The 57,671-nt window shown below is 62.0% G+C and carries 46 protein-coding genes (1 of these 46 running past the window's edge); 19 read left to right on the top strand and 27 right to left on the bottom strand.

Features of this window, described 5'->3' with window-relative positions; translation table 11 throughout:
- Positions 1–394, top strand: partial view of a LysR family transcriptional regulator gene (locus A7D21_RS06345; protein ID WP_069551281.1) — the 3' end only. It extends 479 nt beyond the left edge of the window; 394 of the gene's 873 nt are visible here — the last part of the coding sequence; its start codon lies off the left edge, out of view; its stop codon occupies positions 392–394.
- Between the two features lie 38 nt (positions 395–432).
- On the opposite strand, the gene A7D21_RS06340 is transcribed toward A7D21_RS06345, so the two are convergent.
- Both A7D21_RS06340 and A7D21_RS06335 read right to left on the bottom strand, forming a co-directional pair.
- The gene (locus tag A7D21_RS06340; RefSeq protein ID WP_069551315.1) at positions 433–1,902 is read right to left on the bottom strand and encodes an efflux transporter outer membrane subunit; all 1,470 of its coding nucleotides are present in this window, start codon (positions 1,900–1,902) and stop codon (positions 433–435) included.
- Positions 1,902–2,696: a helix-turn-helix transcriptional regulator gene (locus tag A7D21_RS06335; protein WP_053257019.1), complete on the bottom strand. Its 795-nt coding sequence runs from the start codon at positions 2,694–2,696 to the stop codon at positions 1,902–1,904. The genes A7D21_RS06340 and A7D21_RS06335 overlap by 1 nt, the downstream gene beginning before the upstream one ends.
- A gap of 486 nt (positions 2,697–3,182) precedes the next feature.
- Between A7D21_RS06335 and A7D21_RS06330 the strand changes: the two genes are divergently transcribed.
- Positions 3,183–9,452, top strand: coding sequence for a non-ribosomal peptide synthetase (locus A7D21_RS06330; protein WP_069551280.1), 6,270 nt, complete (start codon positions 3,183–3,185; stop codon positions 9,450–9,452).
- Between the two features lie 55 nt (positions 9,453–9,507).
- Here A7D21_RS06330 and A7D21_RS06325 read toward each other — a convergent pair whose 3' ends face one another.
- The 3 genes from A7D21_RS06325 to A7D21_RS06315 form a co-directional block, all read right to left on the bottom strand.
- Positions 9,508–11,025, bottom strand: a complete 1,518-nt coding sequence (locus tag A7D21_RS06325) for a glycosyltransferase family 39 protein (RefSeq protein WP_053257017.1) — start codon at positions 11,023–11,025, stop codon at positions 9,508–9,510.
- A 26-nt stretch (positions 11,026–11,051) separates the two neighbouring features.
- Positions 11,052–12,707: a lipid IV(A) 4-amino-4-deoxy-L-arabinosyltransferase gene (arnT, locus tag A7D21_RS06320; protein WP_053257016.1), complete on the bottom strand. Its 1,656-nt coding sequence runs from the start codon at positions 12,705–12,707 to the stop codon at positions 11,052–11,054.
- Positions 12,708–12,896: 189 nt separating this feature from the next.
- Positions 12,897–13,571, bottom strand: a complete 675-nt coding sequence (locus A7D21_RS06315; RefSeq protein WP_069551279.1) for a histidine phosphatase family protein — start codon at positions 13,569–13,571, stop codon at positions 12,897–12,899.
- Positions 13,572–13,845: 274 nt separating this feature from the next.
- Here A7D21_RS06315 and A7D21_RS06310 point away from each other — a divergent pair, with 274 nt between their 5' ends.
- The 4 genes from A7D21_RS06310 (at position 13,846) to A7D21_RS06295 (ending at position 19,624) form a co-directional block, all read left to right on the top strand.
- Positions 13,846–14,514, top strand: coding sequence for an ABC transporter ATP-binding protein (locus A7D21_RS06310; protein WP_069551278.1), 669 nt, complete (start codon positions 13,846–13,848; stop codon positions 14,512–14,514).
- A gap of 1 nt (position 14,515) precedes the next feature.
- Positions 14,516–16,978 (top strand): FtsX-like permease family protein, encoded by a 2,463-nt coding sequence (locus A7D21_RS06305; RefSeq protein WP_069551277.1) that lies wholly within the window; start codon positions 14,516–14,518, stop codon positions 16,976–16,978.
- Positions 16,968–18,032: a lipocalin-like domain-containing protein gene (locus A7D21_RS06300; RefSeq protein ID WP_069551276.1), complete on the top strand. Its 1,065-nt coding sequence runs from the start codon at positions 16,968–16,970 to the stop codon at positions 18,030–18,032. Before A7D21_RS06305 ends, A7D21_RS06300 begins: the two co-directional genes overlap by 11 nt.
- 149 nt (positions 18,033–18,181) lie before the next feature.
- Complete coding sequence (locus A7D21_RS06295; RefSeq protein WP_069551275.1) at positions 18,182–19,624, top strand: hypothetical protein; 1,443 nt, start codon at positions 18,182–18,184, stop codon at positions 19,622–19,624.
- Between the two features lie 51 nt (positions 19,625–19,675).
- On the opposite strand, the gene A7D21_RS06290 is transcribed toward A7D21_RS06295, so the two are convergent.
- Both A7D21_RS06290 and A7D21_RS06285 read right to left on the bottom strand, forming a co-directional pair.
- Complete coding sequence (locus A7D21_RS06290) at positions 19,676–20,776, bottom strand: SMP-30/gluconolactonase/LRE family protein (RefSeq protein WP_069551274.1); 1,101 nt, start codon at positions 20,774–20,776, stop codon at positions 19,676–19,678.
- Complete coding sequence (locus A7D21_RS06285; protein ID WP_069551314.1) at positions 20,773–21,450, bottom strand: sterol desaturase family protein; 678 nt, start codon at positions 21,448–21,450, stop codon at positions 20,773–20,775. The genes A7D21_RS06290 and A7D21_RS06285 overlap by 4 nt, the downstream gene beginning before the upstream one ends.
- Positions 21,451–21,767: 317 nt before the next feature.
- Here A7D21_RS06285 and A7D21_RS06280 point away from each other — a divergent pair, with 317 nt between their 5' ends.
- The 6 genes from A7D21_RS06280 to A7D21_RS06255 all read left to right on the top strand — a co-directional run bounded on the left by A7D21_RS06280 (position 21,768) and on the right by A7D21_RS06255 (position 28,725).
- Complete coding sequence (locus tag A7D21_RS06280) at positions 21,768–22,691, top strand: substrate-binding domain-containing protein (protein WP_069551273.1); 924 nt, start codon at positions 21,768–21,770, stop codon at positions 22,689–22,691.
- A 64-nt stretch (positions 22,692–22,755) separates the two neighbouring features.
- On the top strand, positions 22,756–24,264 hold the full coding sequence (locus A7D21_RS06275; protein WP_069551272.1) for a sugar ABC transporter ATP-binding protein: 1,509 nt from the start codon (positions 22,756–22,758) through the stop codon (positions 24,262–24,264).
- Positions 24,230–25,222, top strand: a complete 993-nt coding sequence (locus A7D21_RS06270) for an ABC transporter permease (protein ID WP_053257008.1) — start codon at positions 24,230–24,232, stop codon at positions 25,220–25,222. Before A7D21_RS06275 ends, A7D21_RS06270 begins: the two co-directional genes overlap by 35 nt.
- Positions 25,223–25,249: 27 nt before the next feature.
- On the top strand, positions 25,250–26,329 hold the full coding sequence (locus tag A7D21_RS06265) for an alcohol dehydrogenase catalytic domain-containing protein (protein WP_069551271.1): 1,080 nt from the start codon (positions 25,250–25,252) through the stop codon (positions 26,327–26,329).
- A 1-nt stretch (position 26,330) separates the two neighbouring features.
- Positions 26,331–27,863 (top strand): FGGY-family carbohydrate kinase, encoded by a 1,533-nt coding sequence (locus A7D21_RS06260; protein ID WP_069551270.1) that lies wholly within the window; start codon positions 26,331–26,333, stop codon positions 27,861–27,863.
- Positions 27,864–27,999: 136 nt separating this feature from the next.
- Positions 28,000–28,725: an SDR family oxidoreductase gene (locus A7D21_RS06255; RefSeq protein WP_053257005.1), complete on the top strand. Its 726-nt coding sequence runs from the start codon at positions 28,000–28,002 to the stop codon at positions 28,723–28,725.
- Here A7D21_RS06255 and A7D21_RS06250 read toward each other — a convergent pair.
- The 15 genes from A7D21_RS06250 to A7D21_RS06180 all read right to left on the bottom strand — a co-directional run bounded on the left by A7D21_RS06250 (position 28,722) and on the right by A7D21_RS06180 (position 44,846).
- Positions 28,722–29,726 (bottom strand): LacI family DNA-binding transcriptional regulator, encoded by a 1,005-nt coding sequence (locus A7D21_RS06250; RefSeq protein ID WP_053257004.1) that lies wholly within the window; start codon positions 29,724–29,726, stop codon positions 28,722–28,724. The genes A7D21_RS06255 and A7D21_RS06250 overlap by 4 nt on opposite strands.
- Before the next feature lie 58 nt (positions 29,727–29,784).
- Positions 29,785–30,648 (bottom strand): LysR family transcriptional regulator, encoded by an 864-nt coding sequence (locus tag A7D21_RS06245; protein ID WP_053257003.1) that lies wholly within the window; start codon positions 30,646–30,648, stop codon positions 29,785–29,787.
- A gap of 112 nt (positions 30,649–30,760) precedes the next feature.
- On the bottom strand, positions 30,761–31,036 hold the full coding sequence (locus tag A7D21_RS06240) for a hypothetical protein (protein WP_069551269.1): 276 nt from the start codon (positions 31,034–31,036) through the stop codon (positions 30,761–30,763).
- 91 nt (positions 31,037–31,127) lie between these two features.
- Positions 31,128–32,528: an amidase gene (locus A7D21_RS06235; protein WP_053257002.1), complete on the bottom strand. Its 1,401-nt coding sequence runs from the start codon at positions 32,526–32,528 to the stop codon at positions 31,128–31,130.
- Positions 32,525–33,793 carry a Zn-dependent hydrolase gene (locus A7D21_RS06230; RefSeq protein ID WP_069551268.1) on the bottom strand — a complete coding sequence of 423 codons (1,269 nt, stop codon included), beginning with the start codon at positions 33,791–33,793 and terminating at the stop codon, positions 32,525–32,527. The genes A7D21_RS06235 and A7D21_RS06230 overlap by 4 nt, the downstream gene beginning before the upstream one ends.
- Before the next feature lie 13 nt (positions 33,794–33,806).
- Positions 33,807–34,502 (bottom strand): ABC transporter ATP-binding protein, encoded by a 696-nt coding sequence (locus A7D21_RS06225; RefSeq protein ID WP_069551267.1) that lies wholly within the window; start codon positions 34,500–34,502, stop codon positions 33,807–33,809.
- Positions 34,502–35,251 (bottom strand): ABC transporter ATP-binding protein, encoded by a 750-nt coding sequence (locus A7D21_RS06220; RefSeq protein WP_053256999.1) that lies wholly within the window; start codon positions 35,249–35,251, stop codon positions 34,502–34,504. Before A7D21_RS06220 ends, A7D21_RS06225 begins: the two co-directional genes overlap by 1 nt.
- The gene (locus A7D21_RS06215) at positions 35,248–36,258 is read right to left on the bottom strand and encodes a branched-chain amino acid ABC transporter permease (RefSeq protein WP_053256998.1); all 1,011 of its coding nucleotides are present in this window, start codon (positions 36,256–36,258) and stop codon (positions 35,248–35,250) included. The genes A7D21_RS06220 and A7D21_RS06215 overlap by 4 nt, the downstream gene beginning before the upstream one ends.
- Position 36,259: 1 nt before the next feature.
- Positions 36,260–37,120 (bottom strand): branched-chain amino acid ABC transporter permease, encoded by an 861-nt coding sequence (locus tag A7D21_RS06210; protein WP_078826904.1) that lies wholly within the window; start codon positions 37,118–37,120, stop codon positions 36,260–36,262.
- A gap of 68 nt (positions 37,121–37,188) precedes the next feature.
- Positions 37,189–38,391, bottom strand: a complete 1,203-nt coding sequence (locus A7D21_RS06205) for an ABC transporter substrate-binding protein (RefSeq protein WP_069551266.1) — start codon at positions 38,389–38,391, stop codon at positions 37,189–37,191.
- Positions 38,392–38,551: 160 nt separating this feature from the next.
- On the bottom strand, positions 38,552–39,322 hold the full coding sequence (locus A7D21_RS06200; protein ID WP_053256996.1) for a FadR/GntR family transcriptional regulator: 771 nt from the start codon (positions 39,320–39,322) through the stop codon (positions 38,552–38,554).
- Between the two features lie 109 nt (positions 39,323–39,431).
- Positions 39,432–40,187 carry an alpha/beta fold hydrolase gene (locus A7D21_RS06195; RefSeq protein ID WP_069551265.1) on the bottom strand — a complete coding sequence of 252 codons (756 nt, stop codon included), beginning with the start codon at positions 40,185–40,187 and terminating at the stop codon, positions 39,432–39,434.
- A gap of 103 nt (positions 40,188–40,290) precedes the next feature.
- A complete protein-coding gene (locus A7D21_RS06190; RefSeq protein WP_069551264.1) occupies positions 40,291–41,706 on the bottom strand; it encodes an efflux transporter outer membrane subunit in 1,416 nt (471 codons plus the stop codon).
- Complete coding sequence (locus A7D21_RS06185; RefSeq protein ID WP_069551313.1) at positions 41,699–43,672, bottom strand: MacB family efflux pump subunit; 1,974 nt, start codon at positions 43,670–43,672, stop codon at positions 41,699–41,701. Before A7D21_RS06185 ends, A7D21_RS06190 begins: the two co-directional genes overlap by 8 nt.
- Before the next feature lies 1 nt (position 43,673).
- A complete protein-coding gene (locus A7D21_RS06180) occupies positions 43,674–44,846 on the bottom strand; it encodes an efflux RND transporter periplasmic adaptor subunit (RefSeq protein ID WP_069551263.1) in 1,173 nt (390 codons plus the stop codon).
- Between the two features lie 257 nt (positions 44,847–45,103).
- Between A7D21_RS06180 and A7D21_RS06175 the strand changes: the two genes are divergently transcribed.
- The 5 genes from A7D21_RS06175 (at position 45,104) to A7D21_RS34180 (ending at position 50,096) form a co-directional block, all read left to right on the top strand.
- Complete coding sequence (locus A7D21_RS06175) at positions 45,104–45,586, top strand: sigma-70 family RNA polymerase sigma factor (RefSeq protein WP_053256992.1); 483 nt, start codon at positions 45,104–45,106, stop codon at positions 45,584–45,586.
- A 119-nt stretch (positions 45,587–45,705) separates the two neighbouring features.
- Positions 45,706–47,043, top strand: a complete 1,338-nt coding sequence (locus tag A7D21_RS06170) for a lysine N(6)-hydroxylase/L-ornithine N(5)-oxygenase family protein (RefSeq protein ID WP_053256991.1) — start codon at positions 45,706–45,708, stop codon at positions 47,041–47,043.
- A 66-nt stretch (positions 47,044–47,109) separates the two neighbouring features.
- Positions 47,110–48,330 carry a putative DNA modification/repair radical SAM protein gene (locus A7D21_RS06165; protein ID WP_053256990.1) on the top strand — a complete coding sequence of 407 codons (1,221 nt, stop codon included), beginning with the start codon at positions 47,110–47,112 and terminating at the stop codon, positions 48,328–48,330.
- Entirely contained in the window at positions 48,327–49,160 is an 834-nt protein-coding gene (locus tag A7D21_RS06160; protein WP_069551262.1) for a TIGR03915 family putative DNA repair protein, read from the top strand. Before A7D21_RS06165 ends, A7D21_RS06160 begins: the two co-directional genes overlap by 4 nt.
- 42 nt (positions 49,161–49,202) lie before the next feature.
- Positions 49,203–50,096 carry a GNAT family acetyltransferase gene (locus tag A7D21_RS34180; RefSeq protein WP_083272159.1) on the top strand — a complete coding sequence of 298 codons (894 nt, stop codon included), beginning with the start codon at positions 49,203–49,205 and terminating at the stop codon, positions 50,094–50,096.
- A gap of 127 nt (positions 50,097–50,223) precedes the next feature.
- On the opposite strand, the gene A7D21_RS06150 is transcribed toward A7D21_RS34180, so the two are convergent.
- From A7D21_RS06150 to A7D21_RS06130, 5 genes are all read right to left on the bottom strand, one after another.
- A complete protein-coding gene (locus A7D21_RS06150) occupies positions 50,224–51,243 on the bottom strand; it encodes a branched-chain amino acid aminotransferase (protein WP_069551261.1) in 1,020 nt (339 codons plus the stop codon).
- A 224-nt stretch (positions 51,244–51,467) separates the two neighbouring features.
- Positions 51,468–52,847: a dihydrolipoyl dehydrogenase gene (lpdA, locus tag A7D21_RS06145; RefSeq protein ID WP_053256987.1), complete on the bottom strand. Its 1,380-nt coding sequence runs from the start codon at positions 52,845–52,847 to the stop codon at positions 51,468–51,470.
- A gap of 3 nt (positions 52,848–52,850) precedes the next feature.
- Complete coding sequence (locus A7D21_RS06140) at positions 52,851–54,110, bottom strand: dihydrolipoamide acetyltransferase family protein (protein WP_069551260.1); 1,260 nt, start codon at positions 54,108–54,110, stop codon at positions 52,851–52,853.
- A complete protein-coding gene (locus A7D21_RS06135) occupies positions 54,111–55,169 on the bottom strand; it encodes an alpha-ketoacid dehydrogenase subunit beta (RefSeq protein ID WP_053256985.1) in 1,059 nt (352 codons plus the stop codon).
- 1 nt (position 55,170) lies between these two features.
- Positions 55,171–56,406 carry a 3-methyl-2-oxobutanoate dehydrogenase (2-methylpropanoyl-transferring) subunit alpha gene (locus tag A7D21_RS06130; RefSeq protein WP_053256984.1) on the bottom strand — a complete coding sequence of 412 codons (1,236 nt, stop codon included), beginning with the start codon at positions 56,404–56,406 and terminating at the stop codon, positions 55,171–55,173.
- A 193-nt stretch (positions 56,407–56,599) separates the two neighbouring features.
- On the opposite strand from A7D21_RS06130, the gene A7D21_RS06125 reads away from it, so the two are divergent.
- Together A7D21_RS06125 and A7D21_RS35150 are read left to right on the top strand one after the other, a co-directional pair.
- A complete protein-coding gene (locus tag A7D21_RS06125; protein WP_053256983.1) occupies positions 56,600–57,082 on the top strand; it encodes an Lrp/AsnC family transcriptional regulator in 483 nt (160 codons plus the stop codon).
- Between the two features lie 162 nt (positions 57,083–57,244).
- Positions 57,245–57,472, top strand: coding sequence for a hypothetical protein (locus tag A7D21_RS35150; protein ID WP_084375795.1), 228 nt, complete (start codon positions 57,245–57,247; stop codon positions 57,470–57,472).
- Positions 57,473–57,671 lie beyond the last annotated feature (199 nt).

Genomic DNA, 57,671 nt, shown 5'->3' with positions numbered 1-57,671 from the left:
GCTGCGCGAGCATTTTTGCGTGGCGTTGCCCATCGATCACCCACTGGCGGCCCAGAATTTCATCCGGCCTGGCGACCTGCTCAAACTGCCGGTGTTTATCCTGGCACGGCGTTACGCGCCGGGGTTCTATGACGAGTTTATCCAGGCCCTGGGCATCCCGCTGGCGATCGCCAGCGAACTGGGCGAGTTCACCACCATGCTCGCACTGGTGTCTGCCGGGTTGGGCATCGGGGTGTTGCCGCAGCAGGCGGCGCGGGCGTTGCCTGCCAATTGCGTGTCGCGGCATTTGCAGCTGGGCGGCTTCCAGGCCAGTACCGGGTTGGCCTGGACCGAACTGGACAGTGCGGTGAAGAGCACCGTGTTCAATCTGATCGTGGAATTGTTTGGCGAGTGACATCGGCTACCCACCGGGGTGCTAAGCCGCGGCGGATTTCAACCGGTTTTTCCGTCGTTACCCACAGATGACGCCGGGGGCGTACCGGCTGCGGCAGTCGGGGTTGAGTTGACGTTCCACGCGCCGCCCAGCGCCGTATACAGGTTCACCTCGGCGACCAATTGGGCCAAGCGGTCGACGATCAGTGCCTGCTGTGAACTGAACAGCGAACGCTGCGCATCAAGGAACGTCAGGTTGCTGTCGACGCCGCTGCGGTAGCGGTGTTGGGCCAGGTCGTAATAGGCCTGGTTGGCCGCGACGAAATCCCGTTGCGCCTGCAGTTGGTCATTGAACGTCTGGCGCGCGGCGAGGCCGTCGGCGACTTCCTGGAACGCGGTCTGGATGGATTTTTCGTACTGGGCCACCGTAATGTCTTTCTGCAATTTGGCGTAATCAAGGCTGGCACGCAGGCTGCCGGCGTTGAAGATCGGCAGGTTGATTTGCGGTTGGAAGGTCCAGGTGCCGGTGCCGCCCTTGAACAATCCTGACAGTTCGGTGCTGGTGCTGCCGGCGTTGGCCGTGAGGGTGACCGACGGGAAAAACGCTGCGCGGGCCGCGCCGATATTGGCGTTGGCCGCTTGCAACTGGTACTCGGCCTGGAGGATATCCGGGCGCCGTTGCAACAGGTCGGACGGCAAGCCTGCGGGCACGCGTGCCACCAGGTCATCGGCCAGTGGCCGCGACGGCAGGTGCTCATCCACCGGGCCGCCAACCAGCAACGCAAGGTTGTTGAGGTCCTGGGCGACCTGGCGTTCATAACGGGCCACGCTGGCACGGGTACTTTCGACGGCCGTGCGGGCCTGTACCACGTCCAGCGCCGACGCCTTGCCCGCACTTTTGCTGCGGCTGGTCAGTTGCCAACTGTGATCGTTGGCCGTCAAGGTTTGCTGCGCCAGGGCCAGCAGCTCCTGGTCGGCGCGCCAGGTCAGGTAGGCGTTGGCGACATTGGCGACCAGGCTTAGCTGAGTGCTGCGCCGGGCTTCTTCGCTGCCCAGGTAGGTGAGCATCGCCTGCTCGCTGAGGCTGCGCACGCGGCCAAACAAATCCAGCTCATAGGCGCTGAGCCCTAACGTGGCCGAATAGTTGGAGGTGATCGCCGACTTGCCGGTGCCGGTTACACCGGCCGGCAACTTCTGGCGCTTGCCGGCACCTGTCGCGGACACCGCCGGGAACAGGTCCGCACGCTGGATGCGGTACTGGGCCTGGAACGCTTCCACATTCAGTGCGGCCACCCTGAGGTCACGGTTGTTGACCAGCGCGCTGCCAATCAACTGTTGCAGGGCCGGGTCGTGAAACAGTTGCTGCCAATCCGGCTTTACCGCTACGGCGTTGACCTGCGCCAGGCGGTAGACGCCGCCTTGGGGGTACTGCGCAGGGGTCGGCGCCGCAGGCCGTTGGTACTCGGGGATCAGCGAACAACCGCCGAGCATCCAGGCCATACCGACGCTGGTGAGTGTCCATTTGTTCATCAGGCGCCAACCATCCATTTAGCCAAACCATGCCGCCCACTCACGCCCAACTTGGCGGCGGCGCGCTTGAGGTAGGTTTCGATCGAGCTGTTTTTTACGCTGAGTTTTTCGGCTATCTGCGGCACGGTGCCGCCGGTCAACAGGCCCAGGCAAACTTCCTGCTCGCGCGCCGACAGGGTGATATCGCTGAGGGACAAACGCGTGTAGAACTCGCGCTGCAACTGCGATTGCTCGAGCAGATTCTGGGCCGGCTCGGACTCGGCGTGCGGCACCAGACGCAGCAGGTGTGCATGCCGCTCCATCAAGGGCAGCAAGGTGTCCGACAAGCATTTGAGAAACGACAACTGCGCCAGGGAAAAGGCCGGCTGGGTGGGCGAGCGATAGAACGAAATCACACAGCGCCGGTTGCCCTGACGCGATACCAGATTGCACTGGTGCGAACTGCCACGCGGGTGCGCGCTGTTGGCATTGGCTTTCATCTGGATCAGCAGCGGGTCTTGCATGCGCAGCATTTCCCGCAACAGCGGATGATCATTCAGTGCATGCACGGTCTGCGGCGCAGACACGTCCTTTTGCAGCCCGGCGCTGCCGAGCAGCTTGATATCCAGTACGCTGTCGCGCAGTTCGTCCAGGGTCCATTCACTCAGGTCGACCAAGTGCATCGGTACCCATTTATCCACCAGCTGCAGCATGTTGGCGGCGAAGGTTTCCTGGCCGCTGTTTGAAATCAACTCGCCCATTTCTGCATAGAAATGCGGGCTCTGCGTGTCACCGATACTGCGGGTCAGACTCATAGCCATCTCATCCTTGATGTCGAAAACCGTCAACGGACGCCCTGGGTCTGTGTGGGGCGATCCGTACTTCTTGAACGTAACTCGGCGTTCGAGATTTCATTTAGCCATAGCGATTTATCCTACGTATGTAGCGGAAACGAGGGACACAACCTGCCATAAAATCCACGTCATTAATTCGACGCTTCTGACGGGGGATTCCGCCCACGAAAAGCCATGAACGAATTTTAGGATTGTTTAACTCAGTGATATTTAAAGAGAAATTAATTCAGCTAAATACGCTGGAGAAAACCGCAGCGGTCACATATAGCCAATTTCCTACAAGGCTTTAATCGTTCCAGCAGTGAACCATCAGCCAAGCCCGCTGCTGTCGCCTCGGATGTCCGGGTTTAGGGTGACAGACAGGTCCTGACCCCCATGCTCAAATCCGGCAATTTCGGCGTAATGGGCCCCTGCGCGGCCAGTGCCTGACCCCATGAGAAGGATCTTATGAAGCATTCCACCAGCCTGCCGCCCAGCTTCCCCCTGACTGCCGCCCAACAGGACATCTGGCTCGATCAACTGCGGGTGGGCAACTCGCCGCTGTACAACATTGGTGGGTATGTCGACTTCGCCGGCCCAATCGTGCCGGACCTGATCCAGCGCGCCATCGAGCTGCTGGTGGCCAAGCACGATGCGTTGCGCACTCAACTGCACAGCGACGCGAACGGCTTGCCCCGGCAAACCTTCGCCGCCGCGTTGAAGGTGCAGGTGCCGCAGCATGATTTCTGCGCGTTGCCCGATCCGAAGGCCGCCGCCCAGGCCTTGATGCAAGCGCAAATGGCGCGGCCCTATGCCATGGCCGGTGAACCGCTGTTTCGCTTTTTCCTGGTCAAGCTCGACGACGATCATTACCGCCTTGGCACCCAGGCTCATCACCTGATCCTCGACGGCTGGGGCTTCGGCCAAATGCTGCAATCCCTGGCTCGCCTCTACACCGACCTCAATCAGGGGCGCGCACCGGAGCCGCATGCGCCGTCCTATATCGACTTTATCGACACCGACCAGTGCTACCTCCAATCCGCCCGTTATGCGCGCGACCGGGCTTACTGGCTGGACAAATACCAGGTATTGCCGGAGCCATTGTTGACACCTCGGCACACTGCCCAGGCGCCGAGCAACACCCTGGTAGAACCGTTCCCGGTGGCACTGCTCAACCGCATGGAGCAAGTGGCCAACCGTTACCAGGCCTCGGCATTCCATGTGCTGCTGGCCGCGCTGTACGTGTATTTCACCCGCACCAGCCAGCGCGATGAGTGGGTGGTGGGGTTGCCGATTCTTAACCGTTCCAACGCGCGTTTTCGCTCCACCGTCGGGTTGTTTACCCAAGTCAGCGCGGTGCGGTTTCAGTTTGCTCAGCAACTGCCTTTCAGCGCACTCGTGCGTGGCGTGCGTGATCAGCTCAAGCAGGACTTTCGCCACCAGCGTTTCCCCTTGAGCGAAATGAACCGTGAGCTGGGCCTGCGCAGAGCCGATCGCGGCCAGCTGTTTGACCTGTCGGTGTCCTTCGAACAAGACGACCATGACCTGCGTTACGGCCAGGTCCAGGCCCGTGCGATCAAGGTGTCCAACCACCATGAAGCATTGCCGATTGCCATCCACCTGCGCAGCAACCGTTACCAGGACACCGCGTGCCTGCATTGCGTATACAACGAGGCGTATTTCACGCACGACGAGGTACAGGCGTTGGCGCAGCGCTTCACGAGTCTGCTGGAACAGGGGTTGCAGAACACGGCGTTGACGGTCGCCGAGTTTTGCCTGGTGACGCCCGAAGAACAGGCCCAGTTGCAGCAGTGGAATGCCACTGCGCAGCCCAATGCCACACCGCAAACCCTGCACCGGCGCATTGAAGCGCAGGCCTTGCGCGCACCCGACGCGATCGCGGCGGTGTACCAGGGGCAGCAACTGACCTATGCCCAACTCGATCAGCAGGCCAATGCCCTGGCGCATCAACTGCTGGAACACGGCGTACAGCCGGATGATCGCGTGGTGATTGTGGCCCGACGTGGGCTGGACACCTTGGTCGGGCTGTTGGCTATCCTCAAGTCCGGCGCCTGTTATGTGCCGGTGGATCCGGCCCATCCCGCCGAACGCCTGAACTACCTGCTGCACGACAGCTCACCGGTGGCGGTGCTGACCCAGCATGACCTGCTGCCGCGCTTGCCCATGCTGGACGTGCCAGTGATCCGGCTGGACCAGCAAACCGGCGCCCTCAGTGACAGCCCGCGTGTGGTGGTCACACCGTCAAACCTTGCCTATGTGATCTACACCTCGGGCTCTACGGGGTTGCCCAAAGGTGTGATGGTCGAGCACCACTGCGTATCGAACCTGGTGGACTGGCACTGCCGGGCGTTCAACCTGCACGCGGGCAGCCACACCGCCAGCGTGGCCGGGTTCGGCTTTGATGCGATGGCCTGGGAAGTCTGGCCAGCACTGTGCGTGGGGGCCACGCTGCACCTGCCGCCGGCTCACGACGGCGGCGAAGACATTGACGCGCTGCTCGATTGGTGGCGTGCGCAGCCGCTGGACGTGTGCTTTCTGCCGACACCGGTGGCCGAGTACGCCTTCAGCCAGCGCCTGGAGCATCCGACCCTGCGCACCTTGCTGATCGGCGGCGACCGCTTGCGCACGTTCAGCCGGGCGCAGACCTTTGATGTGATCAATAACTACGGCCCCACCGAAGCCACCGTGGTCGCCACGTCCGGGCGTGTCGAGGTCGGCCGACCGCTGCATATCGGCGCGCCGGTCGCCAATGCCACGGTGTATTTACTGGATGAACAGCAACGGCCGGTGCCCATCGGTGTGGCGGGGGAGTTGTACGTCGGCGGTAAGGGCGTGGCGCGTGGTTATCTGAACCGCTCGGAACTGAGTGCCGAGCGCTTTGTGCACGACCCGTTCAACCCCGGCCGGATGTACCGCACCGGTGACCTGGCGCGCTGGATGCCCGATGGCACTCTCGAATACCTGGGCCGTAATGATGACCAGGTGAAAATTCGCGGCGTGCGTATTGAGTTGGGAGAAATCGAGGCCGCACTGGCCAGCCATCCTGCCGTCAAGGAAGCGGTGGTGCAGTATCGTGAAGGTCAACTGTTGGCCTGGTTCATTGCGCAGTACAGCGTCGACATCGAAGGGCTGCGCGCCCATCTGCAAGCGACGCTACCGGATTACATGCTGCCGGCCGCGTACGTGAAGCTGGAGGTGCTACCCCTGACCACCAACGGCAAACTCGACCGCAAGGCCCTGCCAGCACCCACGCAGGCGGCGTTTGTCACGCGCTTGTTCGAGGCGCCGCGCGAGGGCGTGGAAACCCGACTGGCGCAGATCTGGGCCGAGCTGCTGCAGGTGCAGCCGATCGGGCGGCATGACCATTTCTTCGAGCTGGGCGGGCACTCGCTGTTGGCGGTGCAACTGGTACAGCGCATGCGTCAGGCAGGCTTGCATGCCGACGTGCAGGTGCTGTTCGGCCAGCCGACGCTCGCCGCGCTGGCAGCGGTCACCGGTGGCAGCGATGTGCACGTGCCTGCCAATCGGATTCCGCCGGGTTGTACCCAGATCACGGTCGATATGCTCGCACTCGCCGATCTCGACGCGCCCAGCCTTGAGTGCATCGTCGCCGGCATCCCCGGTGGCGCCGCCAACGTGCAGGAAATCTACCCGTTGGCGCCCTTGCAGGAAGGGTTGCTTTACCACCACATCACTGACGAGCGCGACCCCTACCAGCAACATGCGATGTTCAGCTTTGCGCGCCGCGAGCAATTGGACGCGTTTGCCCAGGCCTTGCAGCAGGTGATCAACCGCCACGATATCCTGCGCACCAGCCTGGTGTGGGACGCCCTTGAACAGCCGATGCAAGTGGTGTGGCGCGACGCCCGATTGCCGATTGGGCCGCTCAGTGAAGAGCATGCGCCGCTGGACTTGCGCCAAGCCCCGCTGATGGCGCTGGATTATGCCGAAGACCCGCACCACCAGCGCTGGCTCGCCAGGTTGCGCTTCCACCACCTGGTCAATGACGCCACGTCGATGACGGTGCTGGCGGACGAAATCCGCGCGCACATGCTGGGTCAACAGGCGCAGCTTGCGGCGTCGGTGCCGTATCGCAACGTGGTGGCGCAGAGCCGCTGCGCGGCGCGACAGGCCGCTCACGAGGCGTTCTTTCGCGAGCAATTGGCGACTGTCGACGAGCCGACCCTGGCCTTCGCTATGCAGGAACACCAGGTTGATCGGGCTGAGATCGAAGCCTTCGAATGCCCGATAAACGACGCCCTCAGCCAACGCTTGCGCGGCCAGGCGCGCGCCCTTGGGGTGAGCGCCGCGAGCCTGTTTCATTTGGCTTGGGCTCAGGTACTCAAACAGGTGTCAGGGCGTGACGACGTGGTGTTCGGTACCGTGCTGCTCGGCCGTTTGCAGGCGGGCGAGGGCGCCGACCGTGCTCTGGGCATGTTCATCAACACCTTACCGTTACGCCTGCGCCTGGCCGGGCAAAGCGTGGTCGACGCGCTGAGCGACACTCACACGCAGCTGAGCGCCTTGCTCGCGCATGAACAGGCGTCCCTGGCGCTTGCCCAGCGTTGCAGCAGCGCGTCACCGCTGTTCAACAGCTTGCTCAACTACCGACACGCCAGCGCCGACAGGGATTTCAAGCTGGTGCCGGGCGTCGCGTTGCTCAGCAGTGAAGCTATCCTCAGTTACCCGCTGATGGTCACGGTGATTGATGGTGCAAGCGGCTTTGACCTCAAGGTCATGGCGCCGCGCAAGGTCGGCGGCGAACGCCTCTGGGGTTATCTCGATACTGTGCTCAACGGGCTCGTGGACGCGCTTGAACACACGCCGAAAGCGCCCTTGCGCGAGGTGCCGGTGATACCTGGCAGTGAGTTACGCAGGCTATTGGTGGACTTCAACGCGACCGAAACCGACTACCTCGACAACCTCACCGTACACGCGTTGTTCGAAGCGCATGCGCGGCAGATTCCACATGCCATCGCTGTGCAGGCCGGCACGCGGCAACTGACTTATCGCGAGCTCAACGAACGCGCCAATCAGTTGGCCTTCCACCTGCGCGAGCGTGGCGTGCAGCCCGATTCGCGGGTAGCGCTGTGTGTCGAGCGCGGCCTGGATCTGGTGGTAGGGTTGCTGGCGATCCTCAAGGCGGGCGGGGCCTATGTGCCACTGGACCCGGGCTACCCCCGCGAGCGCCTGCTTTACATGCTTGAAGACAGTCGCCCCGTGGCATTGCTGGTGCAGGCGGCTACCCGCGATCTGCCAGGCGACGTGTCGATCCCGGTGCTCGACTTCGACCGCTGTGCCTGGAGCCAGGCGCCGACCGGTAACCCATTGGTGCCAGGCTTGACCGTCGCCAACCTCGCCTATGTGATGTACACCTCCGGCTCCACAGGTACACCCAAGGGGGTGATGGTCGAGCATCGCGGCCTGGGCAACCTGATGCAGTGGGCTTCCCGGCTGTGCCCGAACGCCGAGGGCGGCGCGTTGCTGCAAAGGGCGCCGTTCAGCTTCGATGGCTCGGTGTGGGAGCTGTTCTGGCCGTTGACCAACGGCATGCGCCTGGTACTGGCGAGGCCTGATGGTCATCGCGACCCGGCCTACCTGGCACAGGTGATTCGTGAGCAGCACATCAGCGTGATTAAGTTTGTGCCCGCGATGTTGCAGCAGTTCCTCGAACTGGAGCAGTCGGCGCTCTGCACCAGCCTCACTGACGTTTTGTGCGGCGGCGGTGAACTCTCCGAAGCCTTGGCCCGTGGCGTACAGGCGCGCTTGCCCAACGTGCGATTGCACAACGTCTATGGCCCCACCGAAGCAACGGTGGACAGCAGCGCCTGGACCCTGGAGCCCGGTGCGCCGGTGCCCACCCGGCAACTGCCGATCGGGCGGGCGATCAGCAACACCCGTCTGTATGTGCTGGATGACAACGATGCTCCGGTGCCAATGGGCGTCAGCGGCCAATTGCATATTGGCGGGGTCGGCGTGGCTCGCGGCTACCTGGGGTTGGCCCAGATGACTGCCGAGCGTTTTATCGACAGCCCGTTCGTGGTCGGCGACCGTCTGTATCGCACCGGCGACCTGGTGCGTTACTTGCCGGACGGCAACCTGGAATTCCTCGGGCGCAATGACTTTCAAGTGAAGTTGCGCGGCGTGCGCCTGGAACTGGGTGAAATCGAGTCACGCCTTGCGGCGCACCCGGCGTTACGAGAGGTGGCGGTGTTGATTCGCGATGAGCGTTTGGTGGCGTATTTCTCCCTGCGCGGCCAAGCGCCGAGCGTGGAAGCCTTGCGCGCCCATGTGCTGAAGCAATTACCCGAATACATGGTGCCGGCGGCCTTTGTGCAGCTTGACGCATTACCCCTCAACCCCGCCGGCAAACTCGACCGCAAGGCACTGCCGGAGCCAGGCGTGGAGTCGGTGGTGAGTCGTGCGTATGAAGCACCGGTAGGCGAAGTGGAAACGTTGATGGCGGGTATCTGGGCCGACGTCTTGAAGTTGGAGCGGGTAGGGCGCCATGACCACTTCTTCGAACTGGGCGGGCATTCCTTGCTGGCGGTAAACCTGGTGGCGCGCCTGCGCAAGGCTGGGCTGGCGGTGGATGCGCGAACCCTGTTCAGTCAGCCGACACTGGCGCAGTTGGCCGCGTGCACGGTGGCGCAGGTGTCACGCGTAGAGGCGCCTCAAACCGCGATCCCCCAACTGAACCGCCGTCGCCGGATCTGAGGCCTGGACGCGGCTGAGCCGGGCGTGGGGCTTCGCCGCGCTAGCCAGGTGTCAGTCAGCGTGGTGTGGGAATAAACGCCACGCTGCCGCCCGAACGCTTCTGGAACATCCGCTCGCCATTGTCGGGTTGAGTCGTGATCACCGTGTGATCGTTACCCAGGTAGGCCAACGGCGTCGGGTCTTCCTTGGAATACTGCGCGACGATAATCGTGTGCTGCGGGTCGAAGTGCTGGCCGCTGGTGTGTTCCAGCCAGGCCATCAACGCTGCGCTGTCGCCCTGGCGTGGGAAGTCCTGGGTTTCACTGACGTAGTAGAACGGTTTGCCGCCGTTCTGCAGGTACATCGGCAGCTTGTTGTCGACTTCCACCAGCACCATCTGCCATTGGTTCCACGGTGCGTGCTTGACCGCCTCGGCTTGTACATCCTCGGCGAAGCGGGTTACCCCGCCATTGCCGGTGGTCCAGGGGTAGATCACACCCAGCACCAGCATTAAAAAGCCCGCGGTAATCCCAAAGCCTTTTTGCCAGCGTGGCCAACTGGCGGTTTTTTTCTCCAGGCGCTCACTCAACCACCAGGCGGCCAGCAACTGCGCGAAAGGCACCAGTGGCAACACGTAATAGCTGCGGCGGCTGCCACTGGCGGTGAAGAACACAAACAGCAGGCCCAGCCCCCATACCAGCCAGCGTACGTTGGGTGGCGTCTGGCGCCAGTGGCGCACAGCCAGCCACAAGCCGAGCAACCAGCACGGCGCCCATGGCAGGGTGTAGGCAGGCAGGTAGATCAAGTAGGTGTAGATCGGCCCCATGTGGTCAAACGGGTCGAAGAAACGTACGACGTTTTCCTTGAACACCAGTTCGAGGCCGCTTTCGCCGTAGGTCGGTGCGCCATAGAAGTGGGACAGCACAAAAGGAATCGCGTAGAACGCCGCAGCGATCAGCATGGCCAACAACAGCCGCAGGTTGAGGTGACGCTTGTAGCGGTGTTCGCTGAGCAGGTGCGGTAACAGCACCAGGCCCGGCAGCACAAAGCCGATCAAACCTTTGAGCAGTGACGTCGCGGCCAGCAGCAGGAAAAATACCGTGTAGCGCCCCAGCCGGGTGTCATCCGGCCCGCGCCAGTACCACCAGACAGCGGCCAGCACACCACATACGGTGAGCACATCGGCGGTGGCTACCCGTGCCCAGAACAGAAAGTAGAAGGTGGTGGCCAGCATCCAGCCGGCAATCAGCCCGGTGCCTTTGCGAAACAAGCGTTCGCCAATCAGATAGACCAGCCAGATACTCAGCCAGGCCCCGATGACCGATGACAGGCGCAGTGACCACGGACCGAGCCCGCCCATCACGTTGGCAAACGCGGTGATCAGCCAGTAAGAGGGCAGCGGTTTGTCGTAATAGGGCGCGCCCTTGAGGTACGGGTCGAAATAATCACCGCTCTGCAGCATCTGCAAAGCGATGTTGGCCCAGCGGGTTTCCGGCCCCCACAAGTCGCGACTGCCCAGGCCCAGCAGCAGGAGTAACGCCGAGACGCCCAGCAGCAACACCAGGGCGCCGCGTTCGGTTTTCCAGAAGCTCATGGGCTTTTCTCACGGCAGACGTAACGTTAAGGAAGCTTCGGATAGATGATCAGTAACAGGGCGCCCTTGCGATACCGCTTGCCCCCCGCTGGTAACTGGCCTTCTTCACGGTGTTCGCTGGTGCTCTTGACCCGCATCAGCACGCCCACAGAACCTTGCTGGCGCGCCTCGGCAAGCCAGGTCTGGACGCTGTCCAGGTCGACCTTGCGCTGCACCGAATCGGCATACGTCAGGCCATAGCGCAGTTCGCCTTCGGTGTCATAAAACGACACTTGCGGCCGACGCAGACGCCAGGACAATGCCGACGCCGAGCCCAGCTCGTTGCTTAGCAGAGCATGGGTTTGTTGCAGTTCATCCAGATGCTCAAGCACGAACTGATCCGGCATCTCGGTATCGGTGATCATGGCCGGCATGCCTGCCGGCAACAACGCGACCAGCAAACCAATGCCCAGCGCCGGCATCGCCCATAAGGTCAGCGGGCGAACCGCTTGCAGCAGGTTGGCCAGGATCCAGGCCAACAGCACGATGAAGGTCAGGGACAGGCTGAACATCTCGGCGTGACTGTTGCCGTACACCGGGTTGCTCATTTGCAGGTAGATCAACCCCACCATCGCCACCAGGCCGAGCACGGCGTTAGCCAGGCCATTGATCAGGATGGTGCGGGTCTTGCCTTGTTTGATCAGGTCAGTCAGCGCATGGCCCATCAGCAGCGCCAGGGGCAACAGGCACGGCATGATGTAGGTCGGCAGCTTGCCGCGGCTGAGGCTGAAGAAGGCCAGGGGCAGCAGCATCCACAGAGCGATGAAGACGATCGGCGGCTGGGCTTTTTCTTTCCAGGTTTTGCTCAGGGTGGCTGGCAACAGCCCGGCCCATGGCAAGCAGGCCACGACCATGATCGGCAGGAAGAACCACCATGCGCGCGCGTGCTGTGCATTATCGGCTGCGAAGCGGCGGATGTGCTCATGCCAGAAGAAGAAGCGCCAGTAGTCCGGTTCCTGCAAGTGAATGGCCAGGACCCACGGTACGCAGACCAGTGCCGCGACCACGATTGCCAACGGGCCATACCGCAACAACTCGCCCACGCGACGCTGCCAGAGTATGTACGGCACCGCGATCAGCACGGGCAACAGCCAGGCCAGAAAGCCCTTGGTCAGGAAACCCATGCCGCACGCCACGCCCAGCACTGCCCAGGCGCCCAAGCGGCCACGCGAGGTGCGGCTGTCCAGCGCAAACCACAGCGCAACCAGGCTGAGGTTGACCCAGAAAGTGAACTGCGGATCGAGGTTGGAATACCCGGCCTGGCCGGCCACCAGCCCGAAACTCATGTAGAGCAGGGCGCAGGCGAAGCTTTTGCGTGGGTCGTTCCACACGCGGCGGGCGATGAGGTAGGCCAGCACGACGCTCAGCCCGGTGGTCAACGCCGAGGCGATGCGCACGCCGAACAGGTTTTCGCCGAACACCGCCTGGCCCAGGGCGATCAGCCAATAGCCGGCGGCGGGTTTTTCGAAATAGCGCACACCCATGAAATGCGGTGAGATCCAGTTGCCACTCAGGAGCATCTCCTGACTGACCTGGGCGTAGCGGGTTTCATCCGGGATCCACAAGCCGTGCAAGCCCATGGGCAACAGGTAAAACACCGCGAAGGCCAATAGCAAAAGCGGTAGGGGTTTCAATCGGGTCATGAAAACGTCGCTCCCTGACGTTTAATGGCTGAATAGGAGGGCGTGCAAGTATTAACGTAAAGCATCACAAAGTTCACTAAGTGGCTGAAAGTATTCATGACGTCCTGAAGTAACGGGCGCAGCTAAACATGCCAGAAGAGGGCTGTCGCCTTGCTGAACATGAATGTTGCGAAGTGTGTCGAAAAGTGTCTAGAGCTTCTTCAGGGCGTTAGCCCAAGCCACGCTGTTGATTTTTCCCAGTGTTTCGAACTTGCCGTTAGCCAGCACCCGCACAAACAAGGCACTGCCATACTCGGAAAACCGCGCACGGGGGAAACCCAAGGCTGTTTCGAAGTCGGAGATACAGCCACTGTGAGTGACAAACACCAGGTTGCGTCCCGATTGTTTGTGGCTGAGGAGTTCTTCGCCAATGGCTTTGCCGCAAATGGTTTTTTCGTTGGTGGTCAACTCGGCCTTGCCGAACATGAAGTGCGATGTCTGTGCCGTACGCAAGGCCGGGCTGGCAATCACGTCGCTGTTTTCCATGCCTAGGACCTTGAAGGCCTTGCCCACTTCTTCTGCACGCTGGGTGCCCAGAACGGTGAGGCCTTCAGGCGCCGCGAAGCACGGGTTGGCCGAACGGTCGCAGCGCTCTTCATGACGCACCAATACGATCAATTCGCCATTGCGCCATGCAGGTATTACTTGTGAGTTCAGCAGGCGATCGCCAATACCCAGGTCACGTGGCGATGCAGGCCACAGCATAAAACCGGCGAGCAGCAGCATGATGACTGCAAGGCCTGCCCACCACTTTTTGAAGCCTTTGAAATAGCCACGGCGCACGCGCGGTTTGGTCAAGGTAAGGTCAACCACATCATTCACCATGGGCACTGTAGGCAGTGTTTTATTAAGTAGGCGCAACGCATCGACGCAATCCCGTAGGGGAATGAGAGGCTGTCATAGGGCTGCTGTCTTTTCGCTGAACATCTCGCGGTTATAAAAAGTCGCGGCTGGCAACTAACAAGTTGCCGAATTTCGACGCTTGGAGGGCAATTTAGAGGGGCAGGGGTGGGCAAGCAGTGAAATCCATGTGAAAAATTTGCGTAGGGCTGACGGTCAGCCGTTATTCTCGTTCGGAGTCCTTCAAACGAGCGTTCTTATGTTGCAGGTGCAAGGTGTGCTGAAAAGCTACGTCACCCCGCAAGGCCCGTTGCCAGTGCTGGGGGGCGTCGACTTGTACCTGAGTGAGCGTAGCAGCCTGGCGCTGATGGGCGAGTCGGGCAGCGGAAAAAGTACCTTGCTGCACCTGGTGGCCGGGCTTGATCGGGTCGACGGCGGCCGTATTCAGGTGGGCGAGCAACGTCTGGATCAACTGAGCGAGGCGCAACTGGCGCGCTGGCGTCGTACCGAAATCGGCCTGGTATTCCAGCAGTTCAACCTGATCGGCAGTTTGCGCGTCGAGGACAACCTGGCGTTCCAGGCACGCTTGGCAGGGCGCTTTGATCCGCGGTGGCAGGCGCAGTTGGTTGAGCGCCTGGGCCTGGGGGACTTGCTCAAGCGTTATCCCGAACAGCTGTCCGGCGGCCAGCAGCAGCGGGTCGCGGTGGGGCGCGCGTTGGCGTCGCGCCCGGGTTTACTGCTGGCCGATGAACCCACCGGCAATCTCGACGAAGCCACCAGTGATGATGTGCTGCAACTGTTGCTTGACCTGCTGCGCGACAGCCCCACCAGCCTGTTGATGGTCACCCACAGCCCGCGCATCGCTGCGCGCCTGGACCGGCAGGTGGTGTTGCACCGTGGGCGTGTCGTGCCTGCGGACGCGTGTTGAGATGGCGGTGTTTTATTGGGCGTTGCGCGCGCTGCTGAGCCATTGGCGGCGGCACCCGGTGCAGTTTTTCAGCGTGCTGACCGGGCTGTGGCTGGCCACTGCGCTATTGACCGGGGTGCAGGCGCTCAACAGTCAGGCGCGAGACAGCTACGCGCGTGCCAGCCAACTGATTGGCGGTGAGCCCCAGGCCAGTCTGACTGCGCCGGACGGTGCGAGCTTCCCCCAAGCACTGTTTGCCGAGCTGCGCCGCGCCGGGTGGCCGGTGTCGCCGGTGGTGCAGGGGCGTTTGCTGCTCAAGGGGCATGAGGCGCAACGCCTGCAATTGATGGGTATCGACCCGTTGTCGTTGCCTGGCGGTGGGGCGGTGGCGGGACAGCGCTTGAGCCAGGCCCAGAGGGTTGCGTTTTTCACGCCGCCGGGGCGCACGTGGATCGCCCCGCAAACCCTGTTGGCCCTGGGCTTGCGCGAAGGTGAGCAAGCGCTGACCAGCAGCGGGCAAGCCTTGCCGCCGTTTCAGGTGCAGCAGGACATGGCCCCCGGCGTGTTGTTGACCGATATCGGCTATGCCCAGCCCTTGCTGGAGATGCCTGGGCGACTGTCACGCTTGCTGCTGGACAAGGCGTTTGCCGCCCGCCATCCCACACCGCCGGCCGCGCTGCAACTTAAGCAGGCTGAGGAAAATAACCTGGCGCGCCTCACCGAAAGTTTTCACCTGAACCTCGACGCCCTGGGCTTTTTGTCCTTTGTGGTGGGGTTGTTTATCGTCCACGCGGCGATCGGCCTGGCGCTGGAGCAACGCCGTGGGCTGTTGCGCACCTTACGCGCTTGTGGGGTCAGTGCCCGGATACTGATCTTCAGCCTGGGTGTCGAACTCGGCGTATTGTCGCTGCTGGGCGGCGTGCTCGGTGTCGCGAGCGGTTACCTGTTGGCCAGCCTGTTGCTGCCGGATGTGGCCGCCAGCCTGCGCGGTCTGTACGGCGCCGAGGTGCCCGGCCAATTAAGCCTGAGCCCAGGGTGGTGGCTCGCAGGATTGGGTTTGAGCCTGTTCGGCGCGTTGCTCGCGGGCGGCAGTAGCCTGTGGCGCGCGGCGCGTTTGCCGTTGCTGGCGCTGGCCAATGCCCAGGCCTGGCATGAGGCTCATGGGCGCTGGTTGCGGCGTCAGGGGTGGGTGGCGGGGACCGCGCTGGTGATCGCCCTGCTGGCGCTGTGGTTGGGTGACAGCCTGGCCGCCGGGTTCGTGCTGATGGCCACGCTGTTGCTGGGGGCGGCGCTCGGCCTGCCGGTGCTGCTCAATGGGGTGTTGACGGTGGGGCTCGGGCGCAGTCGTGCGGTGCTCGGCCAGTGGTTTCTCGCCGACTGCCGCCAGCAACTGCCTGCCTTGAGCCTGGCACTGATGGCATTGCTGTTGGCGCTGGCGGCGAATATTGGTGCGGGGTCGATGACCTCGGGCTTCCGCCAGACGTTCAACCATTGGCTGGAACAACGCCTGACCGCCGAGTTGTACCTCAACCCACAAAACCCGGCCCAGGCCGACCAGCTGACGACCTGGTTGGCGCAGCAACCGTTGGTACAGGCGGTGCTGCCTACGTGGCAAGTCGCGGTGCAATTGCAGGGCTGGCCGGCGGATGTATTTGGCGTGGTCGACGACCCGACCTATCGCCAGCACTGGCCATTGCTGGAGGCTACGAGCACGCCGTGGGACCGCTTACTGCAAGGCGACACCGTGATGCTCAGTGAGCAATTGGCGCGCCGTTTGAACGTGCGTCTGGGGGACGCGATTGCTATCCCCACGCCTGCGGGGCGGTGGTCACCCAACGTGGTGGGGATATACGCTGACTACGGCAACCCCAAGGGCCATCTGCTGGTCAATTCGCAGCACCTGTTGGCGCATTGGCCGACGCTGACACCGGCACGTTTCAACCTGCGGGTGCTGCCGCAAAACGTGCCGCCGCTGGTGCGTGAAATACAGCGCGTATTTGCCCTGGAGGACAGCCGCATCATCGATCAACAGCAACTCAAAGGCTGGTCGAGCCAAGTGTTCGAGCGCACCTTCGCCGCCACCGCCGCCTTGAACAGCCTCACCCTCGGCGTGGCCGGTGTGGCGTTGTTTATCAGCTTGCTGACCCAGAGCCAGAGCCGTCTGGGCCAACTCGCGCCGCTGTGGGCGCTGGGCGTGACGCGGCGGCAGTTGATGCTGCTCAACCTTGGCCAGACCTGGCTGCTGGCCGTGTTGACCCTGGTGCTGGCTTTGCCGTTGGGCCTGCTGCTGGCATGGTGCCTGGACGCAGTGATCAATGTGCAGGCGTTCGGCTGGCGTCTGCCGTTGCAGGTATTCCCGTGGCAGCTTGCCCAACTGTTGGGGTTGGCGATGCTTGCCACCTTGTTGGCGTCGGCCTGGCCGCTGTGGCAGTTGTACCGCAGCCGCCCGGCGGATTTGCTGAGGACCTTTGCCAATGAAGATTAAAGCGCTGTTGTGGGCAACGCTCGTGCTGTTGAGCGCGTGCGACAAAGTGCCGGCGCCGGAAGAAAGCTTCGCGGGCCTTGGCAGCGATGCGGCGGACTTCGCCCAAGTGGTGCCCGGTAAGGTCTTCAGCTTTCCCGAAGACCATGGCCCACATGATGGCTTTCGCATCGAATGGTGGTACGTCACTGCCAATCTCAAGGATGCGCAAGGCAACCTGTTTGGCGTGCAGTGGACATTGTTTCGCAATGCCCTGAAGGCCGGGCCTACACAGCCAGGCTGGCACGACTCGACGGTTTGGCTGGGCCATGCCGCCGTCACCTCTGCTACCCGCCACTATGCCGCCGAGCGCTACGCCCGTGGCGGCATTGGCCAAGCGGGCGCTCAGGCGGTGCCGTTCAACGCCTGGATCGATGACTGGAATTTCGTCACCCGCCCAGGCGCCGCAAGCCCGTTGGCGGATATGCAACTCACGGCCAGCGGACCGCAGTTCGCCTACGACTTGCACCTGACGTCGAACCGACCACTGGTGCTGCAGGGCGACAAGGGCTACAGCCGCAAATCTGATCAAGGGCAGGCGTCTTACTACTACAGCCAGCCGTTTTTTGCGGCGGCCGGCAGCGTCACCCTCGACGGTAAAACGTACCCGGTCAGCGGCCCCGCCTGGCTCGACCGCGAATGGAGCAGCCAACCCCTGGCAGCCAGCCAGACCGGTTGGGACTGGTTCTCGCTGCACCTGGACCGTGGCGAGCAGTTGATGCTGTTTCGCGTGCGGCAAAAGGACGGCGCGGGTTACCTGACTGGCACCTGGATCGACCAGCAGGGCCACACCCAGACCCTGCACAATGCCGAGATCCAGCTCACACCACTGGCCACCACCGACATAGACGGGCGCAGTATTCCCACGCGCTGGTCGCTGAAAATTCCCGCCAAACAACTGGATATCACCCCCCTGGCCGTTAACCCGAATGCGTGGATGAACCTGAGTATTCCGTATTGGGAAGGGCCGGTGCAGTTTGACGGTGGCGTGGGGTATTTAGAGATGACGGGGTACTGACTGCGCGTGGTCTTTTTCCTGTAGGCGCGAGTTCACATCCGCCTAAAAAATACTGTACATGCATACAGTCATGTTCTACAGTCCATCCCAGGTGACCGGATGTCACCGGTCACCCGAGCTTCAATTTTTTAACTATGGATGGATAAAAAATGAAACCCACAAAAGCCCTGATGCTGGGCGCGGCCATGATGGCCTCCTGCTTGATTTCGGCCTCTGCCCTGGCCGAGCAAACCCTTCCCCAACTCACCCCCGGAACGGTCAATCAAGGTCTGATTGACGCGCTGAAACCTGGCGGCACACTGACTGCGGTGCCGATCTCGGACGAGCTGCGACAAAAGTTTTTGGACGCCAAAATTGGCAAGGCCAAAGCCCCTTCCAAAGCGGCCAAGTCGGCGCCGTTCAACACGGCTGTCAGCGCGTTGAAAAAGCCGAGCCAGGCCTCCCTTAAAAGTGCGGCTGTCGCCGCCTTTGAACCGCTGTTTCCCACCCTGGAGATCAACACGCTTTACACCATCACCGAGGTGCAAACCGGCCAGGAATTTCCTTACCACTTCAACCTGCCGCAAAACGCCCGGGTGCTGGTGCAGTTGATCGATCAGAGTGCTGGCGCCGATATGTCGCTGACCCTGTTCCGTGATGACGGCCAGGGTAATCCGCAGCTGATCGACACCTCCGACAACCCGGGCAATGCCGATGAATACCTGGGCGGCGTGCTGCCTGCGGGGGACTACTACTGGTACATGGTGGCCAAGACCGCGAACAACGCGCAGTTCAGTTTCGGCGTGGCGGTGGATACCAACATCGATGCCTTTGAGCCGAATGACAGCGCGCAAACTGCCTTTGTACTGCCGGACTCGATGAACAAGGTGACCGGTAATCTCGACAACGCCAACGACGTCGATTACTTCGACTTCAAGGCCGTACGGGGTCAAAGTGTGAGCATGTACCTGGCAGGCGATGAGAGTGGTAGCCGCAACCAGTGGATCTTCGACCGCTTCGATGGCACCAATTGGGTCACGGTGCCGGCCGGTTCCACCTCGACGTACCCGAGCGTAACGCCGGGCACGACCGTCAAGGTGCGTGTGCGTGCCAACCCTGCGGTGACGCAGGACCCGACCAAGCAGTACGCATTGAGCCTGGGCTCTACGCCACGGCTGAACACGTCGGATGTGAAGGGCGACAACATCGTGCGGGTGCCGGCATCGATCTTCTGGATGGCGACCCAGGCCGGACGCACGTTGAACTGGAGCACTAACTGGTCCGACTCCACTGGCGCACCTCTGTTGGGCGTCACGCCGATCCTGCGCGTCGACAAGCGCTTTGAGGGGACCGAGTTCCACTGGACCGACTTCAAGGCCAGCACCAACAGTGCGGGCACATCCCAGGCGAGTGCCGCGCTCGGTGAATGCTTCGGCGAATACCGCGTGCAATACCCGGACAGCAGCACCGGTGTGAAGTACAACTGGGACACCACCTTCAACTTCGGCGGCTGGCGTATCGAGTTGGACGAGTTCCCAGGCGTGGGTGTCGGCGGTGACAATGTGTCTTATGTGACCTTTGGGCACATCTGCACTCAGAACATCATCCATTGATCCGCTGATGCAGTGGAAAAGGGGCAGCCTGATCAGGCAGCCCCTTTTTTGTCAGTCACGCGCCAGCGCCAGCTTCAGCGGCAAGCGCGCCATGCTCTTACTGTTCAACGAGCCCAGGTACAACCAGTCGCCGTATTCCCGCGCGCTGGTGATCGGCGAGTAATTGCCTGTGCTGCCATCCTGCAAGTTGGCGATGACCTTGCCGTCGGTGTCCAACCCGAGCACGAAAGCTTTGTGCTCGATGGGGTTGGGCAGCACCATCAATGCCCGCACCATCACCTTGCGCAACAAGGGGTAGCCGGCGAAACCATCGAGCAATGGATTGCGTGGCGTGTACAGGGCGACCCAGAAACGCTCGTGCCCGTTGAAGCTGAGGTTGTCCGGCAAGCCTGGCAAGTTCTCGGCAAACAGATCGTGGCTGCCGGCTCGCTCGCCTTTGAGCCAATAGCGGCTGATGCGATAGGCGCCGGTTTCATTGACCAGCACATAGTTTTCATCCGGTCCCAAGGCTACGCCGTTGGCGAATTGCAGATGATCGAGCAACACCTGCGTGGTGCCGTTACTGAAGTCATACCGCAACAGGCGGCCATCGCCGCCATGCTCGATCACCGCTTCAGCGTCCTGGCCATAGCCCCAACGGCGTGATGCATCGCTGAAATACCCATAGCGCCCACTGGCGTCGATGCTCACGTCATTGGTAAAGCCAAACGGTACGCCATTCGCGGCGCTGCTTAACGGCGTGAGTTGGCGGTTGGCATCGAGTGCAAGCAAGCCCTTGACCCCGTCAGCCACGATCAAACGCCCATCCGGGTGAAAGGCCAGGCCGAGGGGGCGGCCGCCGGTGTTGACCAGCACCTCCAGGGTATGGCTGTCGGGCGCGGTGCGGATGATGCGGCCGTCATGCAAGCCACTGATCAGAAAACCCTGCGCATCCAGCACCAGAGCCTCAGGGCCTTGAATGTCTTGTGCGCCAATCTTTTGTACGGCCTTAAGCCGCTGGTTCTCGGCGTAGGTGCCTTCCTTCATCGACGGCGCCGTGGGCGGGGACCAATTCACCGGTTGCACTTGGGTCGGCATCAGCAGCAGAAAGGTAATCACCGCAAGCGCAAGCACGAACAGTAAATGACGCGGTTTTTTGCGGCGGTGGCTCATGACTTTTCCTGGTTGTCGTGGGCGCTCGGTTCCCAGTGCAAGGTGCCGAACAGGTAGTCCATCAGCGGTAGAACGATATTGAAGTTGCGCCCTTGCATAAGCTCGCGACGGTGATGCAACGCGTGCAGTTGATGCATCTGGCGAATCCACGGCAGGCGTGCCACCGGGTGGTGAGCGGGCAGGTGTTCGCAGGCATGGAACACTTCATAGAGCAGGTAGCCGAGGATCATGCAGCCGGCAAACAGCCCGGCCACATTCGGGCTCAACTGCTTGAGCAGCCACCACGCGGGGAGGCTGGTGATCAGGCTGTGCAGCACGATCAACCAGGCGGGAAACAGAATTACGCGCCAGTCCTTGGGGCTGTCGTAGGTCATGTGGCCGGGGGTGAAGAAGCTGTGATGATCACCGGTGTGGCGTGCGTAGAACAGCCGGGCGAAGGTATGTTTGCGGTGGCCGAGGTGGCGGTGGACGAGGTAAATGCACAGGTTGAAAAACACCAGGGTCAGCGGCACTGCCAGCCACTGGAGGGGAGTGATGTGCTCGGTAGAGGACCAGGCCAGGGTGATGCAGAGGATGCCGTAGCCGAGCACAAAACCTGCATGCAGCCATGGGTTGTAATGGCGGTTCACTTCACTGCGGTAGCGGCTGCGAAACGTTTCGGTGGGGTGTGCCATGGCGGGAAGCTCAGGATGTTTTTGTTGGAGGCTGAGCTTAGTTGGCGCGCGCGATTGTGCGAGTTTTTGCGCAGTGCACACCGCCTCTGTGGGCGCTGGCTTGCTGGCGATGGCCTCCACTTGGAATGCCTGATGCACCGAGGTGTCTGCCTCGCCGGCCAGCCAGTTGCCCCATTTGACCGGGTTCAATCTGCAGTGCCATTGAACCCCGAGTGACCAATGGCCTCTTGCACAGCACCCATTTACTTGCTAGCTTCTCGCAAAATGTTAACGATAACATTTGCTCTAAAAATAAAAACAAAACAGAGATCCACGCCATGAAAATGCTCCCGAAAACCCTGTGTTTACTGGCTGTCAGCATCACCCTCGGCAACGCGGCCCCCGCTTTTGCCGACGCCGCCAAGCCCATTCGCATCGGCGCCTCCTTCCAGGAGATCAACAACCCCTATTTCGTCACCATGAAAAACGCCCTTGAAGAGGCGGGCGCAACCATCGGCGCGAAACTGATCATCACCGACGCCCGCCACGACGTGTCCAAGCAGGTCAGCGACGTCGAAGACATGCTGCAAAAAGGCATCGATATCCTGCTGATCAACCCGACCGATTCGGTCGGCGTGCAGTCTGCAGTCAAATCCGCCCACGCTGCCGGTGTCGTGGTGGTGGCCGTGGATGCCCAGGCCGACGGCCCGCTGGACTCTTTTGTTGGCTCGAAGAACTTCGACGCCGGCTTCCAGGCGTGTGAGTACCTGGCTAAAAACATTGGCGACAAAGGCAATATCGCGATCCTCGACGGCATCGCCGTGGTGCCGATCCTCGAACGTGTACGCGGTTGCAAAGAGGCCATGGCCAAGCACCCCGACATCAAGATTGTCAGCGTCCAGAACGGCAAGCAGGAACGTGACCAGGCGCTGACCGTCACCGAAAACATGCTGCAGGCCCAGCCCACGCTCAAGGGTATTTTCAGTGTGAATGACAACGGCTCCCTCGGTGCACTCTCGGCCATCGAAGCCAGTGGGCTGGACGTGAAGCTGGTCAGCGTCGACGGCGCACCCGAAGCGATCAAGGCGATCCAGAAACCCGGCAGCAAATTCATCGCCACCTCGGCGCAATACCCCCGCGACCAGATCCGCCTTGCCCTGGGCATCGCCCTGGCCAAGAAGTGGGGCTCGCAAGTGCCCGCCACGCTCCCGGTGGACATCACCTTGATCGACCAGGCCAAGGCCAAGGACTTCAGCTGGTAATTCGCCCAGGCCCCACGCCAACCCGTGGGGCTTAAGGTCACCTACTGAATACGAGGTCGGCGGTATGAGCAGTCTTCTGAAGCTGGAAAATATCTGTAAGCGTTACCCGGGCGTACAGGCCCTCAAGGCCATCAACCTGCAAGTGGAGCGCGGCGAAATCCATGCCCTGCTCGGCGAAAATGGCGCGGGCAAATCGACCCTGATGAAGATCCTCGGCGGCGTCGAGCATCAGGACGAGGGGCAAATCCTGATCAACGGCCAGGTGCAGCAGTTCGCGACCTACCGTGATGCGATTGCCGCCGGTATCGGCATCGTATTCCAGGAATTCAGCCTGATTCCCTACCTCACGGCGGTGGAAAACATCTTCCTCGGCCACGAGCTGAGCAACCGCTTTGGCCTGTTGCGCAAGCGCGAGATGGTCGAAGCATCGGAGGCGTTGTTCAAGCGCCTGGGCGTGAGGATCGACCTGCAATGTGCGGTCGAGCACCTGAGTGTGGCCGAGCAGCAGTTTGTCGAAATCGCCAAGGCGCTGGCCCTGGATGCGCGTTTGCTGGTGCTTGATGAGCCGACGGCAACCCTCACGCCCAGTGAAGCCGAGCTGCTGTTCGAGATCATGCGCGAACTCAAGCGCCAGGGCGTGGCGGTGATTTTTATCTCGCACCACCTGGAGGAGATTTTCCAGGTCTGCGACCGCATCAGCGTGCTGCGTGACGGCGGCAATGTGGGCGTGACCGATGTGGCCGACAGCGATATCGACCGCCTGGTCGAGATGATGGTCGGCCGCCGCCTGGAATGCAGCTTTCCAGCCAAGCCGACTGCCGAGCGCGGCCCGCTGTTGCTGGAGGTCAAGGACATCCAGCTGGTGCGCAACGGCCCCCACAACAGCTTCCAGCTGCACAAAGGCGAGATCCTCGGCTTCGCCGGGCTGGTGGGCTCAGGCCGCACCGAACTGGCGCTGGGCATGATGGGCGCGCTGCCGTCGGTGAGCAAAGACGTATGGCTGCGCGGCGAAAAAATCACCCTCGACGACCCGGGCCAGGCCCTGGCCCATGGCATCGGCCTGCTCCCGGAAAGCCGCAAGAGTGAAGGGCTGATCACCGACTTCAGCATTCGCGAAAACATCACCCTGAACAACCTGCGCAAATACCAGAACACTGGCGGCTTGATCGATAAGGGCCGCGAATGCGCCAGCGTCGACAGCCTGATGAAGCAGCTGTCGATCAAAGCCCCCAGCGGTGAGAGCCGGGTGTTCAACCTCAGCGGCGGCAATCAGCAAAAGGTGGTGATTGCGCGCTGGATCAATCACCACTGCGACGTGCTGGTGTTCGATGAGCCCACCCGTGGCATTGATGTTGGCGCCAAGGCGCAGATCTACGCACTCATGCGCAGCCTTACCGAACAGGGCTACGCAATCATCATGATTTCCTCCGAACTGCCGGAAGTCATCGGCATGTGCGACCGCGTCGCCGTGTTCCACAAGGGCGCCATCGTCAAGGTACTCGAAGCGTCCGCCGTCAATCCTCAAGAGGTCATGCGCCATGCAACAGGGGGCTCAAGTGAATACGTCCATTAACACCGGCGACACCGGCCGACTGCGCCTGAACCTGGCGCGGCTGCTGCGTTCGCCGGCGTTTTATCCCTTTGTCGGGTTGGTGGTGGTGACCCTGGTGATGATTCTTGCCAGCGACACCTTCCTCACCGCCAGCAACCTGTCGAACATCGCCCGCCAAGTGTCGATCAACGCGATTATTGCGGTGGGCATGACCTGCGTGATTCTCACCGGCGGCATCGACCTGTCGGTGGGGCCGGTGATGGCGCTGTCCGGCACCCTGACCGCCGGCCTGATGGTCGCGGGGCTGCCGCCGGGCCTGGCGATTGGCGCCGGGATGTTGATCGGCGTGGCCTTTGGCATCGGCAACGGGCTGTTCGTCGCCTACCTGCATATGCCGCCGATCATCGTCACCCTGGCGACCATGGGCATCGCCCGTGGCCTGGGCCTGATGTACACCGACGGTTACCCGATCTCCGGGCTGCCGGAGTGGTTCGGCTTTTTCGGCCGCCAGAGCCTGTTCGGCATCGAAGTGCCGATCCTGATCATGCTGATCACCTACTTTGCCGCCTACGTGTTGCTGCAACACACGCGCATCGGCCGCTACATCTACGCCATCGGCGGCAATGAAGAAGCGGTGCGTTTGTCCGGGGTGCGCGCGGCGCGATTCAAGTTGCTGGTGTACGGCATCAGCGGCCTGACGGCGGCGATTGCCGGGCTGGTGCTGACTTCACGCCTGATGAGCGGCCAGCCGAATGCCGGCGTGTCATTCGAGCTGGATGCGATTGCGGCCGTGGTGCTCGGCGGCGCCTCGATTGCCGGCGGGCGCGGCGTGATCGTCGGCACGTTGCTCGGCGCGATGTTGCTCGGCGTATTGAACAACGGCCTGAACATGCTCGGCGTCTCGCCCTACGTCCAGAGTGTGATCAAGGGCGCAATCATCTTGCTGGCGATCTTTATCAGCCGTCAGCGCCATAAATAAACTCCTCTCAAGACAGGATCGAACACCATGGACAAGCACACCGAAATGCAAGCCGTCGTCTGCCACGGCCCGAAGGACTACCGCCTGCAACGCATCAGCAAACCTCAGGCACGCCCCAATGAACTGGTGATCCGCATCGCCGCCTGCGGCATCTGCGCCAGCGACTGCAAATGCCACTCGGGGGCGGCGATGTTCTGGGGCGGCGACAACCCGTGGGTCAAGGCGCCCGTGGTGCCGGGCCACGAATTTTTTGGCTACGTGGTGGAAGTCGGCGAGGGCGCTGAAGAGCACTTTGAAGTGGCGGTCGGCGACAAGGTCATCGCCGAACAGATCGTGCCGTGCGGCAAGTGCCGCTTCTGCAAGTCGGGTAAATACTGGATGTGCGAGGTGCACAACATCTTTGGCTTCCAGCGTGAAGTGGCCGAAGGCGGCATGGCCCAGTACATGCGCATTCCCAAGACCGCCATCGTGCACAAGATTCCGGAGTCGGTCTCGCTGGAAGATTCGGCGCTGGTGGAGCCGATGGCCTGCTCGATTCATACCGTCAACCGTGGCGAAATCCAGCTGGATGACGTGGTGGTGATCGCCGGTGCGGGCACCCTCGGGCTGTGCATGGTCCAGGTGGCCGCGCTGAAGACCCCGAAAAAACTGGTGGTGATCGACATGGTCGATGAGCGCCTCGAACTGGCCAAGCAATTCGGCGCCGACGTGGTGATCAACCCATCCCGCGACAACGCCCGTGAGATCATCAACGGCCTCACCGACAGCTACGGCTGCGACGTGTACATCGAAACCACCGGCGTACCGGCCGGCGTGACCCAGGGCCTGGACCTGATCCGCAAACTCGGGCGCTTTGTCGAGTTCAGCGTATTCGGTGCCGAAACCAGCGTCGACTGGTCGATCATCGGCGACCGCAAGGAGCTCGACGTACGCGGCGCGCACCTGGGCCCGTATTGCTACCCGATTGCCATCGACCTGTTCGAGCGCGGCCTGGTCACCTCCAAAGGCATCGTCACTCACGACTTCCCGCTGGATCACTTTGCCGAAGCGTTCGAGTTGGCCAACTCGACGAAGTCGATCAAGGTGCTGTTGAAGCCGGTACTTTGAGATGAACTATGTCATGGGTGTCGACATTGGAACCCAGAGCACCAAGGCGCTGCTGGTGGATGCTCAAGGCACGATCATCGCCCAGCACAGCCAGGGGTATCGCGTCGATACCCCGAAAGTGCGCTGGGCCGAGCAATGGCCGCAGGTCTGGCTCGACGCGGTCGAGGCCTGCGTGGCGCAGTGCATGGCCAAGGCCGGGGTGGCAGCAGAGCAGGTCAAGGCGCTGTGCATCAGCAGCCTGTACGGCGGCTCGGGGATTGCCGTGGATGCGCAGATCACGCCGCTGCACCCGTGCCTGATCTGGATGGACCGCCGTGCCGGCGAGCAGGTGGCCTGGGTGCGCGAGCATGTTGACCTTGAACGCTTGTTCGCGGTCACCGGCAACTCGGTGGACAGCTACTACGGCTTCACCAAGATGCTCTGGCTCAAGCAGCATCAGCCGCAAGTATGGGCCAACACGCGTTACCTGCTGCCGCCCAACAGCTATATCAACTGGTGCCTTACCGGTGAACTGGCAGTGGACCACAGCAGCGCCGGCAATATCGGCGGCGTCTATGACGTGGCGCAGCGCGGCTGGTCCGAAGACATGCTCGCAGCACTGCAGATACCGCTGGCAATGATGCCTGAGCGGTTGGTGTATTCCGGCGAGGTGGTGGGTGGGCTGCTGGAGACCTGGGCCGCGCGCCTGGGCCTGCAGGCAGGCACACCGATTCTCGCCGGTGGCGTGGACGCGGCGATGGCGACCCTGGCCGCAGGCGTTACGCAGCCGGGCAACCATGTGGCAATGATCGGCACCAGCATGTGCTGGGGCTATCTGAACCAGCACGTCGACGCACGCCACGGCCTGGTGAGCATGCCCCACGTCTACAACGGCCATCGGGACCTGTACATCTTCGGCGGTGCCATCACCGCCGGGGCATCGGTCAGCTGGTTTCGCGAGCAGTTCTGCCAGGCCGAAGAGCAACAGGCCAAGGCTACTGGCCAGGACAGTTTGGCGTTGCTGGAACAGCGCGCGATGAAGATCCCGGCAGGCAGCGAAGGCTTGTTGTTCCTGCCGTACTTGATGGGCGAACGCAGCCCGGTGTGGGATGACCGTGCCAGCGGCAGTTTTGTCGGGCTGAACCTGTATCACAGCCGCATTCACCTGTACCGCGCGGTGCTCGAGGGGGTGAGTTTTGCCCTGCGGCACAATATCGAAGCCGGCACCCAGGGCGCGCAATCACTGGACCCGCGGCTGATTGTGGTCGGTGGCGCGAGTCATTCGGATTTGTGGATGCAGATTATTGCGGACATCACGCGGTACCCGGTTTACACCATCGTGCAAGAAGTTGAGGCGGCAATGGGCGCGGCGTTGCTGGCTGCGCATACGCTGGGGTTGGTGAGCGATGCGCAGATGGACAAGGGCTGGGTGCAATTGGAACTGCGCGCGCAGCCCAAGCGCGAGAATGTCGTGACCTATGACCGCGCGTTTGGCGAGTATTTGAAGCTGTATCCCGCGTTGAAACCGATCATGCACAGCTTGCAATCCGATTGATTCAACACGGTCCGAATGTGGGAGCTGGCTTGCCTGCGATAGCGGTGTATCAGTGGCAAATGGGCTAACTGGCCCACCGTAATCGCAGGCAAGCCAGCTCCCACAGTGGACCTTTATTGTCTATGGAAGAGTGACCATGACCACCACCTTCAACTTCACCCACCGGCGCATTCTCGTCACCGGTGCCACCAGCGGCATCGGCCATGAGATTGCCCTTCAGCTCATCAACAGCGGCGCCGAAGTCTTCGCCCTCGGCCGCGACGCCGAGGCCTTGGCCAGGTTGGGCTGCCACGCGGTGTGCGTGGACATCGCCGACAGCGCCGCCCTCGACAACGCCCTGCATGACCTGCCGCCACTGCACGGCCTGGTCAACTGCGCCGGTATTTCCCGGCTTGAACCCGCCGCCGCGATCAGCGCCGCCGCCTTCGATCAGGTGATGCACGTAAACGCCCGTGCCGCCGCCCAGGTCGCCAGCCGGGTCGCGGCAAAAATGATCGAGGCGAAGCTCGCCGGCAGCATCGTCAACGTCTCCAGCCAGGCTTCGTTGGTCGCCCTCGACGATCACCTCAGCTACTGCGCCTCCAAAGCTGCCCTGGACGCCATCACCCGCGTGCAATGCGCCGAGTGGGGCCGCTTCGGCATTCGCGTCAACAGCGTCAACCCCACGGTCACCCTCACGCCGATGGCCGCCATGGCCTGGTCCGACCCAGCCAAGCGCGATCCGGCGTTGGCGGCCATTCCCTTGGGGCGTTTTGCTCAGACGCTGGACGTGGCGCTACCGGTGCTGTTCCTGCTCAGCGATGCCGCCGGCATGATCAGCGGCGTGAGCCTGCCGATCGATGGCGGCTACACCAGTCGCTAGCCGTTTTCCAACTGGCCGGCGATGACCACCTTGTCCCGTGGCTTGTACGGGTCTTCCAGGCGGTCAAGCAGCAGGCGTACCGCGCTGCTGCCGGCCAGGGAGGCGTCGTGGGCCACGCAGGCGATTGGCACGCCAAAGATATCGGCGAAGGGCAGGCGGTCGATGCCGCAGATGGTCAGGCTGTCATGGGGGATGTTGTGCATGCGCAACGCGCGCAGGGCACCGAGGGTGATCAACTGGTTAAAACCCATGATCGCGTCCGGCGCCGAGTGTTCGGCGAGGTAGTCGAGGGTATGCAGGTAAGACGGCATCAGCGTGTAGTCGCCAGCCTGCACTTCGACCTGTACGTGCGGATGTTCAGCGAGCACTTCGCGCAGGCCCTTGAGGCGCTCCACGGTGATCCTTGAATGCTCGGGGCCGGTCAGCACCAGCAGGCGCTTGAGGTCGGGCGTCTGGCGCAACAGGTAGTGCGCGGCCTGAATGCCGCTGTGGTAATTGTCGAGCACCACGCGGCTGAACGGGCTGTCGTGGATCGTACGGTCGAGCAGCACCACCGGGGTCTTGCCGTTGCCCAGCCGCTCCAGGTAATCGGGCTGGTAGCTCGGCTCATCAGAGACCGGCGACAGGATGATCCCGGCCACGCGGTAGCCCAGCAACGTGTCGACGGCTTTGCTTTCCAGCTCCGCCAACTCGTCGGTGTCCACCAGCATGATGGTGTAGCCGTGCTGCTTCGCCTCGCGGGAAATCGCCTTGATCATTTCGCTGTAGAACGGGTTGTCCACCGACGCGGTGATCACGCCAATGATCAGGCTTTCACTGCGTTTGAGCCCACGGGCGAAGGCGTTGGGCACATAGTCCAACTCCCGCGCGACGTCGAGGATGCGCGCCAGCGTGGCGGGTTTGACCTGGTCAGGTTTGTTCAGCGCTCGCGAGACCGTGATAGTGGTCATGCCGACCCGTTTGGCAATGTCGCTGATGGTGACGGACTTTTTCTTGTTCATCGATAAGGCTGCGAAAGGAAACACCCGCAGGCTAGCACGCGCCGTGGTGTACGGTGATTCAAATCAGCGGGTCCCAGCGTTGTGACCAGTCACTTTCGGCTTTGACCACCTCGCGCAGCAGCGCCAGCGCCTGCTGCAACACGGCACTGTCGCGCGCCCGTGAGTACACCAGGTAGGTCGGGAAACTGAATTCCGGCGCCTTCGGCACCCGCTGCATCACGCCGCTGTCCAGGTAGCTCTGCACCACGCGCGTGCGGAAATACCCGGCGCCGCCATTCTCCAGGATGTACTGCAACGCCAGCGGCCCGAGGTTGAAGCTCAGCGCTGCACGGGCTTTGTCGGGCAGCGCGGCATCATGCTGCTGGCGAAAGCCCGGGCCCCAGTCAATGTAGATATACGGCGCCGGCTTGCTCACCCGTTGCACCAGGATCAGTTTTTCTTCCAGCACCTGTTCCACCTGCAACCCCGGCCAGTACTGCGGTTGGAACACTAATGCGGCATCCAGCACACCCAGTTCCAACTGGCGCAGCAGGTACTCGCCTTCGCGTATTTCGGTGCGCAGCGCGTGCCCTGGGATATGTTCGCGCAGGGCCTGCGCCCAGCCGAGCATCAGCGGGTTGCACAGGCTGACCTCGCCGCCGATATGCAGCACGTTGCGGTAGCCATCCGGCAGCGGCAGGTCACGCTTGGCGGCTTCCCAGGTTTGCAGCAATTGGTTGGCGTACACCACAAAGGCTTCGCCATCGGCGGTCAACCGCGCACCGGCGCGGTTGCGCACAAACAGCGTGCTGCCCAACTGGCTCTCGAGGTTTTTTACGCGTGCGGTGATGGCGGTCTGGGTGACGTGCAGTTTCTCGGCCGTCGCAGCCAGGCTGCCGCAGCGGGTGATTTCGAGAAACGTGCGTGCCAGTTCGATGTCCATAAGCGTCCCGGGTGAAGAAGAGGGACAGTGTAATGGAATGTGCTTGTAACGGTGGGCGCCGGCGTGCCGGCGCCCACCGTTGATTGCCTTTCAGCTCAAGCTCGGCTGAGCGTTATTGAAGACCGATGGACCAGCTGTGTGTGGTCTGGTCGTCGTGGCGCTGTTCAAGGTCATCTTCATACTGGCAGCGCGGGCCTTTGCAGGCGTACTCGAATGTCACCGGCGGCTTGGTCTTGACCGGGAATAACGAGGTGGCGGTCGCGGGGGCGTCGTGTGGCGCTGCCTCGGTGACAGGTGCTTCGTACGTCAAGTCCAGCGCGCTGGCGTGGGCCATGGCCGGCAGGAGGGCGAGTACGGCACTCGCCAGAACGGTCCTGGTGAATCGCATTGGAAACAATCCGCGCAAAAAAAAGAGGCGCGAATTATAAGCCAAACGCGACCGGAGGTGCACAGGGCCGTCCCCGGTCGAAAGCTGCGGTTCAGAGTAGGCGCGGTGCGGCAAGGTGTTCGGTGGGGAATGCCTTGGCATACACCTGGCAAACCCGCAGCACCTGCTCATCGGCAAATCGCGCGCCCACCACATGCAAGCCCACCGGCAAGCCATTCGGGGCCAACCCGCACGGCACTGACGCCGTCGGTTGCTGCGTGAGGTTGAAGGGATAGGTAAACGGCGTCCACTCCATCCATTCCTGCATGCCCGAACCCGGTGGCACGTTGTGCCCGGCTTCAAACGCAGTGATCGGCATCATCGGCGAGACCAGCACGTCGTAGTGCTGATGGAACGCCGCCATCCTGGCGACCAGTGCCGCGCGGGCTTCGAGGGCCGCGCTGTAGTCGCTGAGGCTGAGCTGTTCGCCGCGTTGCGCAATGCGCCGCAAACCCGGGTCCAGCAAGTGTTTTTGCGCCTCGCTCATCGGCCCGGTCAGGCGTGCGGCGCCGGCGGCCCACAAGGTGCTGAACACCTCCAGTGGGTCGCTGAAGCCCGGGTCGATCTGCTCGACATGCGCGCCCAATTGCACCAGGCCCTCAACCGCTTGGGCGACCACCTTGGCGACGTGCGGATCAACATCCACGTAGCCGAAGGTCGGGCTGTAGGCGACTCGCAGGCCTTTGAGGTGCGTACCTGGCGTGAGCCACGGGGTGGTGCGCGGTGCGCCGATCAGGCCATCGCGTGCATCCGGTTGAGCGACGGTTTGCAGCATCAGCACACTGTCTTCGACGGTGCGGGTCATCGGCCCCAGGTGCGACAGGATCGTCATGGAGCTGGCCGGCCATTGCGGTACGTAACCAAAAGTTGGCTTGATACCGAAGGTGCCGGTGAAGGCGCACGGAATTCGGATCGAGCCACCGGCATCGCTGCCTTGGTGCAGCACGCCAAGGTTCAGCGCTGCCGCCGCACCGGCGCCACCGGACGAGCCGCCCGCCGTGGTGCGGGTGTCCCATGGGTTGCGGGTGATGCCGTACAACGGGTTATCGGTGACGCCTTTCCAGCCGAATTCAGGTGTGGTGGTCTTGCCCAGCAGTACCGCGCCGGCTTTGCGCATCAAGGCCGAGAAGGGCGCGTCCACGTCCCATGGGCCTTCGGGTGAGGAGGTGCGTGAACCCTTGCGGGTGGGCATGCCAATCGTCAATGTGAGGTCTTTGATGGAGGCAGGCACCCCATCGAGTGCGCCGCACGGTTGGCCCTTGAGCCAGCGTTGCTCCGACGCCCGCGCAGCCTGCAATGCCCCTTCAGGGTCGACATGGCAGTAGGCATTCACCATCGGGTTGTAGCGTTCGATACGCAGCAAGGCGTCCTCGGTGACGTCCACCGGCGACAGGGTTTTGTCCCGAAAGTGCTTCAGCAGTTGCACTGCCGTCAGTTGGCCAATCTCACTCATGCCAGATCTCCCTGGGCTGCGTTGACCATGGCGCGCAGCAACACCGCACAGCCCGCCGCGAGGTCATCCGGCGCAGCGTTTTCGATTTCGTTGTGGCTGATGCCGCCTTCGCACGGCACAAAGATCATCCCGGCCGGGCCGAGTTCGGCGACGAAAATGGCGTCATGCCCGGCGCCACTGACGATGTCCATATGGCTCAAGCCCAGGGTCATCGCGGCGTCACGCACGGCGTTGACGCAGGCCGGGGCGAAGTCCAGTGGCGGGAAGTCGGCGGTGGGTGTCAGTTCAACACTCAGGCCGTGGCGTTGGGCCGTGGCTTCGATCACGCCGCGCACCTCATCCACCATGGCCTGCAAGGTGTCGGCATGCAGGTGGCGCAGGTCGATGGTCATGTGCACCTGGCCAGGAATCACGTTGCGCGACCCTGGGTGCAGGTTCAGGCAGCCGACGGTGCCACAGGCGTGAGGCTGTTGCTGATGGGCGATACGGTTGACCGCGCTGACCACCTCGGCGGCCCCTACGAGGGCGTCCTTGCGCAGGTGCATCGGCGTGGGGCCGGCGTGGGCTTCAACGCCGGTGAGGGTCAGGTCGAACCACTTCTGGCCGAGGCAGCCCATGACCACGCCAATCGTGGTGGCCTGGTCTTCCAACACTGGCCCTTGCTCGATATGCGCCTCGAAATACGCGCCCACCGGGTGGCCGAGCACCGCACGCGAACCGGCATAGCCGATGCGCTGCAGTTCGGCGCCCACCGACAGGCCCTGGTCGTCGAGTTTGGCGAGGGTGTCCTGCACGTCGAACTTACCGGCAAACACCCCGGAGCCCATCATGCATGGCGGGAAACGCGAGCCCTCTTCGTTGGTCCACACCACCACTTCGATCGGCGCTTGCGTCTCCAGCTGCAAGTCATTGAGTGTGCGGATCACTTCCAGCCCGGCCATCACCCCGTAGCAGCCGTCGAACTTGCCGCCGGTAGGTTGGGTGTCGATATGGCTGCCGGTCATGACCGGGGGCAGGGCGGGGTTACGCCCGGCGCGGCGTGCAAAGATATTCCCGATGGCGTCGACACTGACGCTGCACCCGGCCGCCTCGCACCATTGCACGAACAGGTCGCGGGCTTGGCGGTCGAGGTCGGTGAGCGCCAGGCGGCACACGCCGCCTTTGACGGTGGCGCCGAGCTGGGCGAGGTCCATCAACGATTGCCACAGGCGGTCGCGGTTGATCAGCGGGGCGTTGCTCTTGAGGGGGTGCGCAAAACTGTTCATGTGCAATCTCCGGTCAGGCACTCAGGGCCAGGTAGCGGTTCTTGATCGTCGGGTCGGCACGGAAGGCGGCGGCGCTGCCTTCGTACACCACGCGGCCCTGTTCGAGCACGTAATGGCGGTCGGCGAGCTTGTCGCAGACCATCAGGTTCTGTTCCACCAGCAGCACCGGCAGGCCATCGTCCTTTACCTTGCGCAGGATCTTCACCAGTTCGTCGACGATCACCGGGGCCAGGCCTTCGGTGGGTTCGTCGAGGATCAGCAACTTGGGGTCGTTGAGCAGGGCGCGGGCGATGGCGAGCATCTGTTGTTCGCCACCGGACAGAGCGTGGCCGGCGTTCTTACGGCGCTCCTTGAGGCGCGGGAACATGCCGTACACGTCCTCCATCTGCCAGCGGCTGGTCTTGCGCACCGCGATGCGCAGGTTTTCCTCGACGGTCAGCAGGCGGAAGATCCCGCGGTTCTCCGGGACCAATGCCAAGCCCTGACGAGCGATTTCAAAGATTTTTTGCCCGACCAGCGCCTGGCCGTTGAAGTGAATCTGGCCATGACGCGGGCAGATAATCCCCAGGATGCTGCGCAAGGTGGTGGTCTTGCCGGCGCCGTTGCGCCCCAGCAGCGTGACCAATTCGCCGGGATTGACGGTCAACGACACGCCTTCGAGTACATGGCTTTTGTCGTAGTAGGAATGGATATTCTCGACGATCAGCATCAGGCGGCCTCTCCCAGGTAAGCAGTGCGCACGCGTTCATCGGCGCGCACGAATTCCGGCGTGCCTTCCACCAGGATTTGCCCGTGGCTCATCACCGTGATGCGTTGGCTGATGGACATGACGATGCTCATGTTGTGTTCGATCAGCAGCACCGTGTGGTCGCGGCCGAGGTCGCTGATCAGTTGGGTCATGATCGGGATGTCATCGATGCCCATGCCCGAGGTGGGCTCGTCAAGCATCAACAGCTTTGGTTTGGAGCAGATCGACATACCCACCTCCAGCACGCGCTGCTGGCCGTGGGACAACTCGCCGGCCAGGGTGCCGGCGCGGGCCGTGAGTTGCAGGCGTTCGAGCACCTGGTCTGCCATCTCCAGGTGTTCGCGCTTGCTGTCCACCTGGCGCCAGAAATTCAGCGCCCTGGCACCGTCGCGGCCTTGTGCAGCCAGGCGCAGGTTCTCGCGCACGCTGAGGTTCTGGAACAGGCTGGTGAGCTGGAACGAGCGCGCCATGCCCAGGCCGACACGGGCGTGAGCGGGCTTGCGCATCAGGTTCTTGCCGTCGAAATGAATCGCCCCGGCGGTGGCCTGGCGTTCGCCGGTCAGGCAGTGGAACAGGCTGGTCTTGCCCGCGCCATTAGGGCCGATGATGGTGTGGATGGTGCCGGCTTCGACCTTGAGGTTAACGCCGTTCACCGCGTGGAACGCGCCATAGGCCAGTTCCAGGTCTTTGGTTTCCAGCAGGATGCTCATAGCCCTTCCTCCTTGACGACGGCGGCGGTTTTGCGGCTGCCGCGTACGCGTTCGAACAGCGCCGACAAACCGCCCCACAAGCCACCACGCATGAAGATCACCACCAGGATCAGAATCACCCCGAGCAGCATCAGCCAGCGCGGCCACAGGTCGGAGAGGAAGTCCCCCAGCAGTACGATGGAACCTGCGCCCAGCAACGAGCCAAACAGCGAGCCGGTGCCGCCGACGATGGTCATGATCAGGATGTTCTCGGACATCGCCAGGTCGATATTCGACAGCGGCACAAAGTGCAGCAGCATGGCGTACAGCGCGCCCGCAATCCCGGTGACCGCGCCGGACAGCACGAACACCAGGATCTTGAAATGGCGCGTGTCGTAGCCGATGGCCGAGGCGCGGGTTTCGTTTTCGCGGATCGCCATCAAGGTGCTGCCGAATGGCGACGCGATCACGCGGCGTGCGCCGATAAAGATCAACAGGAACAGCACGGCGACAAAGCCGTAGAACGCGCGGGCGTCGCTCAACGACAGCAGCACGCTGTCACCGAGGCGAATTTCCGGGCGCGGCACGCTGAGCAGGCCGTTGTCGCCGCCGGTCCAGTCGCTGAGGGTGTAGGCGACGAAGTAGGCCATCTGGCTGAACGCCAGCGTCAGCATCACGAAGTAAATACCGGTGCGTCGGATCGCCAGGGCACCTACCAACAGCGCCAGGAAACCACCGGCCACGGCGGCGCCGAGCAGGGCGGTGAACAGGCCCAGTTGCAGGTGGATCATCAGCAGCGCTGCGCAATAGGCGCCCGCTCCGAAGAAGATGCCTTGGCCAAACGACAACAGCCCGGTGTAGCCCAGCAACAGGTTGCAGGCCAGGGCGGCCATGGCAAAGATCAGGATTTCGCTGGCCAGGGTGGCCGACGGTAAAATCAGCGGCAGGCCGATCAGCACCGCCAGTACCCAGAGCAGCATGGCTTTGGACTGAGTCTTGGCAAACGGCAGGGGGTTTTTCTCGCTCATGTCAGGCTCTCCCGAACAGGCCGTAAGGACGCACCAGAATCACCACGGCCATCGCGCCGTAGATCATCAGGCTCGCGCCTTGGGGCCAGAGTGTGGTCATCAGGCTTTGCACCACGCCCACCAGCAAGCCGCCGACCAGTGCGCCGCTGAAGGAACCCATGCCGCCGATCACCACCACCACGAAGGCGACCCCGAGAATTTCCGGGCCGACGAAGGGTTGGGCGCCGCGCAGCGGCGCGAACAGCACACCGGCCACGCCAGCCAGGGCCACGCCCAGGGCAAAGGTCATCGAAAACAAACGCAAGATGTTGGTGCCCAGCAGCGATACGGTTTCAGTGCTTTCACTGCCCGCGCGCACCAGGGCGCCGAAGCGTGTGCGTTCCAGCAGCAGCCACAGGCCCAGGCCCACCAGCCCGGAAAACACGATCAGAAACAGGCGGTAGTAGGGGTAGACGAAATCACCCACCACCAGCACGCCGCGCAGCAGTTCCGGCACGGCGACGCTTTTGCCCACCGGGCCCCAGATCATCACGCTGGCTTCCTGGATGATCAGCGCAATCCCTAAGGTCACCAGGATCTGGAACATGTGCGGCAAGTGATAAATCCGCTGGATCAATAATCGCTCGATGACCCAGGCCAGCGCGGCCACCACCAGCGGCGCAATCAGCAGCGCCAGCCAGAAGTTGCCGGTGAGGCTCACGGCGGTGTAGCAGATGTAGGCGCCCAGCAGAAAAAACGCGCCGTGGGCGAAGTTGACGAAGTTGAGCAGACCGAAAATGATCGTCAGCCCGACCGCGATCAGAAAGTAGATCATCCCCAGCCCAAGGCCGTTGAGTATCTGGAACAGGTAAAGATTCAGCATGCAGAAACCCTCGGACAGCTGGCCGCGGGGGCGGCCCTGTCGTGTGCAACCGGTGATGGTTCAGCGGATCAGCCGAGCACGCAGCTCGTGGCGTCCACCGGCGGGAAGGACTGGCCGGCGCTGAGCACCTTGGCCAGGTCGTCCTTGTCGGCCATCTCGGCGCTGGCTTTGCCGATCATCAGGTAGTAGTCCTTGATCACCTGGTGGTCACCGGCGCGGATTTGCTCCTTGCCGGTCGGGCCTTCGAAGCTCAGGCCTTGCAGGGCCTTGGCGACGGTCGGGCCGTCGAAGCTGCCGGTGGCGATAATGGTGTCGAGCATTACTTTGGTGCTGATGTAGTCGGCAGCCAACGGGTAGGTGGGGTTGATGCCGTATTTGGCCTGGGTCAGCTTGACCAGTTCACGGTTGAGCGGGCTGTCGACCTGATGCCAATACTGCGCACCGAGGTACACGCCTTCGAGCACATCGCTGCCCAGTTCCTGGAACTGATCAAGGCCGGCGGACCACACCAGCAGCACTTTCATGCGCTCCTTGATACCGAAGTTCACCGCCTGGCGCAGGGTGTTGGATGACTGGCTGCCGAAGTTGAGCAGGACCAGCACATCAGGCTTGGCCGCGATGGCATTGGTCAGGTAGCCGGAGAACTCTTGCTCCTGCAAAGAGTGATAGCTGTTGCCGACGTGTTCCAGACCGTGGTCCTTGAGCACGGTTTTCGCGCCTTCGAGCAAGGCTTCGCCGAATACATATTGCGGGGTGATCGTGTACCAGCGCTTGGCGTCCGGCAGCAGCTTGATCAACGGCACAATGGTTTCGCGGATCGCGCCGTAGGTCGGTACCGACCAGCGGAAGGTGGCCTTCTTGCAGTCCTTGCCGGTGACTTCATCGGCGCCCACCGGGGTCATGAAGACGCCGCCGACCTTGTCGACTTCCTTGGCCACCGCCAATGCCGATGACGACAGCGTGCAGCCCTGGAAAAACCGTGCGCCATCCTGCTGGATCGCCTCCTGGACCTTGCGCACCGCCTTGCCGGCGTTGCCTTCGGTGTCGATGACTTTGTAGTTCAGTGGGCGGCCGAGGATCTCGGGGTGCTGCTCTACCGCCAGGCGCGAACCCATGTCGGCAAACTTGCCATAGCTGGCAAAGGCGCCGGACATGGACTTGAGGCCGTAAAAGGTAAACGGCTCGGCGGCGAATGCAGAGCGCACACTCAAGGGAAGGCTGAGCGCGGCGGCGGCGGTAAGGCTGGCTTTCAACAACGTACGACGCTGCATGGGGTGACTCCCTGGTTTAGTTATTGGCAGGAGCGGCAATGGCGATACGGTGGAGCAGGGCCTGTGGGCAGGCCTGTTATTGAGTTGGGTGAAACGGTCCGACGGTTGAAGCTCGGTCAAGTGTGGGCGCTGGGTTTGCACAGGGTGATTGCTGGTGTTCTCAGTGGTTGTGATCAAACTCCAGCAAAAAGTGCGGGCTGACCTCGCCTTCAAGGGCGGTCATATGGTGTTCGGCATCGCACATGTGCTCGTGCATCAAGCTGCGCACCGCGCGTTCGTCCTCGGCGCGGAAGGCGAGCAGCAACTGCTTGTGGTAGTCGAGGTTGGCCGCGTCGAACTGCTTGCGCTTGGGTTTGTAGGCTTTTTTCAGCACCACCAGATCGCGCAGCAGGTCGTTAAGAAATTGCGCCATAAAGCTTAACAACGGGTTGGGGCACGCCTTGGCCAGCAGGTTGTGGAACTCGAGTTCGGCCAGACGCTGTTCACGTTGGCCGGCTTCGCTGTCTTCCGGTGCACTGCAAAAATCGACGTTGTCTTGCAGGGCCTGATAGTCGTCTTCGCTCAAACGCCCGAGCACTGACACGGCCAGTTCCACCTCGATAACCTTGCGCAGTTGGTACACCTGCTCGCCATCCAGGTGCTGGAAGTGCAGGTAGTTGCGCAAGGCGCGGCTTGCCGGTTCGGTACCGGCCTGATTCAAGTAAGCGCCGCCACTGGGCCCGGTGCGCGTGCTCACCAGGCCTTCCACTTCGAGTGCCTTGAGCGCTTCACGCGCCGAGCCTTTGGAGCACTGGAAGCTTTCCATCAGCTCGCGTTCGGTGGGCAGGCGGTCGCCTGGCTTCAGGGCATCGGTGACGATGGAGCGCTTGACCGACTCGACAATCACGTCGGAGAGCTTCTGGCGTTTGCGTCGTAGCGGACGGCTGAGCATGGCGGTCTATTGATCCTATTAATGCGGATTAATAGCACTTAATAACGATTGAGCGAGAGCGTCAACGCAGTGTGTCGTTTTCGGCGCGAACAGGTCGTAAACACGGTGGCTATTCCCAGTTACCCAAGTCGAGGCAGCGCGTCGAAGGCGGCGGCTGTGTGCCGGACACCAGAAAATCACCCACCCACCGTTTGACGCACCCGGCGGCGACGGCGCGAGCCGACTCCTTGAGCAACAGTTGCTCGACACCGGACGCGGCCGGTTCACGGTCCTCGACGTTAACCAGCACCATGCGTGCAACGCGTTCCGGAAACAGCGCGGCATATCGCCCACCGACCCGGGTGCCTTCAGCATTGCCCAGGTAGTTGAGCTGTGTGTCGCCCAATTGCGCGCGCACAAACTCCATATCACGTGCGGCCTGCTCGACCCCGTTGGGTTGGCTGAGGTCGCGGGCGCTCAATTCGATGACGTCATAACGGTTGACCAGTGTGCGATAGGCCTGGGTGGCGTAGGACTCCCAGCGGCTGACCAAATGGACGGCGAAGGTCGTGCCTTGACCCTTTTGCGGTTCACCCGATTGGATGAACACCATGCCCTCACGGCTCAGCGGCTGCCGTGCGCCGACACGGGTCAGCGATAGGAGCACATTGCCACGCTGGGGGGCGGCATAGTCGCGAGGCACGTTTACCCTGCCGCATTGAGTTCGGTCCAGAACCTCGGGGTCCGGCCGTTCGAAGGCGGGGAAGGGGCAGTCCAGCAGCCAGTCAATTGTGCTGGGCGCAATCAGTGGCGCGGTAAGCGCCCGGCTTGCTATCAGCCAGAGGCAGACGCACACCAGGCTTCTTACAAGAACGCTGGGTTTCATCAAGAGGTTCCGGGCAGCCGTTTGAAGGCGGCTTTTTTACCAAGGACCTTGGGTCAAAGAATGTAGGTTGGATAAACGCTTTGTGTAGGAATGTGGAGTTTTGTTATTGGGACTTGGCCTCCCAGCCGCCGCCCAGGGCTTTGTACAGCGCAATGCTGGCTTGCAGCCGTGACAGTCGCAGTTGCACATTCGCGTCCTGGGCCGCGTACAGCGTGCGTTGGGTTTCGAGCACAGTCAGCAGGTCTTCCGCGCCGGCCTGGTAGCGGCTTTCGGCGATCCTGAAGGCAGTCTGGGCCTGTTGCAATTCCTCGGTCTGCCATTCGCGCTGCTGGTCCAGGTGGGTGATGCTGCTGAGGGATTTCTCCACATCGGCAAAGCCGTTGATGATCGCGCCGCGATAGGTTTGCAGCAGTTCGTCCTGCCGCGCACGCGCCTTGTCGCGTTCAGCGCTTAAACGGCCATTATTGAAGATCGGCGCCACCAGGCCCGAGGTCAGGTTGTAGAACGGGCTGCGCAGCAGATCTGCGGCCTTGTAGGAACCCGAACCGAGCGTGGCGCCCAGGGTCACGGTGGGCAGCATCGCCGCACGGGCCACGCTCACATCGGCACTTGCCGCAGCCAGCTGTGCCTCGGCCTGGGCCAGGTCGGGGCGGCGGCTAAGCAGTTGGCTGGGCACGCCCGGGCCAATCACCGGCCAGGTCAGCGCCTGGAACGACTCGGTGCCCAGGTCCAGGGCCTGGACCGGCTGGCCAAGAAGGGCTGCAAGGGTGATCAACGATTCTTCGGCCACTTGTTGAATCAGCGGCAACTGGCGTTGCTGGCTGGCCACCAGACTCTTTTGTTGCGCCAGTTCCAGTGCGGTGGCGGAGCCCGCATCGTAGCGGGTTTGCACGAGGTCGAGCACATGGCGGGCATTCGCCAGGTTCAGCTCGGCGATCTGTTGGCGTTGGCGAGCAGCAAGCGTTTGCGCATAACGGTCGGCGACGTTGCTGAGCAGGGTCAGCTCGACCGTGGCCTGGTCGAACTCACTCGCTCGCAGGCTTTGCAGCGCACTGTCGCGAGCGGCGGCGCGCCCGCCCCAGAAGTCCACTTCATAACTGGCGGTGAGGTTGGTGCCAAAGCTGTCGACGGTTTTGTTGCTTGCTGTGGCATCCAGCGATGCGTTGCCGCTGCCGTGCAGGAGTTTTTCGCGGCTGGCGGTGAGGTTGAAGTTCACTTCGGGTAACAACGGTGCCCCGGCAATGACCGCACTGGCCTGGGCCTGGCGCACCCGTGCCATGGCGGCGGCCACGTCATAACTGTCACGGCGAGCCTGGTCGACCAAGCGGTTGAGTGGCGGGCTGCCGAAGTGTGTCCACCAGCGCTGGTTGGTCGCCTGCGTTGCCTCCCGCTCGGCATATTGCCACGCCGGCGGCAGCGCTATGCTGCTGTCGACGTCGTGAGGAGTGCCTGCGCAGGCGTTGAGCAACAGGCACAGGCCAAGGACCGACAGGTGCGGTGTGATGAGTCGTTTATTCACTGGTCAAGGCCTTAACCGGATCGAGCCGGGCAGCTTTACGGGCCGGCATGAAGCCGAATGCGACACCGGTGACCAGTGCACAGCCAAATGCGCCGAGTACTGCCACCAGGGAAAACTGCACGGCGACTTCTGCCAGCATCAGCACGCCGCCCACCAGCAATGCCAGGGCAATGCCGAACAGGCCGCCGACGACCGAGAGCATCACCGCCTCGGTAAGGAACTGGCGCAGGATGTCACGCTGGCGCGCACCGGTGGCCATGCGGATGCCTATTTCGCGAGTACGCTCGCGCACGGTCATCAACATGATATTCATCACACCAATCCCGCCCACCAACAGGGAAATCGCGGCAATCGAACCGAGCATCAGCGACAGCGTATTTTGCGTGCGTGCCTCGGCCTGGATCATCGCCGCGTCATTGGTCAGGTGGTAGTCGCGCTTGTTGTCGTGCAGTGTTTGCATCAGTTGATCGATGGCCAGTTCCGCCTCGTGCACCTTGCGTGCATCCGCAGCGGCAATCACCACGTATTCGGGGTTATAGCTGCCCAACAGGCGCACGCTGGCAGCGGTGTAGGGGATGGCAACACGGTCGTCGCTGTCTTGCAAACCGGAGCTGGAGCCTTTTTCCGCCAGCACGCCAATCACCTGGAATGGCACGTTTTCTATCAGAATGTATTGGCCGATGGGGTTGATGACGCCCTTGAACAGCTTTTCGCGTACACGGTGACCGATCACGGCCACCGTTGCCCCGGAGCGCTCGTCGGCCTCGGTGAAGTAGCTGCCCTCGACCACCGGCCAGTTGAAGATCTCGGGAAAGTTGGTGTCATTGCCACCGACATAAGCCATGTAGTCGACATTGCCAAAACGCACACCGGCATAGTTGCCATTGACGGGCATGATGCGCTTGACCTGCGGCAGCGTCGCCAGGGCCGCCACATCGTTGAGGGTCACAATCCCCATCGGGGTGCGCGGGTTGGGCGAAGAGCCACTGAGGTAGATGATGTTGGAGCCGAACGCGCCCATCTGTGCCATCACCTGGCGTTTGCTGCCTTCGCCCACCGCCAGCATCACCACCACCGACGCCACGCCGATGATGATCCCCAGCAGCGTCAGCGCAGTACGGAACCGGTTGATCCACATGACCCGCCAGGCCGCCAGCACGGCGTCGATCAGTTCGGCTTTCCAGGCGCCGTTATGTTCGGCGCCGTCGGCGAGGCGCTGGCGCAGGTCTACGGCTTGCAGCGCGTCGCGGTTGGCCGTGACGGGCACATGGGTTTCACTCAGCGCCGAATCGCGGATGATCAGGCCGTCGCGAATTTCGATGATGCGGTTGGCCCGCGCCGCGACTTCGCGGTCGTGGGTAATCAGGATGACCACGTGGCCCTGGCTCGCCAGCTCGTCGAGCAGGGCCATTACTTCGGCGCCACTGTGGCTGTCGAGCGCGCCGGTGGGTTCATCGGCGAGGATGATATGCCCGCCGTTCATTAACGCGCGGGCAATCGACACGCGTTGTTGCTGGCCGCCGGAGAGTTGGTGCGGGCGGTTGGCGGTGTGATCGGCCAGGCCCAGGCGGGTGAGCAGGGCCTTGGCGCGGGCGTGGCGTTCGGCGGCACTGATACCGGCATAGATCGCCGGCATCTCGACGTTTTCCTGGGCCGAGCCCGAAGGGATCAAGTGGTAACCCTGGAACACAAACCCAAAGGCTTCTCGGCGAAGCCAGGCCAGTTCGTCGCTGCCCAGGTGTGCGACGTTTTCCCCGGCGAACCGGTATTCGCCTTCCGTGGGGCGGTCGAGGCAGCCGAGGATGTTCATCAAGGTGGATTTGCCGGAGCCGGAAGCGCCGACGATGGCGACGAATTCCCCGGCATGGATCGACAGGTCGATCCCGCGCAATACATCGACCTGCGGGCTGTCACCGCCGCCATAGGATTTACGGATGTTCTTGAGTTCGATCAGCGGCGTGGTCAAATCAACCCCCACTGCCGTTGGCCGGGCCGATCAACACATGATCGTCTTCCTTCAGGCCTTCCAGCACTTCAACCCGTAAACGGTCGCTGATACCCAGGCGTACTGCGCGTTTCTCGATGGCGCCGTTTTTGGCCACGACCCGAGCGATCGGCTGGTCGGTGCCGGGACTGCCGAGCAGGGCCGCAACCGGTAGGGTGAGGACGTCCTTGACCTGGCTGGCGACGAAGAACACTTGAGTGGTCATTTCGGCCATCAGCGCGTTATCGGTGTTGTCCACATCCAGCAGCACGGTGTACAGCACCACACGGCCACTGCCGGTTTTGCTCGTACTGTTCGGGCTGCCATTGCCCTGGCTGGTTTCATTCAGCGGCTTGGGCGGTATCGGCAAAATCTGGCGCACGGTGCTGGTCCAGCGCCGGCTGCCGCCGCTGAGGGTGGTGAAGTAGGCGGTCATGCCGGGTTTGACGTGGCCAATGTCGGCTTCGGAGACCTCGGCCCACACGGTCATCGGCGACAGCCTGGCGATGCGCAGGATCAGCGGCGTCTGTTGCTGAGCATTGAGCGTCTGGCCAACCCGTGCGTCCACCGCGACGACGGTGCCGGCCATTGGCGCAAAGATGCGCGTGTAGCCCAGCTCGGCCTCGTCGCTGCGCAGGCTGGCCTGGGCCTGGCGGATCTGCGCCTGGAACATCCCGACGCGCGCCTGGGTGGCGTCCAGCTCGGCCCTGGCGGTTTGCACGTCTTCCTCGCGGGTGGCGTTACCGGCGGCCAGGCGTTGCTGGCGTTGGTGTTTTTGCCGCGCCAGCGCGTGCTGAGCCTGCTGCTCCTGCAACTGGGCCTTGAGGTTTTCGATGGCGTAGCGGCTGGCGTCGAGTTTGGCCTGTTGCGTGGCGGGGTCGATTTCCACCAGCAATTGGCCTTCCGAGACCTGATCCCCGGCTTCGACATGGATCTTGCGGATCTGCCCGGACGCCTGGGCGCCCACATCGACGTACCGGCGCGGTTGCAGGGTGCCGAGTGCCGTGACGCTGTTTTCAATGTTACCGCGCGTTACGGTGACCGTGGTCAGGGTGTCGCGGCCCGACGGCAACACCTGCCAGGCGGCCAGCGCAATGAGGGGAATCATGCACGCGACAGCGAGCAGAGCGCGTCGGACGGGGCGAGGGCGTTTCATGCGTTGGTTCCAGCCAGGAAGTTTGGACCGCAGTTGCGGGGAGCTGACTGTTATACGAGAAAATCGCCCGAATATTTAGGTGCTTACATATGCCGTAACAGCTCCGTCGAATAAAAAAAAACCGCCGTTGATGCAAGACTTCTTTAAAAGTAGATGAGAATTACTATAAATTGCACGCACTCAAACTGCCACTATCCGCTGGCTGTCGTCTTTAGCATGCAAGGATCTGATGCCGTCTTCCCAGACGGTCGGGAGTCATGTTGGAAAACTACTATCGCGAGCTGGTGTGTTTCCTCAACGCCAAGCTGGGCAACCGACAGGTGGCCGAGGATGTGGTGCATGACGCTTATGTCCGAGTGCTGGAGCGCGCCAGTGACACGCCGATTGAACAACCGCGGGCGTTTTTATACCGCACTGCGCTGAACCTGGTGATCGACGGCCATCGGCGCAACGCCTTGCGCCAGTCCGAACCCCTGGAAGTGCTGGACAGCGAAGAACGCTTCGCCACCAGTTCGCCCCACGCCAGCCACGATCAAGCGCGCCGCCTGGATATGCTCGAACGTGCCCTGGCCGAGCTGCCGGCGGCCTGTCGCGAGAGCTTCCTGCTGCGCAAGCTCGAGGGCCTGTCCCACCCGCAAATCGCCGAGCACCTGAGCATTTCCCGCAGCCTGGTGGAAAAGCACATCGTCAACGCTATGAAGCATTGCCGGGTGCGCATGCGCGAGTGGGATGCGCACTGACCAATGATTAGTTAAATTTTATTTCACTGTCCTCGTTTCCTATCAACACACGGCCTGTTGTTCAGGCCTTGCAGGTATTCCCGCCCCACCGCCAAGGGGCTTATCCAGAGGACACTGGAATGACACAGGCAATTGCTTCGCCCGCGGTTCACGACCTGATCGGGATCGGTTTCGGCCCCTCGAACCTTGCGCTGGCCATCGCCCTGCAGGAGCGTGAAAAAGCCCAGGGCAAACTGGATGCACTGTTTCTCGATAAGCAGGCTGACTACCGCTGGCACGGCAATACCCTGGTGACCCAGAGTGAACTGCAGATTTCGTTCCTCAAGGACCTGGTGACCTTGCGCAACCCCACCAGCCCTTACTCCTTCGTCAACTATCTCAAGGCCCACGACCGCCTGGTGGACTTCATCAACCTGGGCACCTTTTACCCGTGCCGCATGGAGTACAACGACTACCTGCGCTGGGTTGCCGGGCAGTTCCAGGCCCAGGCGCGCTATGGCGAGGAAGTGCTGGCCATTGAGCCAATCCTGCATCAGCACCACGTCGAAGCGTTGCGTGTGATCTCCCGCGATGCGCTGGGCGAGCAGCATGTGCGCACCACCCGCTCGGTGGTGGTCAGCGCCGGTGGTACACCGCGTGTGCCGCCCGCGTTCAAAGCGCTCAAGGATGACGGCCGGGTGTTCCACCATTCCCAATACCTGGCGCGCATGGCCCAGCAGCCATGCGTGGAAGGTAAGGCGATGCGTATTGCGATCATCGGTGGTGGCCAGAGCGCGGCGGAAGCCTTTATCGACCTCAATGATAGTTTTGCCTCGGTGCAGGTCGATATGATCCTGCGCGGTTCGGCGCTCAAACCGGCCGATGACAGCCCGTTCGTCAACGAAGTGTTTTCACCGGCGTTTACCGACCTGGTGTTCCAGCAAGTCGGCGCCGAGCGTGAGCGCCTGGTCGCCGAATACCAGAACACCAACTACTCAGTGGTGGACCTGGACCTGATTGAACGGATCTACGGTATTTTTTACCGCCAGAAAGTCTCCGGCGTTGCCCGCCAGGCTTTCCGCACCATGACCGTGGTCGAAAAAGCCAGCGCCGGGCCGCTGGGCATCGAGTTGACGCTGCGCAACAACGCCAGTGGCGAAACCAGCCTCAGCCATTACGACGCAGTGATCCTGGCCACCGGCTACGAGCGCCAGATGCACCGCGAACTGCTGGCGCCGCTGCAAGCCTACATGGGCGACTTCGAGGTGGCCCGCGACTATCGCATCGTCACGGACGAGCGCTGCAAGGCGGGGATCTATATTCAGGGTTTCAGTCAGGCCAGCCATGGTTTGAGTGACACGCTGCTTTCGGTATTGCCGATTCGTGCCGACGAGATTGCCGCGTCGCTGTACGAAAACGATCGCAGCCGGGGCAAGGGGCGTTCGGTGCAGGATTTGCTGCTGGCAACTGCCAGCTGACAGGCTGCACTTGTGACAGGCAGGGCCGCCTGATACTGTACAAAAAACCAGTATCGGTAGCCCTCCATGCAGTTGATCGAAAAACTCAGCATCCTTGCCGACGCCGCCAAGTACGACGCTTCCTGCGCCAGCAGCGGCGCGCCCAAGCGCAGCTCCGAGGGCAAGGCGGGCCTGGGCTCCACTGATGGCATGGGGATCTGCCACAGTTACACTCCGGACGGGCGCTGTGTGTCGTTGCTCAAGGTGTTGCTGACCAACTTCTGTCTCTACGATTGCCAATACTGCGTCAACCGCCGCTCCAGCGATGTGCCCCGCGCGCGTTTCAGCCCGGAGGAGGTGGTCACCCTGACCCTGGATTTCTACCGGCGTAATTGCGTCAGCGGGCTGTTTCTCAGTTCCGGCATCATTCGTTCGGCTGACTACACCATGGAGCAACTGGTGCGGGTCGCCAGGCTCTTGCGCGAAGAGCATGACTTTCGCGGCTATATTCACCTCAAGACCATTCCCGAAGCCGACCCGGCGTTGATCGCCGAGGCCGGGCGTTATGCCGACCGGTTGAGTGTGAATATTGAACTGCCCACCGATGCCAGCCTGCAAACCCTGGCGCCGGAGAAGCAGATTGTGTCGATCAAGCAAGCGATGCAGACCATCTACACCGGCGAACAGACCGTCCTCAACGAGCCGCGCGCACCGCGTTTCGCTCCGGCTGGGCAGAGCACGCAGATGATCGTCGGCGCCGATGACACCGACGACAGCACCATCCTGCATGGCGCCGAGGCGTTGTACGGCAACTTCAAGTTGCGCCGTGTGTATTACTCGGCGTTCAGCCCTATTCCCAACAGCCCGAAAAGCGTGCCCCTGGCGGCACCGCCACTGATGCGCGAGCACCGTTTGTATCAGGCGGACTTCCTGCTGCGCAGCTACGGTTTCAGCGCTAATGAATTGTTTGAAGGCCCCGGGCACCTGGCGCTGGATATCGACCCCAAACTCGCCTGGGCCCTGGAGCACCGCGAGGTGTTTCCGTTGGACCTGAATCGCGCCGAACCGACCTTGATTGCGCGTATTCCCGGCATCGGTCTGCGCACCACCCAGCGTTTGGTGGACCTGCGCCGCGAACGCAAGATCCGTTTCGAAGACCTGGCGCGCATGCGCTGCGTACTGGCCAAGGCCAAGCCGTTTTTCATCACCAGCGATTACCACCCGCAACAGGCTGAAAGCACCAGCGTGCTTTTGCGCGAGCAATTGCGCGACCGCCCGCAGCCACAGCAAATGGGCTTGTGGGGATGATCAGCCTGGAATGCGACAATCTCTTCAGTACCTGGCGCGAACAGGCGCGTTGGTTGCTCAGCCATCAGGTCGACCCCAGCCAGGTGAGCTGGGGCGAAGCGCAAGGGGCGGACCTGTTTGCTACCGATGAGCCGATACCGGAAGGGCTCGGCCCGTTCCAGGCGCGGATTCCCAAGGCGCTTTTGGAGCTGCTTGAGTCGGCCGCCTGTTATCACGGTGACCAGCGTTGGAGCTTGCTGTACGAGGTGCTGTGGCGGGTCAGCCATGGCGACCGCACCGCGATGCTGGCGGGTGACAAGCTGGGCAGCGAGTTGCAACGGCGGATCAAGCAGGTCAGCCGCGAAGCGCATCACTTGCATGCGTTCGTGCGGTTTATCGCATTGCCGGCGCAGGCGGGCGCAGCGTTACCGGAATACGTGGCCTGGCACGAGCCGGCCCATGACATTCTCAAATCCGCCAGCCAGCACTTTATCGGGCGCATGGGCCGCCATCGCTGGATGATCGCCACGCCCCTGGACGGGGTGTATTACGACGGTGAGCAGTTGATTCATCAACGGGAATGCCCTAAGGCGTGGCGGCAACTGGCACAGAATGTCGACGACCCTCACAGCGCGATGTGGCTGACGTACTACAGCCACATTTTCAACCCGGCACGGTTGAACCCCAAGGTGATGGAGGGGCATTTGCCGAGTCGTTTCTGGAAGAATTTGCCGGAGGGTAAGTTGATTCCAGGGTTGATCAGTGAAGCGCGGACGGGGAAGCAGCGCGATGGGCAGGCGAAGATGATTGGCGTGAAACCCGGCAAGCGCATTGGGAATCCGGTTAAATAGGTATCCTGATGTTTGTTATTGCGGTGTCCGCCAGGAGGAATCATGTCTACCGCCGTTCGTCTCGCCCAGGCAGTCGATGCCGAGGGGATCAGCCAGGTCATCCTGGCAGCCTTGCACAGCAGCAATGCGCGGGATTACCCGGCGGATGTGATCGCGCGGGTCGCCAGTCACTTCACCCCCGACGCCGTGCGGGTCTTGCTCCAGCGGCGGGTTGTGCTGGTGGCCATCCAGGACGTGGAGATCGTCGCCACCGCGGCGCTTGATGGCCACGTGGTGCGCTCGGTGTTCGTCAACCCGGCACTGCAGGGGCAGGGCATTGGCCGCCTGCTGATGATCGAAATCGAACTGCGCGCCCGTGACGCCGGGGTCACGGTATTGAGTGTGCCGTCCTCGCTGACCGCTGAGCCGTTCTATACCAAGCTGGGTTTTCAGACGGTGCGCAATGTTTATCACGGTAACGAGCGCACCCTGGTCATGGAGAAGGCGTTGTTATCTCGCCATCCCATTGGGCCGTATCGCGACCGTCAGCACCGTGCGCAAGTGGTGGCCTTGTGGCAGGAGGCTTTCGGCTATGACACCGCCCACAACCTGCCCACCCTGGCCATCGATAAGAAGCTGGCGGTCAACGATGGACTGTTCTTCGTGGCGACGGATAAAAAAGCCGTGATCGGCACTGTCCTCGCAGGTTACGACGGGCATCGAGGTTGGCTGTATTCGGTGGCGGTGCACAGTGAATATCGTCGGCAAGGCCTGGGCGCTTCGTTGGTGCGGCATGCCGAGCAGGCGTTGACTGCCTTGGGGTGTATGAAGATCAACCTGCAGATTACGCGGGGCAATGACGCGGTGGTGGGGTTCTACGAGGCGTTAGGGTATGGGGAGGAGCCGAGGATCAGTATGGGGAAGAAGATTACCGCGAATATCCCGGCTCAATCCTGAAAACACTGTAGATCAAATGTGGGAGCGGGCTTGCTCGCGAATGCGCAGTGTCAGTCACCTGATTCAGTGCTGACAGACCGCATTCGCGAGCAAGCCCGCTCCCACATTGGGTTATGCGTGTGGGCTGTTAGACCTTGACGATCCAGCCTTCCGGCGCTTCAACGTCACCGGTCTGCACACCGGTCAGCTCTTTGTAGAGCTTCTGGGTGATCGGGCCCACTTCCGTTTCGCTGTGGAACACGTGCAGTTTGCCGTTGTACTGGATACCGCCGATCGGCGAAATCACCGCCGCAGTGCCGCAGGCACCGGCTTCCTTGAACTGGTCCAGTTTGTCGATGAAGACTTCGCCCTCGACCACTTTCAAGCCCAGGCGCGACTGGGCCAGTTCGATCAGCGACAGGCGGGTGATACCTGGCAGCACCGAAGGCGACTTCGGCGTGATGAACTGGTTGTCGTGGGTAATCCCGAAGAAGTTGGCCGAGCCGACTTCTTCGATTTTCGAATGGGTCATCGGGTCCAGGTAGATCGCATCAGCGAAACCGGATTTCTTCGCTTCGGCACCCGGCATCAGGCTGGCCGCGTAGTTGCCGCCGACTTTGGCGGCACCGGTGCCCTGTGGCGCGGCGCGGTCGAAGGTGGAAATCTGGAAGTTGTGTGGCACCAAACCGCCCTTGAAGTAGGCGCCGACCGGAATGGCGAAGACCGAGAAGATGAACTCCGGCGCGGTACGCACGCCGATGTTGTCACCGGTGCCGATGACGAACGGGCGCAGGTACAGCGCGCCGCCGCTGCCGTACGGCGGGATGAACCGCTCGTTGGCCTTGACCACTTGTTTGCAGGCGTCGATGAACGCGTCGGTTGGCACGTGCGGCATCAGCAGGCGGGCACAGCTGCGCTGCATGCGCGCGGCATTCTGGTCAGGACGGAACAGGTTGATCGAGCCGTCCTTGCAGCGGTAGGCCTTGAGGCCTTCAAAGCACTGCTGGCCATAGTGCAGGGCCGTCGAGCCCTCGCTGATGTGCAGCACGTTGTCGTCGGTCAGGGTGCCTGTTTGCCATTCGCCGTTTTTCCAGACTTGGAGAAACCGCTTGTCGGTCTTGATGTAGTCAAAACCCAATGTGTCCCAATTGATGCTTTCGTTACCCATGACACCCTCTATCTCTGGTCAACCGCCTGGTCGAAGGCAGGCTTGTCGGTTTTTTTCTGGATGGGCGCAACAATACTTCATTCTTGGCCGGTGTGGGAGCGGGTGGGCAGGCCATTCAGCCGGTGTGTTGGCTGATCCGCCACTATCGCAAGCGAACCAGCTCCCACCCTGGAATGCATTTCCCTGTGGGCGTCGGGCTTGCCCGCGATGGCCTCTGCGCGTTTTTACAGGTGCAGCGCGTGACCCAAGGCCCGTAACGCAGCTTCCTGCACGGCCTCGCCGAGGGTCGGGTGGGCGTGGATGGTGCCCGCCACATCTTCCAGGCGCGCTCCCATTTCCAGGCTCAGGCCAAAGGCCGTGGACAGTTCGGATACCCCCACGCCCACGGCCTGCCAGCCGACAATCAGGTGGTTGTCACGCCGCGCGACCACGCGCACGAAGCCGGCTTTGGACTCCAGCGTCATTGCCCGGCCATTGGCCGCAAACGGGAAGCTCGACACAATACAGTCCAGGCCCGCCGCCTTGGCTTCGTCCGGGGTCTTGCCCACCACCACCAGTTCCGGGTCGGTAAAGCACACCGCCGGGATCGCCGCCGGGTTGAATTCCCGCGATTTACCACTGATCAGTTCGGCAACCATCTCACCCTGGGCCATGGCCCGGTGCGCCAGCATCGGCTCGCCGCTCAGGTCGCCGATCGCGTACACATTGCGCATGCTGGTCTGGCAACGGCTGTCGATCTTGATCGCCGCACCGTTCATGTCCAGGTTCAGCGCTTCGAGGTTCCAGCCCTGGGTGTTGGGTTTGCGACCCACGGCCACCAGCACCTGATCCGTCTCCAGCGACAGGGTGTCGCCATTCGGGTCACGCACTTGCAGGCTGTTGTGCTCAAAACCGGTCACGCTGTGCTTGAGGTACAGCTTGACCCCCAACTGTTTGAGGGATTCAGCCACGGGCAGTGTCAGCTCGCCGTCGTAAGCGGGCAGGATACGTTCTTGCGCCTCGACCACACTGACCTCGGCGCCGAGCTTGCGGTAGGCAATGCCCAGCTCCAGGCCGATATAGCCGCCACCCACCACAACCAGGCGCTTGGGCACGCGGGTAGGCGCCAGCGCTTCGGTGGAGGAGATGATCGGCCCGCCAATCGGCAGCATCGGCAGGTTGACGCTTTTCGAGCCGGTGGCCAGCAGCAGGTGTTCGCACTGGATACGCTGGTCGCCGACGTCGACGGTTTTGCCGTCGACTACCTTGGCCCAGCCGTGAATCACGTGCACTTTGTGCTTTTTCAACAGCGCGGCAACGCCGGTGGTCAAGCGGTCGACGATGCCATCTTTCCATTCCACGCTTTTGCGGATGTCCAGGGTCGGCACATCCACTTCGATGCCCAGCTGTGAGCCCTGGCTATGGTGCACGGTTTGCTGGAACTGCTCGGCCACATGGATCAACGCCTTGGACGGAATGCAGCCGATGTTCAGGCACGTGCCGCCCAGCGCCTGGCCTTCTACCAAAATAGTCGGAATACCCAGCTGGCCCGCCCGAATCGCGGCCACATAACCACCAGGGCCGCCGCCGATAATCAGCAGCGTCGTGTTCAATGTCTGAGACATGCCTTACTCCAAAAACAGGCTGGCGGGTTGTTCGAGCAGGCCGCGAATGGCCTGGATGAATTGCGCCGCATCCATGCCGTCGACCACGCGGTGATCGAAGGAGCTGGAGAGGTTCATCATCTTGCGCACCACGATCTGGCCTTTGATGACCATTGGCCGCTCGACAATCCGGTTGACGCCGACAATCGCCACTTCCGGCAGGTTCAGCACCGGCGTGCTGACGATGCCACCGAGCGCGCCCAGGCTGGTCAAGGTAATGGTGGAGCCGGACAGCTCATCCCGGCTGGCCTTGCCATTGCGTGCAGCGGTGGCCAAACGTGCGATTTCCTCGGCATTGCCCCACAGGCTGCGTGCTTCGGCGTGGCGCACCACCGGCACCATCAAGCCCACGTCGCTCTGGGTGGCGACACCCACATGCACCGCGCCGAGGCGGGTGATCACCTGGTTTTCGTCGTCGTAACGCGCGTTGATCTGCGGGAAGTCGCGCAGCGCCACAACCATGGCGCGCACGATGAAAGGCAGCAGGGTCAGTTTGCCGCGTGTCGCGCCATGTTTCTCATTGAGGTGCACGCGCAGCTCGTCGAGGGCGGTGACGTCGATTTCTTCCACGTAGCTGAAATGCGCGGCGCGACGGGTGGCGTCCTGCATACGCTGGGCGATCTTGCGGCGCATGCCGATCACCGGGATCTGTTCTTCGCTGTTGCGTTCGGCGTAAGGGTTGCCCGCCGCAGAGGGTGTTGCCGGACCCTGAAGCAAATACGCCTCGAGGTCTTCGTGCAAAATGCGCCCCGCCGGGCCAGTGCCCTGGACCAGACGCAGCTGAATCCCGGCATCCAGCGCATGCTTGCGCACGGCAGGGGAGGCCAGTGGGCGTTCGTCGGCTTCACGGGCCACAGGTGCCTGAGTGGCCACGACCGGCGCGGGTTTGCTGGCGGCTGGCGCAGGCTTGGCTTCCACCACCGGCGCCGGCACTGCTTTTACCGGCTCAGCCACCGCCGGCGCCTCTTTGGCATTGCCTGCGCCTTCCACTTCGATACTGATCAAAATACTGCCCACGGCCATGACTTCACCCGGCTCGCCGCCGAGGGAAATCACTTTGCCGTGCACCGGCGAGGGAATGTCCACCATCGCCTTGTCGGTCATCACATCCGCCAGCACCTGGTCTTCAACCACCAGGTCGCCCACCTTCACGTGCCATACCGACAGTTCAACTTCTGCGATGCCTTCGCCGATGTCCGGCATCTTGATAACGTGCGTGCCCATTCAGACCTCCATAACCCGTTTCAACGCCGCGCCCACTCGGGACGGCCCTGGGAAATACGCCCACTCTTGCGCGTGCGGGTAGGGCGTGTCCCAACCAGTGACGCGTTCGATCGGCGCTTCCAAGTGGTGGAAGCAATGCTCTTGCACCAGCGCTACCAGTTCGGCACCAAAGCCGCAGGTGCGGGTGGCTTCATGCACCACCACGCAACGGCCGGTCTTTTTCACCGACTTGACGATGGTTTCCAGGTCGAGCGGCCAGAGGCTGCGCAGGTCGATGACTTCGGCGTCGATGCCGGTTTCTTCGGCGGCCACTTGCGACACATACACCGTGGTGCCGTAGGTCAGCACGGTGACGGCCGAGCCGGGGCGCACGATGGCGGCCACGTCCAGCGGCACGGTGTAGTAACCGTCCGGCACTTGCGCTTGCGGGTGTTTCGACCACGGCGTGACCGGGCGATCGTGGTGGCCATCGAACGGGCCGTTGTACAGGCGCTTAGGCTCGAGGAAGATCACCGGGTCATCGTTTTCGATGGAGGCGATCAGCAGGCCCTTGGCATCATACGGGTTGGACGGCATTACCGTGCGCAGGCCGCAGACCTGGGTGAACACCGCTTCGATACTCTGGCTGTGGGTCTGGCCGCCATAAATGCCGCCGCCACAAGGCATGCGCATGGTCAGCGGCGCCGTGAACTGGCCGGCCGAGCGGTAACGCAGGCGCGCCGCTTCCGAGATGATCTGGTCGGTGGCGGGGTACACGTAATCGGCGAACTGGATTTCCGCGACCGGGCGCAGGCCATAGGCACCCATGCCCACGGCCACGCCGACGATGCCGCTTTCCGAGATCGGCGCGTCGAAGACCCGCGAGCTGCCGTACTTGTTCTGCAAGCCTTCAGTGCAACGGAACACGCCGCCGAAGTAACCGACGTCCTGGCCGAATACCACCACATTGTCGTCACGCTCAAGCATCACATCCATGGCCGAGCGCAGGGCCTGGATCATGGTCATGGTGGTGGTGGTCATGGCAGTTTCCAGTTCAATACTGTTGTTGTGATCGTTCATGTCAGATCCCCAACGCTTGACGCTGGCGCTTCAAGTGCTCCGGCATCTCTTTATAGACGTCTTCGAACATGGTCGCGGCGCTTGGAATCTGGCCGCCGGCAAGGGTGCCGTACTGTTCGGCTTCTTTTTGTGCGGCAATGACTTCGGCTTCCAGTTCGGCACTGACCGCCGCATGTTCCTCTTCGGACCACTGGCCAATCTTGATCAGGTGCTGCTTGAGACGGGCAATCGGGTCGCCCAGCGGGAAGTGGCTCCAGTCGTCGGCGGGACGGTATTTGGACGGGTCATCGGAGGTGGAGTGCGGGCCGGCGCGGTAGGTGACCCACTCGATCAGGGTCGGCCCGAGGTTGCGGCGCGCACGCTCGGCGGCCCAGGCGGAGGCGGCGTACACCGCGATAAAGTCATTGCCGTCCACACGCAGGGAGGCAATCCCGCAACCGACGCCGCGTCCGGCGAAGGTGGTGGCTTCACCACCGGCGATGGCCTGGAAGGTCGAGATCGCCCACTGGTTGTTGACCACGTTGAGAATCACCGGCGCACGGTAGACGTGGGCGAAGGTGAGGGCGGTGTGAAAGTCGGATTCGGCGGTGGCGCCGTCGCCAATCCAGGCCGAGGCGATTTTGGTATCACCTTTGATCGCCGAGGCCATGCCCCAGCCCACACCCTGTACGAACTGGGTGGCAAGGTTGCCGGAAATCGTGAAGAAACCGGCGTCTTTGACCGAGTACATGATCGGCAACTGGCGGCCCTTGAGCGGGTCGCGCTCGTTGGACAGCAGTTGGCAGATCAGGTCGACGAGTGGCACTTCCCGGGCCATCAGGATGCTTTGCTGACGGTAGGTGGGGAAGCACATGTCGTCGATGTTCAAGGCCAGGGCCTGGGCGCTGCCGATGGCTTCTTCGCCAAGGCTTTGCATGTAGAACGACATTTTTTTCTGACGCTGGGCGACCACCATGCGGTTGTCGAAAATCCGCGTCTTGAGCATGGCGCGCATGCCCTTGCGCAGGATCTCGACCGGTACACCTTCGCCCCACGGGCCAAGGGCCTGGCCCTGGTCGTCCAGTACGCGAATCAGGCCTTTTGCAAGGTCGGCGGTGTCGGCGGGTTCTACATCGATGGCGGGTTTGCGCACCAGGCCGGCGTCGGTCAGACGCAGGTAGGTAAAGTCGGTCTTGCAGCCTGGGCGGCCCGAGGGTTCGGGAACGTGCAGGCGCAATGGTGCATATGGCTGATTCATGGCTTTCTACGCTCGATCTTGTGAATTCTTGTAGTGGGCGCGCTAGCTGACAGTCAGTCTCCGGGTAGGAGAAATCTGTCCTACAAACATCATAGGCGTGGCGTAGAAGAATATTTATCTGTGTTTCGTTGCGCTCGCGGTCATTTGCGGATAAAAAAACTGCATAACCATAATAAACAGGTGATTTTGTCTCATGCGTAAACTGGACCGTACCGATATCGGCATTCTCAACGCCTTGCAGGAGAATGCCCGCATCACCAACGCCGACCTGGCCCGCTCGGTCAACCTTTCACCCACGCCGTGTTTCAACCGGGTCAAGGCGATGGAAGAATTGGGCCTGATCCGCGACCAGGTCACGCTGCTCGATGCGGATCTGCTCGGGCTGCATGTCAACGTGTTCATCCATGTCAGCCTGGAAAAGCAGAACGAACTGGCCTTGCAGCAGTTTGAAGGCGCGATCTCGAACCGCCCGGAAGTCATGGAGTGCTACCTGATGGCCGGCGACCCGGACTACCTGATCCGCGTGCTGGTGCCAACAATCCAGTCACTGGAACGCTTCATGATGGACTTTCTGACCAAGGTGCCGGGCGTGGCCAACATCCGCTCAAGCTTTGCGCTCAAACAAGTGCGCTATAAGACGGCGTTGCCGCTGCCGCCGGATGGTTTGATGGTCTGATTGAAGGTTGACGGCGGCGCTACCTTGCGCTGCCGAGTCATAGGTTGACTGTGTGCAGAGACGTTTCCATCTTTTTATTGAGGCTTATCAATATAACCTGAACTTTTATCTGAGCGTTCCAACGCACCTGCTAAGCTGAACTTTTAAATGGCGGGATACGTCATGGATAATCAGCAATTAATATGCCGTGCGCTCTACGACTTTAATCTAACTCAGCTTTCTATTGCCGCAGCGCTAGAAGATATGGCCGCGCTGATCGAAACGCTAAGTTGCCTGCCGCCGCCGATCAGTGCGTCATTGAAACGCCACCTGGAAACGGTCGGCCGAAACTGTGATCGCTCCTGTAATGCGATGTATTCGCTACTTAGTGAAGAGGCTGAAGTCGAGTGACCTAGCGGGTTGTACGCAAGGATTGGGCAACTTTGTTTGTTAGCTAAGTAACAGAAAAGTCTGAACGTTGTTTGCCGAAATAATAAATTTTTACGTGAGTGCTCACATATTTTTCACACATGACTACACACGATGGTAGCTATAAGCCACTTAACTAATAAGACCAGGCAAGAGGTGAGTAGATATGTCCATGAGATGG

This window comes from Pseudomonas sp. AP19, assembly GCF_001728855.1.
In the GTDB taxonomy this organism is placed as follows: domain Bacteria; phylum Pseudomonadota; class Gammaproteobacteria; order Pseudomonadales; family Pseudomonadaceae; genus Aquipseudomonas; species Aquipseudomonas fluorescens.
Note: the sequence above shows the minus strand (reverse complement) of the source record. Positions and strands in the feature narration are given on the sequence as shown.

Bases quoted from the DNA above. Each gene is read 5' to 3' on its own strand.
- A7D21_RS06340 (WP_069551315.1), bottom strand. From the start codon at position 1,902: ATGAACAAATGGACACTCACCAGCGTCGGTATGGCCTGGATGCTCGGC.
- A7D21_RS06335 (WP_053257019.1), bottom strand. From the start codon at position 2,696: ATGAGTCTGACCCGCAGTATCGGTGACACGCAGAGCCCGCATTTCTAT.
- A7D21_RS06330 (WP_069551280.1), top strand. From the start codon at position 3,183: ATGAAGCATTCCACCAGCCTGCCGCCCAGCTTCCCCCTGACTGCCGCC.
- A7D21_RS06325 (WP_053257017.1), bottom strand. From the start codon at position 11,025: ATGAGCTTCTGGAAAACCGAACGCGGCGCCCTGGTGTTGCTGCTGGGC.
- arnT (WP_053257016.1), bottom strand. From the start codon at position 12,707: ATGACCCGATTGAAACCCCTACCGCTTTTGCTATTGGCCTTCGCGGTG.
- A7D21_RS06315 (WP_069551279.1), bottom strand. From the start codon at position 13,571: ATGGTGAATGATGTGGTTGACCTTACCTTGACCAAACCGCGCGTGCGC.
- A7D21_RS06310 (WP_069551278.1), top strand. From the start codon at position 13,846: ATGTTGCAGGTGCAAGGTGTGCTGAAAAGCTACGTCACCCCGCAAGGC.
- A7D21_RS06305 (WP_069551277.1), top strand. From the start codon at position 14,516: ATGGCGGTGTTTTATTGGGCGTTGCGCGCGCTGCTGAGCCATTGGCGG.
- A7D21_RS06300 (WP_069551276.1), top strand. From the start codon at position 16,968: ATGAAGATTAAAGCGCTGTTGTGGGCAACGCTCGTGCTGTTGAGCGCG.
- A7D21_RS06295 (WP_069551275.1), top strand. From the start codon at position 18,182: ATGAAACCCACAAAAGCCCTGATGCTGGGCGCGGCCATGATGGCCTCC.
- A7D21_RS06290 (WP_069551274.1), bottom strand. From the start codon at position 20,776: ATGAGCCACCGCCGCAAAAAACCGCGTCATTTACTGTTCGTGCTTGCG.
- A7D21_RS06285 (WP_069551314.1), bottom strand. From the start codon at position 21,450: ATGGCACACCCCACCGAAACGTTTCGCAGCCGCTACCGCAGTGAAGTG.
- A7D21_RS06280 (WP_069551273.1), top strand. From the start codon at position 21,768: ATGAAAATGCTCCCGAAAACCCTGTGTTTACTGGCTGTCAGCATCACC.
- A7D21_RS06275 (WP_069551272.1), top strand. From the start codon at position 22,756: ATGAGCAGTCTTCTGAAGCTGGAAAATATCTGTAAGCGTTACCCGGGC.
- A7D21_RS06270 (WP_053257008.1), top strand. From the start codon at position 24,230: ATGCAACAGGGGGCTCAAGTGAATACGTCCATTAACACCGGCGACACC.
- A7D21_RS06265 (WP_069551271.1), top strand. From the start codon at position 25,250: ATGGACAAGCACACCGAAATGCAAGCCGTCGTCTGCCACGGCCCGAAG.
- A7D21_RS06260 (WP_069551270.1), top strand. From the start codon at position 26,331: ATGAACTATGTCATGGGTGTCGACATTGGAACCCAGAGCACCAAGGCG.
- A7D21_RS06255 (WP_053257005.1), top strand. From the start codon at position 28,000: ATGACCACCACCTTCAACTTCACCCACCGGCGCATTCTCGTCACCGGT.
- A7D21_RS06250 (WP_053257004.1), bottom strand. From the start codon at position 29,726: ATGAACAAGAAAAAGTCCGTCACCATCAGCGACATTGCCAAACGGGTC.
- A7D21_RS06245 (WP_053257003.1), bottom strand. From the start codon at position 30,648: ATGGACATCGAACTGGCACGCACGTTTCTCGAAATCACCCGCTGCGGC.
- A7D21_RS06240 (WP_069551269.1), bottom strand. From the start codon at position 31,036: ATGCGATTCACCAGGACCGTTCTGGCGAGTGCCGTACTCGCCCTCCTG.
- A7D21_RS06235 (WP_053257002.1), bottom strand. From the start codon at position 32,528: ATGAGTGAGATTGGCCAACTGACGGCAGTGCAACTGCTGAAGCACTTT.
- A7D21_RS06230 (WP_069551268.1), bottom strand. From the start codon at position 33,793: ATGAACAGTTTTGCGCACCCCCTCAAGAGCAACGCCCCGCTGATCAAC.
- A7D21_RS06225 (WP_069551267.1), bottom strand. From the start codon at position 34,502: ATGCTGATCGTCGAGAATATCCATTCCTACTACGACAAAAGCCATGTA.
- A7D21_RS06220 (WP_053256999.1), bottom strand. From the start codon at position 35,251: ATGAGCATCCTGCTGGAAACCAAAGACCTGGAACTGGCCTATGGCGCG.
- A7D21_RS06215 (WP_053256998.1), bottom strand. From the start codon at position 36,258: ATGAGCGAGAAAAACCCCCTGCCGTTTGCCAAGACTCAGTCCAAAGCC.
- A7D21_RS06210 (WP_078826904.1), bottom strand. From the start codon at position 37,120: ATGCTGAATCTTTACCTGTTCCAGATACTCAACGGCCTTGGGCTGGGG.
- A7D21_RS06205 (WP_069551266.1), bottom strand. From the start codon at position 38,391: ATGCAGCGTCGTACGTTGTTGAAAGCCAGCCTTACCGCCGCCGCCGCG.
- A7D21_RS06200 (WP_053256996.1), bottom strand. From the start codon at position 39,322: ATGCTCAGCCGTCCGCTACGACGCAAACGCCAGAAGCTCTCCGACGTG.
- A7D21_RS06195 (WP_069551265.1), bottom strand. From the start codon at position 40,187: ATGAAACCCAGCGTTCTTGTAAGAAGCCTGGTGTGCGTCTGCCTCTGG.
- A7D21_RS06180 (WP_069551263.1), bottom strand. From the start codon at position 44,846: ATGAAACGCCCTCGCCCCGTCCGACGCGCTCTGCTCGCTGTCGCGTGC.
- A7D21_RS06175 (WP_053256992.1), top strand. From the start codon at position 45,104: ATGTTGGAAAACTACTATCGCGAGCTGGTGTGTTTCCTCAACGCCAAG.
- A7D21_RS06170 (WP_053256991.1), top strand. From the start codon at position 45,706: ATGACACAGGCAATTGCTTCGCCCGCGGTTCACGACCTGATCGGGATC.
- A7D21_RS06165 (WP_053256990.1), top strand. From the start codon at position 47,110: ATGCAGTTGATCGAAAAACTCAGCATCCTTGCCGACGCCGCCAAGTAC.
- A7D21_RS06160 (WP_069551262.1), top strand. From the start codon at position 48,327: ATGATCAGCCTGGAATGCGACAATCTCTTCAGTACCTGGCGCGAACAG.
- A7D21_RS34180 (WP_083272159.1), top strand. From the start codon at position 49,203: ATGTCTACCGCCGTTCGTCTCGCCCAGGCAGTCGATGCCGAGGGGATC.
- A7D21_RS06150 (WP_069551261.1), bottom strand. From the start codon at position 51,243: ATGGGTAACGAAAGCATCAATTGGGACACATTGGGTTTTGACTACATC.
- lpdA (WP_053256987.1), bottom strand. From the start codon at position 52,847: ATGTCTCAGACATTGAACACGACGCTGCTGATTATCGGCGGCGGCCCT.
- A7D21_RS06140 (WP_069551260.1), bottom strand. From the start codon at position 54,110: ATGGGCACGCACGTTATCAAGATGCCGGACATCGGCGAAGGCATCGCA.
- A7D21_RS06135 (WP_053256985.1), bottom strand. From the start codon at position 55,169: ATGAACGATCACAACAACAGTATTGAACTGGAAACTGCCATGACCACC.
- A7D21_RS06130 (WP_053256984.1), bottom strand. From the start codon at position 56,406: ATGAATCAGCCATATGCACCATTGCGCCTGCACGTTCCCGAACCCTCG.
- A7D21_RS06125 (WP_053256983.1), top strand. From the start codon at position 56,600: ATGCGTAAACTGGACCGTACCGATATCGGCATTCTCAACGCCTTGCAG.
- A7D21_RS35150 (WP_084375795.1), top strand. From the start codon at position 57,245: ATGGATAATCAGCAATTAATATGCCGTGCGCTCTACGACTTTAATCTA.